At 49.6% G+C, this 42,398-nt stretch carries 34 protein-coding genes and 1 pseudogene; 24 read left to right on the top strand and 11 right to left on the bottom strand.

Annotation, left to right across the window (positions count from 1 at the left end):
• The 5 genes and pseudogenes from B2633_RS04535 to B2633_RS04515 all read left to right on the top strand — a co-directional run.
• Positions 1-375: pseudogene (locus B2633_RS04535) on the top strand (hypothetical protein); the annotation flags it as partial.
• A gap of 93 nt (positions 376-468) precedes the next feature.
• Positions 469-906, top strand: a complete 438-nt coding sequence (locus B2633_RS04530; protein ID WP_483169439.1) for a Fur family transcriptional regulator — start codon at positions 469-471, stop codon at positions 904-906.
• Entirely contained in the window at positions 903-1,808 is a 906-nt protein-coding gene (locus B2633_RS04525; RefSeq protein ID WP_483169438.1) for a metal ABC transporter substrate-binding protein, read from the top strand. The genes B2633_RS04530 and B2633_RS04525 overlap by 4 nt, the downstream gene beginning before the upstream one ends.
• Positions 1,808-2,572: a metal ABC transporter ATP-binding protein gene (locus B2633_RS04520; protein ID WP_483169437.1), complete on the top strand. Its 765-nt coding sequence runs from the start codon at positions 1,808-1,810 to the stop codon at positions 2,570-2,572. Before B2633_RS04525 ends, B2633_RS04520 begins: the two co-directional genes overlap by 1 nt.
• A gap of 31 nt (positions 2,573-2,603) precedes the next feature.
• A complete protein-coding gene (locus tag B2633_RS04515; protein WP_483169435.1) occupies positions 2,604-3,443 on the top strand; it encodes a metal ABC transporter permease in 840 nt (279 codons plus the stop codon).
• A 218-nt stretch (positions 3,444-3,661) separates the two neighbouring features.
• On the opposite strand, the gene B2633_RS04510 is transcribed toward B2633_RS04515, so the two are convergent.
• A complete protein-coding gene (locus B2633_RS04510) occupies positions 3,662-4,321 on the bottom strand; it encodes a PIG-L deacetylase family protein (protein WP_481039060.1) in 660 nt (219 codons plus the stop codon).
• A 530-nt stretch (positions 4,322-4,851) separates the two neighbouring features.
• Between B2633_RS04510 and larB the strand changes: the two genes are divergently transcribed.
• Entirely contained in the window at positions 4,852-5,634 is a 783-nt protein-coding gene (larB, locus tag B2633_RS04505) for a nickel pincer cofactor biosynthesis protein LarB (RefSeq protein ID WP_483169434.1), read from the top strand.
• Positions 5,635-5,636: 2 nt separating this feature from the next.
• Positions 5,637-6,980, top strand: coding sequence for a nickel pincer cofactor biosynthesis protein LarC (gene larC / locus B2633_RS04500; RefSeq protein WP_483169433.1), 1,344 nt, complete (start codon positions 5,637-5,639; stop codon positions 6,978-6,980).
• On the opposite strand, the gene B2633_RS04495 is transcribed toward larC, so the two are convergent.
• Positions 6,977-7,204 (bottom strand): hypothetical protein, encoded by a 228-nt coding sequence (locus tag B2633_RS04495; protein WP_483169431.1) that lies wholly within the window; start codon positions 7,202-7,204, stop codon positions 6,977-6,979. The two genes, larC and B2633_RS04495, sit on opposite strands and share 4 nt — an antisense overlap.
• Positions 7,205-7,505: 301 nt before the next feature.
• On the opposite strand from B2633_RS04495, the gene B2633_RS04490 reads away from it, so the two are divergent.
• The 10 genes from B2633_RS04490 to B2633_RS04445 all read left to right on the top strand — a co-directional run bounded on the left by B2633_RS04490 (position 7,506) and on the right by B2633_RS04445 (position 18,855).
• Positions 7,506-8,573, top strand: coding sequence for a HEAT repeat domain-containing protein (locus B2633_RS04490; protein ID WP_483169430.1), 1,068 nt, complete (start codon positions 7,506-7,508; stop codon positions 8,571-8,573).
• A gap of 16 nt (positions 8,574-8,589) precedes the next feature.
• On the top strand, positions 8,590-9,420 hold the full coding sequence (locus B2633_RS04485) for a CheR family methyltransferase (protein ID WP_483169429.1): 831 nt from the start codon (positions 8,590-8,592) through the stop codon (positions 9,418-9,420).
• Between the two features lie 62 nt (positions 9,421-9,482).
• Positions 9,483-9,857 carry a response regulator gene (locus tag B2633_RS04480; RefSeq protein ID WP_481039073.1) on the top strand — a complete coding sequence of 125 codons (375 nt, stop codon included), beginning with the start codon at positions 9,483-9,485 and terminating at the stop codon, positions 9,855-9,857.
• A 17-nt stretch (positions 9,858-9,874) separates the two neighbouring features.
• On the top strand, positions 9,875-12,622 hold the full coding sequence (locus tag B2633_RS04475; RefSeq protein ID WP_483169428.1) for a chemotaxis protein CheA: 2,748 nt from the start codon (positions 9,875-9,877) through the stop codon (positions 12,620-12,622).
• Positions 12,623-12,841: 219 nt separating this feature from the next.
• Complete coding sequence (locus tag B2633_RS04470; RefSeq protein ID WP_483169449.1) at positions 12,842-14,797, top strand: methyl-accepting chemotaxis protein; 1,956 nt, start codon at positions 12,842-12,844, stop codon at positions 14,795-14,797.
• Positions 14,798-14,836: 39 nt separating this feature from the next.
• A complete protein-coding gene (locus B2633_RS04465; protein WP_483169427.1) occupies positions 14,837-16,387 on the top strand; it encodes a chemotaxis protein CheW in 1,551 nt (516 codons plus the stop codon).
• On the top strand, positions 16,384-17,433 hold the full coding sequence (locus tag B2633_RS04460; RefSeq protein ID WP_483169426.1) for a protein-glutamate methylesterase/protein-glutamine glutaminase: 1,050 nt from the start codon (positions 16,384-16,386) through the stop codon (positions 17,431-17,433). The genes B2633_RS04465 and B2633_RS04460 overlap by 4 nt, the downstream gene beginning before the upstream one ends.
• Positions 17,434-17,513: 80 nt before the next feature.
• Complete coding sequence (locus tag B2633_RS04455; protein ID WP_483169425.1) at positions 17,514-17,903, top strand: response regulator; 390 nt, start codon at positions 17,514-17,516, stop codon at positions 17,901-17,903.
• A gap of 10 nt (positions 17,904-17,913) precedes the next feature.
• Positions 17,914-18,390 carry a chemotaxis protein CheX gene (locus B2633_RS04450; RefSeq protein ID WP_483169423.1) on the top strand — a complete coding sequence of 159 codons (477 nt, stop codon included), beginning with the start codon at positions 17,914-17,916 and terminating at the stop codon, positions 18,388-18,390.
• A 3-nt stretch (positions 18,391-18,393) separates the two neighbouring features.
• Complete coding sequence (locus tag B2633_RS04445; RefSeq protein ID WP_483169421.1) at positions 18,394-18,855, top strand: chemotaxis protein CheX; 462 nt, start codon at positions 18,394-18,396, stop codon at positions 18,853-18,855.
• Here the strand turns inward: B2633_RS04445 and B2633_RS04440 are convergent.
• Together B2633_RS04440 and B2633_RS04435 are read right to left on the bottom strand one after the other, a co-directional pair.
• Positions 18,852-20,288, bottom strand: coding sequence for a sigma-54-dependent transcriptional regulator (locus B2633_RS04440; RefSeq protein WP_483169419.1), 1,437 nt, complete (start codon positions 20,286-20,288; stop codon positions 18,852-18,854). The two genes, B2633_RS04445 and B2633_RS04440, sit on opposite strands and share 4 nt — an antisense overlap.
• Before the next feature lie 85 nt (positions 20,289-20,373).
• Positions 20,374-21,513, bottom strand: coding sequence for a two-component system sensor histidine kinase NtrB (locus B2633_RS04435; protein WP_483169418.1), 1,140 nt, complete (start codon positions 21,511-21,513; stop codon positions 20,374-20,376).
• 367 nt (positions 21,514-21,880) lie between these two features.
• On the opposite strand from B2633_RS04435, the gene fusA reads away from it, so the two are divergent.
• The gene (fusA, locus tag B2633_RS04430) at positions 21,881-23,902 is read left to right on the top strand and encodes an elongation factor G (protein WP_483169416.1); all 2,022 of its coding nucleotides are present in this window, start codon (positions 21,881-21,883) and stop codon (positions 23,900-23,902) included.
• Positions 23,903-24,144: 242 nt separating this feature from the next.
• On the opposite strand, the gene B2633_RS04425 is transcribed toward fusA, so the two are convergent.
• The 3 genes from B2633_RS04425 to B2633_RS04415 all read right to left on the bottom strand — a co-directional run bounded on the left by B2633_RS04425 (position 24,145) and on the right by B2633_RS04415 (position 27,478).
• A complete protein-coding gene (locus B2633_RS04425; protein WP_483169414.1) occupies positions 24,145-25,236 on the bottom strand; it encodes a VWA domain-containing protein in 1,092 nt (363 codons plus the stop codon).
• 44 nt (positions 25,237-25,280) lie between these two features.
• The gene (locus B2633_RS04420; RefSeq protein ID WP_483169412.1) at positions 25,281-26,183 is read right to left on the bottom strand and encodes an AAA family ATPase; all 903 of its coding nucleotides are present in this window, start codon (positions 26,181-26,183) and stop codon (positions 25,281-25,283) included.
• A gap of 119 nt (positions 26,184-26,302) precedes the next feature.
• Positions 26,303-27,478, bottom strand: coding sequence for a DUF8173 domain-containing protein (locus B2633_RS04415; RefSeq protein WP_483169410.1), 1,176 nt, complete (start codon positions 27,476-27,478; stop codon positions 26,303-26,305).
• Positions 27,479-27,825: 347 nt separating this feature from the next.
• Here B2633_RS04415 and B2633_RS04410 point away from each other — a divergent pair, with 347 nt between their 5' ends.
• Positions 27,826-28,599, top strand: coding sequence for a hypothetical protein (locus tag B2633_RS04410; RefSeq protein WP_483169409.1), 774 nt, complete (start codon positions 27,826-27,828; stop codon positions 28,597-28,599).
• Between the two features lie 88 nt (positions 28,600-28,687).
• Here the strand turns inward: B2633_RS04410 and B2633_RS04405 are convergent, their stop codons facing one another.
• Positions 28,688-30,481, bottom strand: coding sequence for a YgiQ family radical SAM protein (locus B2633_RS04405; protein ID WP_483169408.1), 1,794 nt, complete (start codon positions 30,479-30,481; stop codon positions 28,688-28,690).
• A 231-nt stretch (positions 30,482-30,712) separates the two neighbouring features.
• Positions 30,713-32,149, bottom strand: a complete 1,437-nt coding sequence (locus tag B2633_RS04400; RefSeq protein WP_483169407.1) for a glycosyltransferase family 2 protein — start codon at positions 32,147-32,149, stop codon at positions 30,713-30,715.
• 577 nt (positions 32,150-32,726) lie between these two features.
• Between B2633_RS04400 and B2633_RS04395 the strand changes: the two genes are divergently transcribed.
• Positions 32,727-34,076 carry an S-layer homology domain-containing protein gene (locus B2633_RS04395; RefSeq protein ID WP_483169405.1) on the top strand — a complete coding sequence of 450 codons (1,350 nt, stop codon included), beginning with the start codon at positions 32,727-32,729 and terminating at the stop codon, positions 34,074-34,076.
• Positions 34,077-34,202: 126 nt separating this feature from the next.
• Here B2633_RS04395 and B2633_RS04390 read toward each other — a convergent pair whose 3' ends face one another.
• Entirely contained in the window at positions 34,203-34,529 is a 327-nt protein-coding gene (locus B2633_RS04390; protein ID WP_483169404.1) for a hypothetical protein, read from the bottom strand.
• 249 nt (positions 34,530-34,778) lie between these two features.
• Here B2633_RS04390 and typA point away from each other — a divergent pair, with 249 nt between their 5' ends.
• The 4 genes from typA to B2633_RS04370 all read left to right on the top strand — a co-directional run bounded on the left by typA (position 34,779) and on the right by B2633_RS04370 (position 41,470).
• Positions 34,779-36,608 carry a translational GTPase TypA gene (gene typA, locus B2633_RS04385; RefSeq protein WP_483169447.1) on the top strand — a complete coding sequence of 610 codons (1,830 nt, stop codon included), beginning with the start codon at positions 34,779-34,781 and terminating at the stop codon, positions 36,606-36,608.
• A gap of 159 nt (positions 36,609-36,767) precedes the next feature.
• Positions 36,768-38,663 carry a PAS domain S-box protein gene (locus B2633_RS04380; protein WP_483169402.1) on the top strand — a complete coding sequence of 632 codons (1,896 nt, stop codon included), beginning with the start codon at positions 36,768-36,770 and terminating at the stop codon, positions 38,661-38,663.
• Between the two features lie 104 nt (positions 38,664-38,767).
• Positions 38,768-40,567 (top strand): DUF4153 domain-containing protein, encoded by a 1,800-nt coding sequence (locus tag B2633_RS04375; RefSeq protein WP_483169401.1) that lies wholly within the window; start codon positions 38,768-38,770, stop codon positions 40,565-40,567.
• Positions 40,568-40,768: 201 nt separating this feature from the next.
• Positions 40,769-41,470: a LiaI-LiaF-like domain-containing protein gene (locus B2633_RS04370; RefSeq protein WP_483169400.1), complete on the top strand. Its 702-nt coding sequence runs from the start codon at positions 40,769-40,771 to the stop codon at positions 41,468-41,470.
• A 160-nt stretch (positions 41,471-41,630) separates the two neighbouring features.
• On the opposite strand, the gene B2633_RS04365 is transcribed toward B2633_RS04370, so the two are convergent.
• A partial coding sequence (locus B2633_RS04365) for a group II intron maturase-specific domain-containing protein (RefSeq protein ID WP_483169399.1) occupies positions 41,631-42,398 on the bottom strand: 768 nt, incomplete at its 5' end.

Genomic DNA, 42,398 nt, shown 5'->3' with positions numbered 1-42,398 from the left:
AAGGCCGAACCTGCCCTGGCCGCCGCTCTGACCGTGTGGCTGCACAGCTATCTGGGGATGGTTCCCGCAGCGGTTGAAATAATACCGGCTCATTTAGGCGACGATGCCGTCTTCCTGGAAAAATACCTGCGGGAGAACGGACTTGACAGTACTTTAGGGGCCTCTGTTGTGAAAAGCGGCGCTGATGTGGTCCTGGCCGACGGCAACACCCTGGCTCAAGCCCAGCTGCTTAAAGGCAAGCCTTGTGCCGGCATAGAAATAGCTTTGCCCTCACTGGGCTATCTCGATGTGGTCGAAAAATCCTTCCTGGGCGCTTCCGGCGCCATGCTGCTCCTGGAACAAATCCTCAATGGCCTGCGCTTTATTTACGGCTAGCCCCGCCTTTAGAATTTTTTAAGGTATAGACCTGTCCCCAAATAGGATATAATAAATGCAAATCATTCCTATTACTAAATGGGGGCAAATCATTTGGACGCACGCAATTGGGATCAAGCCATTAGAAAACTGGGCAAAAAGGCGACTCCGCAAAGAAAGGCCATTCTGACCGCACTGTCGCAGCAAGACAAGCCGGCCACAGTCGACGAAATCTTCATTGAGGTCAGGGAGCATCAAAAGACCAGTCTTTCCACGGTCTACCGCAACCTGGAACTGCTCTTTTCACAGGGGCTGATCAACAAGCAGGGGTTTCCAGGTGAAAAAGCCCGCTACAGCTTGAAAAGGGACACCCACGAGCACACTCTGGTGTGTATAGACTGCCGGAAAATAGTGGCTATTACCGGATGCCCCCTGGAATCCTATGCGGTTGAAATCGGTTTGCGCGAAAATTTTGTGGTCCTGGATCATCGCATGGAGATGTATGGTTATTGCCAGAAATGCAGCCAGATCAGAGGGAGGGTTTCAGATTGAAAAAGCTGGTGATCGGCCTGTTGATATTGGGCCTGTTATTATCTCTGGCCGGCTGCGGGGTCATCCCCTTGGCCTCGGAGAAGACCTCCGGACAGCCTCCGCAAAAAGCAGGGGTTCATATCGTCACCTCTTTTTACCCGCTCTATATCATGCTGCTCAATATCACAGCAGACGTCGAAGGGGTTACGGTCAGCAATCTAACTCGCAAAGAGACCGGCTGCCTGCACGACTATCAATTAAGCCCCGGCGATATGCAGAAACTGCAGGGGGCTGATATTCTGGTTATCAATGGGGCCGGGATGGAATCCTTTATGGATAAAGTGATGCGGCAGTATCCGCAAATACCTATAGTGGAAGCCAGCCAGGGCCTGGAATTCATCATGCATGACGGACACCCCAACCCCCATCTGTGGGTGAGCCTCAATGGGGCCAAAAAAGAGGTGGATAATATCAGCCGGCAGCTGGCATCTCTGGATCCCTCCAATCAGGAAGCATATGCCAGAAACAGTTCAACCTATATTGAAAAAATCAACCAGCTGCAGTCCGAAATGCACCGGGTTATCGACCCGGCTCCCCAACGCCAGATCGCCACTTTCCACGAAGCCTTCGCTTATTTTGCCAGTGAGTTCGACCTGCAGGTGGCGGCGGTGGTGGAAAGAGAACCGGGATCCGAACCCAGCGCCGGGGAACTGGCTGACATCATCGAAGAGATCAAGAATAAAAAAGTTGCGGCTGTTTTTACCGAACCACAGTATCCCACCACTGTCGCCGAAGCCATCGCCCGTGAAAGCGGGGTTGCAGTCTATGCCCTCGATCCTGCGGTCAGCGGCCCTGATGATAAGAATGCCTATCTTGACATCATGCAGCAAAACCTGGAGGTCTTGAGGGAGGCTTTATACTGATGAAGACAGTCGAACCACTGCAGCCATGCGGCTCAGCATGCGGGCTATGCGTGACCCAGATCAGCCATTTCAGCGTCAATATTCGCGGTAAATGCATTCTTGACGACATTAATCTGCAGATCCACTGCGGGCAGCTGACCGCTCTGATAGGGCCCAATGGAGCCGGCAAGTCGACCCTTTTTAAAGCTATCCTGGGAGAAATCCCCCATGAGGGCAAACTACAATTTCTCGACAGCGAGGGAAACCGCAGCGCCAAGCCCAGGATCGGCTATGTCCCCCAGCGGCTCAATTTTGATGTCAATTCACCCATAACCGTAGGCGATCTTTTTACAGCAGCTTTGGGACAGGTGCCGGTTTTTTTAGGCGGAAGTCGCCGCACCCTTCATAATGCCCGGCTGGCTTTATCCAGGGTCGAAGCTGAGCACCTCATAAACCGGCGCCTGGGGGCATTATCAGGGGGCGAACTGCAGCGCATCCTTTTGGCCCTGGCCCTGGAACCGGTTCCCGATCTGCTGCTCCTGGATGAGCCCATTTCCGGGGTGGATTTCAAAGGTATGCAGCGTTTCTACCGCATCGTCTCAGAATTACGGCAGCAATATGATCTGTCGGTAATCCTGGTCTCCCATGATTTAAATGCGGTGGCTGACTATGCAGACCGGGTGGTCTTATTAAACCGGGTCATTCTCTGTGACGGCACTCCGCAGGAAGTGATGAAGCATCCTCTTTTCGAAGCAACTCTGGGCAGACTGGAACATTTTATGTAAGTTGCGGCGTATAGAACGAAAGGACAGTGGGATGTACGAAAATATCAGCGCCTTAATCAGTTTACTGCCTTTTTCCTGGGCCCAATATGCCTTTATGCAAAACGCCCTCCTGGCAGTCCTGGCAGTGGTGCCTTTGTTCTCCTTGCTGGGGGCCATGGTGGTCAATAACCAGATGGCTTTTTTTTCGGATACTCTGGGGCATTCAGCCCTCACCGGCATCGCCATCGGGGTTATAGCCGGGGTGCAGAACCCCACCTGGTCCATGTTGATTTTCGCGGTTTTCATAGCCATGGTGGTCACTTTCATCAAAGAACGAACCGGCTCTTCCGCTGACACCATAATCGGAGCGGTGTCGGCCACAGCAGTGGCTCTGGGAATCGTTATTCTTTCCAAAGGGGGCGGTTTTGCCCGCTACAGCCGCTACCTGGTGGGCGACCTGCTCAGCATCACTCCCCAGGAAGTGTCGGCTTTAGGCCTGGTGCTCTTGGCTGTCCTGGTGTTGTGGTACATAATTTTCAATCAATTGTTGTTGCTCAGCATCAACCCCTCTCTGGCAGGCAGCCGAGGTTTCAAGGTCAAGCTGGTGGAAGCCTGCTTCGCCATCTCCCTGGCCCTGGTGGTCACCTTTACCATTCAGTGGATAGGCATTTTGATTATCAACGCCCTTTTAGTGCTGCCGGCCGCGGCGGCACGCAATATTGCAGCCGGAATGAGATCTTATCATCTCTGGGCCTTTTTAATCACCGCCGTATGCGGGGTTAGCGGCCTTATCCTCTCTTATTACTGGGATACCGCCACCGGGGCCACTATAGTGCTTCTGGCTGCTTTATGCTATATTTTCACCCTGATGATCCGCCAGCCGGGGCGATGATGAATTGCCGGGTTGGGGCAGTCATTTATTAATAAGGGCACACTTTTTGAAATGGCGGCTAGAGAGCAGTGGAAATCCGGGAATAAGTCTTCCTGATCCCGGCTGCAGATTGGAGGCGCCACTGTCCAGTTGCAGGAAGAAACATGCCGTTCACAGAAGGCTCCGCACCAAAAGATTAAATATGGAATTGGGGAAGATCTATACGCCCGTGCCGGCAATTATCTGCCTTTTCTGAGGATTTCGAAACACTCGCAGTACATCCCTTTACGGGTCATAACCCCGCGATAGCGGTTTAGTCCCTGAATAGCTTCATGGTAGTCACGGTTCTCAATCTGAGACTGGTGCATTGCCAGGGCTACTAATTTTCGCTGCATCTGTACGGTTATATCTTCAACATAGGTGATGTTCTGCAATGGAGTCCACACCTCATAGCAGAATACATCTTTTACCAGCCAGGGTTTGCCGGTTAAATCATGGAAGAACGGACTCCGGGCCCTTTCGATGGCTTCTAAAACAATCTCGTTGGTGGCGATATGATCCTTATGACCGTCATTTTTATGCGGCACATAAATTATGTCCGGCTGCTTTTCCCGAATCAGGTTGACTACCGGAATCAAGGTATCTTTGTTATAGCCCAAATAGCCGTCTTCATTGTGCAGAAATATCACTTCATTGGTTCCCAAGAGGGCAGACGCCTGCCGGGCCTCGGTCTCCCTGACCCGGGCCAATTCGGTTTTGGAATAACGGATGTTACCGGCTTCTCCCGAAGTCAAGTAAGCCACCGCTACCATGTGGCCCACTTCGGAGTGTTTTAAAATGCTGCCGCCGCATCCTATAACGTCATCATCGGGATGCGGAGAGAAGACCAGTACATTCATAATATGCCTCCCCGATCGTTTGCAGGCGGCCCCGTCAATGAAACTTATTTGTGCTCAGAAACTCGACTTTGGGTAACAGGATTAGAGAAATATCGGGTATTCCGCCGAAAGAGGCCGCAGAGAAGTGTTTTATTCCAACAATATATTATATTGTATGGATGCATCCTGTCAGGCAGAACTGCTAAATTGTGGTTTTTCCCCAAAATGCGCCGCAGTATTATTCACGATTGCATCTGGCTTTTGCCTGACCTGTTATGTGATAATATGAAGGACAAACAGGTGAAAAAAGTAATATTTTCAACAATACAGGTACAGGTTAGCGGGTTATGGATTCGAAAGCAGCCCTGATCGAAAAGCTTGATCGCTTGCAAGACATTATCCGGCAGCATCGGCGCGTCTTGGCGGCGTTTTCAGGCGGGGTTGACAACACTCTGTCGCTGGCGGCGCGTCACTGCTGGACAATGATACCATAAACAACATCTGAGAACGACCGATCTAACCCTGCAAACAAGGCTGGAAGGGGAACTAGCATGGATCATAACCATATTGCACAGGTGCTGGAGGAATACAGACAGGGCCGGATCGGATTGGATCACGCCCTGGATAAGCTGCGCCACCTGCCTTTTGAAGACCTGGGTTATGCCAAGATAGATCATCACCGGGTTCTGCGCCAGGGTCATCCTGAAATAATCTTTGCCGAAGGCAAATCGGCCTTGCAGCTGGAAGGCATAATCGATGCGCTGCGGCAGAAGGGCAGCAACATTTTGGCCACCCGCCTCAGCGCCGATAAATATCAGGCCCTGGCCGAACGATGGCCGGGAATGGAATATAACCCTCTGGCAAAGGTTCTGATCATTCGCCAAAACGAGGTCAAGCCAAGCCGGGGGGTAATCCTGGTGGCTACCGCAGGTACATCCGATATCGGGGTGGCCGAAGAGGCGGCTCTTACAGCCGAAATACTCGGTAATTCAGTAGATCGCCTGTATGATGTGGGTGTGGCCGGCATCCATCGGCTTCTGGCCCATCAGGCAAAGTTGGAACAGGCCAATGTTATAATTGCCGTGGCAGGAATGGAAGGCGCTTTGCCCAGCATAATCGCCGGTTTGACCGATAAACCGGTGCTGGCGGTCCCTACCAGTGTTGGCTATGGGGCCAGCTTTCAGGGATTGAGTGCGCTCTTATCCATGCTCAACAGCTGTTCCAGCGGGGTGGCGGTATTCAATATAGACAACGGCTTCGGGGCCGGCTACTTTGCCAGCCGCTTAAACCGGCAGATAGAAGCTTCCTCAGAACAAAAATCGAGGCGGGAATGAGTATGAGCAAAGTATTGTATTTTGACTGTTTTGCGGGGATATCGGGGGATATGACTCTGGGGGCTTTGTTGGATGCAGGGGCTGACCAGCAATACCTCCGCAGTGAACTGGCCAAGCTCAATATAGGCGGGTTCACCATTACTGCAAGCAAAAAAACCAGGCGGGGCATTGCCGGCACCGATGTTCAGGTAAAGCTGCCCGCCCGCTCCATGCATCCTGCCGACAAATCCTGCTGCAGCCAGGCGGATCATCACCATTGCCATGACAATGGCCACTCGCATATGCACAGCCACCCTGAACCCGGCATGTTTGACGAGCCGCTTCAGGATCCGGATAAAACCCGGCACGACCATAAGCTGCACCGCAACTTAAATGACATTGAAACCTTGATCCGGGCAAGTTCACTAAACGACAAGGTTAAAGCCACCAGCCTCAAGATATTCAACCGGCTGGCCCGGGCTGAAGCACAGGTCCATCTGCGCAAGATAACTGAAGTGCATTTTCACGAGGTCGGAGCGGTCGATTCTATTGTCGATATAGTAGGAACTGCCATATGTCTTGACTATTTGGGGATAGAAAAAATATGGTCATCGCCGCTGCATCTGGGCAGCGGCTTCCTGCAGTGCGCCCACGGCACCCTGCCGGTTGAAGCGCCTGCTACGATGGCTCTGTTAGAAGGCGTCCCGGTTTATTCCACCGGGATCAAACATGAACTGGTGACTCCGACCGGAGCGGCCATTATTACCTCCCTGGCAGAGGCTTTCCAGCCGATCCCGGAGCTGGTGATCAAGCGGGTAGGGTACGGGGTAGGGGACGGAGAAATCGAGATTCCCAACCTGTTGCGGGTCATCCTGGCAGAGCAGGCACCTTCATCAGCCTTGCTGCTCTTGGAGAGCAATATAGATAATATGAACCCCGAGTTCTATTCACACCTTTTCCCGCTGCTCCTGGAGCAGGGTGCGGTGGACGTTTACCTGACTCCAATCATTATGAAAAAAAACCGCCCCGGTATCATACTCAGCGTATTATGCCCGGCGCTCTCAGCCGATAAGCTGGAGGAGACCATTTTTGCGGAGACCACCACTCTGGGGGTCCGCAGGATGGCGGTAAACCGCCACTGCCTGCAGCGGGAAGTACGCCGGGTCAAAACCCGCTATGGAGAGGCTCAGGTTAAAGTGGCGATACGTGATGGCAGGATATTGAGGGCGTCTCCCGAATATGAAGATTGCAGCCGCATCGCCAAGGCAAAGCAGCTGCCTCTGCAGGAAGTCTACCGGGAGGTTAGCCGGGCAGCTGAACAGTCAATAATGGCTTTTACTCAGTTTACCCCGGAGGATCATGTCTAGCGCATTATGAAATATAGCACAACTGCGGTAAGGTATACGGCAACCACCGCAATATAAGTCCATTTGCGGATCTTTTCCAGCCGGGCTGTTTTCTTGATAGCCTTATCAATCCGGGCTTCATCCCGGCGCCTCTTCAGTTCCCGCTCCTCATCGCTTAACTCCCGCTGCCCCCTTTCCAGTTTTTCTTTTTCCCAGGCTTCTCTTTGTTCTGATGAGAGTGGCATGCTTTGTCCCCCCCATATAATTGCTTGAACAGCATAGCTACAACGAGCATCTGCTCTGTTTCTTATTGTAACCAATCACTCCAGCCCGACTCAAGTCGGTTCCAGCATTGTCAGCACTGCCTTAAAGATCCGAAAATACTACGGTTTTGTACAAATATCGTCCGAGAATCGAACAGGTACTCCCGAATATTATTTATATATAGGACTAATATATCGGTGTTTGTAGCAATTCCGCATTTTGGTATGAATATTGCTATATTTTATAGGAAAAGCAGTGAAATATGTTCAGGAGGTGTGTCCTTTGGTCAGTATCGAGCATTTAATAGATGATTTGCATAATGGGAATGAGAAAACACGAGCTTTTACCGCTGAGGATATCTGCTTTGATGAAATTCCCGGGGGTATAGAAGTGCTGATAAACAGGTTGATGGTAGAGGAATCCCGCTATGTGCGGGGAGTAATCGTTAATTGCCTGAAAAGGACTAAGGACCGGGATGTCGTAACAAAGACCATTCCATTATTGGCTAATCAAAGTGCGGTCATTCGCAATGCCGGTATCGAAATTCTGTCTGCTCAGGGAGAACTGGCCACCGAATTTATGAGAATGCTGTTAGACGACCCGGACAAAGACATTCGCAAATTCGCCCTGGATATTCTATTTCAGCTCAAGAGCATCAATAGTGCAGGTTTAATTGCGGAGGCTCTAAATGATGCGGATATCAATAATATCATTACTGCGGTTGAATATCTGGGCCAAATGGAAAATACCGGCTGTACCCACCGGGTCAATGAGCTCTTCAAACGGACTGACAACATATTGCTGCGATGCACTTGTCTTGAAGCCCTGGCCCTAATCGGCGACGATGAATCCTTTCACTATATCAATAAAATGTATCCCCGTTATGAGAATATCGGCTTTTTGGAGCAGTATTCCTTCTTAAAATTTGTTGCTCGCAAAGGGACGGATATACATCTGCCCTTAATAACCTCCTTAATGAAGGACAAGGGGCAGGTAATGCACAAGGAAATCATCAATGCCATCGAAGGTATATTACTGCGTAATCCCCGTGAAACTCTGCCTTTTGACTTATTAAAGGCTCTTTCAGACTACTTAAGGACTGACATTCCCGCTATCAACAGGTACGAGCTATTGGTGCTCTTGGGGCAGTATCGGAACCCTGAAATATTTCAGCTATTAATTGAGTATCTGGGCTGCCAGCAATCCCTAATATGTATGGGAGCAGTTGAAGGCCTGGGTTTATACGGCAGGCCTGAGGCTTTGCCGGCCTTAATCGAGCTTAAAGAAAAGGTAGGTGACCCAGACCTTTCAGAAACCATAGAAAAGACCATCGTCAAACTTAACCAGTAAAAACGAGGTGATATATTTGGAATTGCCTCTGGAATACTTCATCAAATTAAGAAACTTAATTTATGAACGTACCGGCATTAGCTATGAAGAAAATAAAATCTATTACATTAAGAAGCGTCTGCAACAGCGCATGCAAGCTGGGGAATTTACCCGGATAGAAGATTATATCAAGCACTTGAGACTGTTCGACCCTAAAGGCATAGAATTTCAGGAATTGATGAACCTTTTGACGGTTAATGAAACTTATTTCTTTCGGGAGTTTTCCCAGCTGCAGGTTTTTGCCGAGGCCTGTCTGGAGGAAACCACCCATGCAAAATGGAAAGCCGACGCCAGAACGATTAAGATTTTCTGCGCCGGCTGCTCCACGGGGGAGGAGCCTTATACACTGGGTATCATTCTTAAGGAGATGCTCGACAATTTTCCGGCCTGGAATGTGCTGATCAAAGCGGTAGACATCGACAAAAACGTACTCAGAGTTGCCCAACGGGGAGTATACGACCAGCGATCGATAAAAGATGTACCCCCTTCATATCTCAAAAGCTATTTTTCCGTGACTGCGGCAGGACAATATGCGATCGATGACAGCATCAAGGATATGGTGATCTATGAACACTTGAACCTTATGGACCGGCGGGCACTGCGCTGTGAAGAGAATTATGATTTTGTCTTTTGCCGTAATGTGCTTATATATTTCGATGATGTCTCCCGCAAGCAGGTAGTAGACAAATTCTACGGCATATTGCGCCAGGGCGGCTTTATTTTCCTGGGGCACGCCGAGTCCTTAAGCCGCATCAGTACCGCCTTCAGAATACGCCGTCTCAATGAACACATCGTTTATCAGCGGTAGACACAATGAAGGGAACAATTGCTGGAAATCCATTATGAGTTTTTTGGTTAGGGGTGAAATGGATGGGTGAGAAAGTTCTCATAGTCGATGACTCGGAAATGATACGTAATTTTCACAGCTATATTCTAAAAAGTATTGGTTTGGAAATCGTAACCGCCCTGGATGGGGCTGACGCACTGGAGAAAATCTACAGCAGTGATGGAGAACTGCTGATTTGTCTCACCGATATAAATATGCCCAATATGGATGGTTATACCCTGATCGAACGCCTGCGGGAAGACCCCCGCTATGAAGATCTGCCCATTATCATTGTATCCACCGAAGATGAGATGCAGGATAAGCAGCGGGGCTTTGAAGCAGGCGCCAATCTTTATATCGTAAAGCCTACCGATCCGGATCAGCTGATAGAAAATATCCGGATGCTCCTGGGTAAATAGAGAAGGGTGGTTTACATTTGAAATACACCTTTGAAGCGGATGACCTGGAATTATTGCAAGGCATTATTGAGGAATCCACCGAGCACCTGCATGGGATCGAAGAAGGCATACTGCGCCTTGAAAATGACTTTGCCTCTGATTTATTGGATTCAATATTCAGAGCGATGCATTCGGTAAAAGGTGTCGCGGGATTTTTGGATCTCAGTCCAATAAAAGATACCGCCCATGTTTTGGAATCCTTCCTGACCGATATGAAAAAAGGCCTTTATAGCAGCAATTCAGAAATTACCGATGCCTTACTGCGCGGTGTGGATATATTAAACGGCCTTATCCGTCAGTTGGGCAATCAAGTTAAAGAAGTTGAAGATGCTTCGATTAATCACGGCTTTGTGATTGAACTGGCCGAACTTGACTATGCAGCATTTATTCATGAAGTGGAAGATTTGCGCAAAAAGGAATTGGCCGGCGCCGAATCAAGCCTTAGCCTGGCTCAGAACGGCAGCTGTGCCGATGCTCCCATTAAGGTTCAGCTCTCACCCCTATATGAACAAATGATGGCGGACTTTATTGAAGAAACCATAGAGCACCTGGAAACCATCGAACAAAAATGCGTAGAAGCCGAGAAACACCCGGAAGACCCTGATATTCTCAATACGATTCTGAGGGGAGTTCACAGTATTAAAGGCGGGGCCGGGGTCATTGCCAGTATGCAGGATAAGGTGATCCCCTCTGACCCGACAATAGCGATTAAGACTTTAACCCACGCCGCTGAATCCCTGCTTCAGCAGCACCGCAACCGTTCCGGGCGGCTGTCCCCGGCAGTAGTTGATATCATTCTGGCTGTTGTAGACAAAATCACCGTACTCATTGCGGTTCTTAAAGGAAAAAAGATAGCAGGCTTTTCTGCTGAGAACCTTTTGCAACGCATAGAATCCTTATCTCAGGAAAAGCAGGAGGATGAAGAAAAACCGCCCGGAGAGGAAACCATTAAAAAACTGCCGCAACAACTGGCCGCTTTCATGAACATCAGCGATCAGGCCCTGGAATCCATGCTGGGCCTGATCAACACCATAAAACCAGGTGAGGTGATGAATGACAAGCGGACCAAACAGTATATCCGGGCACTCAAAAGCATCGCTTCAACGGCCCGTTACCTGGATTATGAAGCATTGTCAGTCGAAGTGGATAAGGCCCTCAAATTTCTGGACCGCTATACACCGGAAAAGGATACGGTTACGCAGGATCTGGTTCAATTTCTACACTACAATTATGAAACCGTCAAAAGCTTTATGACCTCAAAAATTGAAAGCATTCGTTTTCTGCTTGATAACGTACCTGCTGACTACAGCGAAAAAAAGATCGGCGAAATACTCATAGCAGAAAAAAAGTTGAATTCAGAACAACTGGATTGGGCTTTAACCCAGCAAAAGCGTCTGGGAACCATCCTGGTAGATGCGGGGGCGGTAAAAGAAAATGATCTGGAAATCGCCCTGGCCAAACAGGCGATAGCCCGGGAAAAAGAAAAACAGTCGGTTGAACAGGCCAAAAGCAGTGAGCTGGGCAGTCAGTCCATCCGGGTCAGCCAGGAAAAAATGGATCGCCTTATGAATATGATCGGAGAATTGCTGATATCGAAAAACCGTATCTTCCACCTGGCTGCAACGATTGGGCTGGACTATGATCTGCCGGGTCTGGCCCGGGAGGTCAAAGAGGTGGCGGCAGAACTGGCCAGAATATCAGACGAATTGCAGAATGCCATCATGTCTGCCCGCATGGTTCCGCTGCGGGCCCTTTTTCAGCGTTACCCCCGCACCATTCGGGATACTGCCCGAAAGACCGGCAAAGAGATTGACTTCATTATCGAAGGTGAAGATACCGAATTAGACAAGACAGTCATTGAAGCCATCAATGACCCTTTGGTACACATACTCCGTAATGCCGTTGATCACGGCATCGAGAACCCGCCGGAGCGTGAATCCAAAGGCAAGAGCCCTGCCGGTCAGATCCGGTTGACTGCGGGATACCAGGGCAATCATGTCTTGATCGAGATTGCCGACAATGGCCGGGGGCTTAATCCTGATGAAATCAAATTAAAAGCATTGAAAAAAGGCCTTATCACCACGCAGCAGATAGAGTGCATCAGCAGCGAGGAAGCGTTCCAATTGATATTCGCCCCTGGTTTCAGCACCCGGGAAGAGGTTAATGAGCTTTCCGGACGGGGGGTAGGAATGGATGTGGTGAAGACCAACATCGAAAAGGTGGGCGGGTCAGTTAATTTGAGCAGCAGCCTTGATCAGGGCACCCTGATCTCCTTAAAAATACCATTATCCATGTCAATCATACGCGGGCTCATGGTTGAAAGTTATGAAGAGCGTTTTGTCATTCCCCTGGACTCCATCGTAGAAACGGTAAAACTGACCGGAAGTGCGGTTCGAACTTTCAAAAACAATATGGCCGCTGATATAAGGGAGGAAATCATCCCGCTGGTCAGTTTGTATGACATCCTTCAATTCGGAAACAGCCTCGATGTCATAAAAGACTGTACCACCCGGGAAACGGTTTCCGTAGTGGTCATAAGCTGTGATGGTTATAAATTTGGGCTCATCGTCGATTTGTTCAAAAGCGAGCAGGAATTTGTAGTTAAAGCCCTGACTGAGGAACTGGCCGGCTTAAAGATATACACAGGCGCAACGATACTGGGTGACGGCAATGTGGTGTTAATCTTGAACCCGTCCTACTTGCTTCAGGCCTGGGCAGCAGTGTGATGCGGGCGGGACTCTTCATCCGGAAGGCATCCATAAGGCCGGGGCCGGAGAGCCCGGTGCAGATGTGGCCATCAGTATTGATTGCAACGGTGTTCTGAATATATCGGCTTTAGATATTTACCCTGGCAGGCGCAACCAGGTGGATATAACCGAACCATGTACGCCGGCGGGATATCGTCCGCCGTGGAAAATGTTAAGTACTCAAAAAGAGAAGGAGTGATGATTGTGGCTAAGAAATTGGAGAAGCCGTCAAGTATGGAGATCAGCGAAAAAACCGGCATCCCGGTAAAAAGGGACAGTGATGATGACATCGTCCGCAAGAGGGAGCAGGCGCGGAAAATGGCTCAGGAAAAAGCCAGAGCCCGCACCCTGGCCAAACAACAGGCCATGGCGGAAAGGATTGCAGCCGCGTCAGAACAATTGCTGGCCGGAATTGAAGAATCCAATGCGGCTGCCCAGGAATTCTCCCGCCTGATGGACCAACTGTCTTCCAACGGCCAGCAAGTGGGAAGCAGCAGTGAGGAAATGCGGGCAGCGGCAGTACAGGTTAACCGCTCCGCTGCAGAACTGGAAAAAAGCCTGGGTTTATTGACCAATAATGCCCAAAACGGTACCAATGCCGCCCGGGAATCGATTGCCGCCATGGAAAGCATGGGGAATCTGTTAAAAGAAGCCGCGGGCAAAAACGCCCAATCGGGTCAGCGCATCGGAGAATTGGAAGTCCAATCCCGCAAAATCGGCGACATCGTTCAGGCGGTGGTGATGATTGCCGACCAGACCAATCTGCTGGCCTTAAACGCCGCCATCGAAGCCGCCCGGGCTGGTGAACATGGGCGGGGATTCGCCGTGGTAGCCGATGAAGTCAGAAATCTGGCCGAAATATCCGAGCGTTCGGCCCGGGATATCCGCGGGGTGGTCGATGAGATCCGCAGCGGGGTAGAAGTTGTGGTTAAGGATATAAATATCGTTGTAGACGATTTTAACAGTATGCAATCCGACCTTGCGGAAACCAATCAGGGTTTTGAACGGATGGGCAAACTTTTCGGCCAATACGCGGACATGGTCTATCAGGACACCAGGCTTTCCAACGATTTGCAGCAGATGTCAAACGATTTTCTGGGGATAGCAGAATCTATCGCAACCGGCTCCGAGCAAATTCTGGCCGCGGCCGAACAGTCAAACAAAGCGGTGGTCGAACAAGGAAAAGCCATCAGCGAAGTAAACTCCGCCACGCAGGAACTGGCGGAGATGGCGGAAGAATTGAAAAACTCAACCAATATCAACAAATCGGCGGAAGAGGTGGCGGCAACCGCGGAAGAACTGTCAGCCAATATTGAAGAACTGAGCACATCAGCAACCCAGGTAGCCAGCGCCCTCATGCAAATGTCCGATGGAACCAAATCGATTCTGGCCGAGAGCGGCAAAGCGGCTGCCTTTGCCGAGACCTGCCAGGACAAGGTAAATGAACTGATAAAGCTGGCCGGGGAAGCAGGAGAAGTCAATCAAGAAATCGCCAAAATACTGGAGGATTCGCGGGCAGCGGCCCGGGATGTGTGGCAGCGCTTGCAGGAATGCATCAAATCCTACGATGCCACCAATAATGCCATTGAAGCCCTGCAGGATAAAATTCGCCGTATCGAAAAAATCGTTGATACCATCGAGAATGTATCCATTCAAACCAATATGCTGGCCGTGAACGGCTTTGTTGAAGCAGCCACCGCCGGTGAGCACGGGCGCGGTTTCTCAGTAGTGGCCGGAGACATCAGGAATCTGGCCAGCGAATCAGCGGAAAACGCGGATAAGATTAAAGATCTGGTCAGGGATATCCAGATCCAGATGACCAAGGTGGCCATGGAAATATCGCAATCAGAAATTGCTTCCCGTAAAGCGGACGAGCAAGCCGGTGTGGCCGCTCAAAGAAATGGGTTGGTGACTGCGGAGATTGAAGACATCGTCAGAAACCGGTTGGTGTTGAGGAAATGCATTGATGAGAGCCAGACGGCGATAGCGGAAGATGTCAAGGAATCCAGACGGGTGGCAGAGATTATCGCTGAGACGGAAAAACAGGTGGAAGAGGCTTCCCGTATAGCCCAGGAGCAGGCCAAAGCCATCAATGAGTTGGCCAATTCCATAGAAGAAATCGCATCCATTGCAGATGAAATGCAAATCGGTTGATTTGAGGAGAATGAAATTTAATCGAGGAGGGATTTTTAAATGAGTGCGGACAATTTATTCTCCTCCGACGAAATGCAACTGGTTACCTTCACTCTGGGACAGGAGAACTTCGGTATCGATATTATGAACGTACAGGAAATTATCAGAATACCTTCAATAACCATGGTGCCTCAGGCTCCCCCCTATGTAGAGGGGGTAACCAACCTGCGGGGAGAGATCCTGCCGGTGCTGGATACCAGGGTAAAATTCGGTATGGAAAGGACGGCCCGTGATGTCTCCAGCCGGGTCATTGTGGTGGATGTGAGGGGGAAAAAAGCCGGTTTAAGTGTGGATGCGGTATCTGAAGTACTGCGGGTGGAGAGCGGATGCATAGAGGCCACCCCAACCGCGGTTTCAGGGGCAGACGCCGGGCAGGTATCCGGCGTGGTCAGGGTTAATGACGGGAAAAGACTGGTCATGATACTGGAAGCCGGAAATCTATGCAGTATGGATGCGGCTGTAAATAATGAAACCAATGCTGTAAAAACCGGAAACGCCGGCAGTAAAGGCAGCCTGGAGAAAAAACTGGAAGAAGTTCAGCTGGTGTCATTTCTGCTGGGATCGGAGGAATTCGCCCTGGAAATTGAGAGCGTAAGGGAGATCATCCGCTATCCGAACATCGTAAAAGTGCCGAATATGCCAGTCTATGTAAAAGGGGTCATATCCCTGCGGGATAACCTGATGCCGATCATAGATATGCGTGTCAAGCTCAATACCGGTCATGATGACATCACCGACAGTACCCGGGTGATCGTAGTCGATGTAGACAATGCCAGTATTGGGCTGGTGGTAGACCGGGTATATGAAGTGACCCGTATTCCGAAAGATACCATTTTTGCTCCCCCCCAGGCCCTTAGCAATGAGAATGGCGACCGCTTGCAGGGCATCGCCCGGGTCGAGGGGGGCAAACGCATCATTATGCTTTTAGAGCCCAGGGATATCATCATCAGGGAAGAACTAAAAGATATCGGTGCGCTGGAAAATACAGAAGTCACTATGGTGGAAGAAGAAGAGGGACTTGTAAATGGCTTGGAAGAGGAACAGATGGTGGTCTTTAAGCTGGCGGATGAACAGTATGGCGTGCGCATAACCCAGGTACAGGAGATTAACCGTTTATCCAAAATAACCAAGGTGCCTCGCGCCCCCCGCTTCGTCGAAGGGATTATCAATCTGCGCGGAGATGTTATACCAGTCATTGATTTGCGCAAGCGTTTCGAAATTGAGTATAAAAACTACACTGAATTTACCCGGGTGATCGTAAGCGATATTAATAATAAAAAGGTCGGCATCATTGTTGATGAAGTCTTGGAGGTTCTACGCATCTCCAGAAATCTTATGGAAGATGCTCCGGATATACTCAGCAACCAGCATTTGCAGAGTTTCATGGACGGTATCGCCAACCTGGAAAACCGGATGATTATGATGCTTAATCTGGATAACATTTTGGTGGAGAAAGAATGGCAGAAGCTTCAGGATCTGGACCGCACCGGAAAAGCCAGCCCGTCCAGGGCCGGTAAACCTAAAAAAACAGGGCAGGGGCGAGAAGCTTGATAAGAGTACTGATAGCTGATGATTCTGCGTTAATGCGCAAAACCCTAAAGAGAATACTGGAAAACGATGCCGAGATCGAGGTAGTGGCCGCTGCCCGGGATGGCAATGATGTAGTGGAAAAAGCCCGGGAATACAGGCCCGATGTGATTACCATGGACGTGAACATGCCGGGGCAGGATGGGATAACTGCCCTGCAATACATCGTTCATGAAAAAATCTGTCCGGTCATCATGGTATCATCTCTTACTCAGGAAGGCGCAGCAACAACCTTTGAGGCTCTGGAACTGGGGGCATTCGATTTTATCGGCAAACCGGGGGGGACTGTTTCCAGCAACATGGACAACGTGGCTGGTGAGCTTTTAAAAAAAATCAGGCTGGCTGCCAGTATCAAGCAAAATGGTAGAGCTGCCGATCAATTGTTCCGCAGCCGGAAAAAGCCGGAATTAAAGCTTAAAGCCCCCCCTACCAGTAAAATGCATAAAGCCGTAGCCATGGGGATTTCTACCGGAGGCCCCAAGGTGATCTATGAGGTTCTGCCCCTGCTTCCCCCCGACCTAAATGCTTCCTTATTCCTGGTGCAGCATATGCCGGTTAACTTTACCGCCACCTTTGTCAGGAGGCTTAACGAATCCTGTCAGCTGGAAGTGGTGGAAGCTCAGGCAGGCATGAAGGTGGAAAAAGGCGCACTTTATGTGGGCAGCGGGGGTCGGCATCTTAATCTGGTCAAAAATTCGGGTGGTGATGTCTTGATAAGACTCGCCAGCAAACCTGATCATTTGTTTATGCCCTCTGTGAGCATCATGATGGATTCAGTATTAGGTGTTTACGGTTCCAGAACTGTAGGGGTGATCATGACCGGAATGGGAAGCGATGGAGCAGACTCTATGGTAAATATCCGTAAAGCAGGTGGAATAACCATTGCCGAGTCGGAAGAAAGCGCTATTGTTTTCGGCATGCCGGGTGAGACCATTAAACGCGGAGGCGCGGAAATAGTAGCGCCTATATGGGATATTGCCGGGGAGATCGTTAAGGCAGTTAATCGCTGATACGGATAGGTTTGGAGCAATGTTGATTGCCATTCACTAATTAAACCGATTTATAACCATTCAGAGTAGGGGGATTGATCATGAAAGGTTTGCGTAAAGATGGGCGTGCCATCAGGGTGATGGCAGTAGATGATTCTCCGGTAACCCGCAAGATGATTAAGAAGGCATTAGTGCCGGAGGGATTTGAAATTGTCGGGGAAGCGGGAAACGGAAGGGATGCGGTGGAACTCTGCGAGAAGATTGATCCTGATATTATTACCATGGATGTTACCATGCCAATCATGGATGGCCTGGAAGCGGCATTAATTATCAAGCAAAAAAATCCCCGGCAAAAAATCATTATGCTTAGCGCCATGAGTGACCAGAATATTGTTGAGGAAGCTATGTCACGGGGTATAAACCATTTCTGCTCCAAACCATTTACAGCTGGAGATATGGTTGCCAAAATCATGCAGGTAATAAGCGAATAGAGGTGAAAGAGTGGATCTTGCTCAGACAATTGCACCATTTGTTAGAGCCAGTAATCATGTTTTTAAGCAATTGCTGGATCTAAATATTAATAAAGGCCAGGCCGAACCGGAAGGGGACAACTTCGTCTCGCAGGGTTTTACCGTTATGGTAGGTTTGACCGGAGGATGGCAGGGCTGGTTTTTCCTGGATATGAGCCAAGATACAGCCATAAAACTAGCCGGCCTCATGACCGGAGAAGCGTATGATAATGTGGATAATGAGGAAGTGTTGCTGGCAGGCGCCGAGATTGCCAACATCATCAGCGGCAATGCCCTCACCGATATCAACAACCTCAACTCCGGTGTCAGCATTCGTCTGACCCCTCCCAGCGTCTTTGCCGGCGAGGGTATGAGTATGTTTAACGTCAAGCTGAACGCCTATTCCGTTCTATTACAGACTGATGCCGGGAACATCAAAATAAATGTGGTAATGAAGGAGGCGAAATAGCTGATGGACGTCAAGTATGTAAACGCCTTTATTGCCGGTTTGATAGAAGTATCGGGAATGTTGGGTATAAACAGCCTGGCCCGGACTGGATTAAATAAGCGGGATCATCTCAAGACCGAAAATGACGTTAATATCATATTAGGCCTGGTGGGGGATTTGAAGGGAAATGTAGTACTATCCATGCAAGAGACTACCGCCATGAAAGTAGCCTCCAAAATGATGGGCGGCATGCCGGTTACAGAATTTGATGTAATGCCCAAAAGCGCACTTTGCGAACTATCCAATATGGCTAATGGCAGAAGCGCCAGCGAACTGGAGAAAATTGGTGTCATGACCAGCATTACCCCGCCAACGCTAATTCATGGCCGTAACATGATATCACTGATCAGCCAGGTAGAAACCGTGGTAGTCCAATTTTCTGCCCAAGAAGGCGGGTTGGAATTAAATATTGCCATCGAGGATTAATTCTTTCTATCGGCCAAAAACTGTAGACGATAGTAAAGCGTGCTGCGCGCTATACCTAGATAGCGGGCAGTAGCTGTTTTGTTGCCGTTATGTAGTTTAAGAGCCCGTAATATGATTTCATCGGAAAGCCTATGCAGGGGCATGGCATCTATAGGCAGAAAAAAGTTATCAGAAAGCATGGGCTTCTCCAGGCTATTTTCACAACTATCCTGGGGATGGTTTAAACCCAGGCGGATCAGGTGGCTAGGCCTTATCTGGATATCATCATACATCAAGACTGTCCATTCCATGACATTGTGCAGTTCCCTAATATTACCGGGCCAATGATAGTTTTTCAAGATATGGGCGGCCTCGGGGGCTATTTCCCTAAAGCGCCGCCCTGCCGATTCTGATATTTCGGCCATGAAGAGCCTGGCCAGAGGCAGTATAGCTTCCCGCCGTCTCCGCAAAGGCGGCACAAACACATGGCCGGTGTTCAATCGAAAAAAGAGGTCTTGCCGGAAAGAACCGTTGGCGACCAGATCTTTGAGATTTTGGTTGCTGGCACAAATAATTCTTACATCCGTCTTTACCAGTGACAGTCCACCCAACCGGTAAAACTCTTTTTCCTGAATAACCCTTAACAGCTTGGCCTGCTGCTCCAGGGGCAATTCGGATATTTCGTCCAAAAACAAAGTGCCCCCCTGGGCCATATCCAGTTTGCCCTGCTTCCCCCGCGGAAGCCCGCCTGAAAAGGTACCCGGTTCGTAGCCAAAAAGCTCGCTTTCAAAAATATGAACGGAAAGGGCGGCACAGTTCAGGGCTATAAACGGAAGATCCTGGGCCTTGTCACCGTAATGAATATAGCGGGCTATCAGTTCTTTACCCGTTCCGGTTTCACCCTCGATCAGAACCGGAATGGATCGGTTATGATGAAGCTTCAGTGCCAGGACAATGATATCTTTCATGCTTTTAGAGTAGATACCCACAGTATTCCCGGAAAAGGAGGGGGGATAAACTGGTGCATAACGATTTTGGCTGCCTTTGTTAACGGGTGATAAATCCTCGCCGCTATTAGCGTTTATCTCTCTTTGATGTCTTGCAACTCTCTCAGTGGTTCTGACCAGTTCCTCAACATCCAGGGGTTTCAACAGATAATCAAAGGCACCCGAGCGAATCGCGGCAATACTGCTATCCATATCAGCAAAAGCGGTAAAGAGAACCTTATCCATATGCTTGGCTTCAGGCATTGAGGAAAGCTGTTCCAATAAATCCAATCCCGACATTTCAGGCATGCGATTATCGGTAAGCAGCATATTGAATGGTTGGCTCTCGATCAGATGAAGCGCTTCTTCTCCGCTGCCGGCTTCGACCACGTTATGTCCCATTTTGCGCAGGAAATTTGCTGTATGTAAGCGGCTGAGCGCTTCATCATCAACGATGAGGATGTCCATACTTGCTACCCCCACGGTCTATTAATAGCATTTCTAGTCACTTATTTAGAATCAATGCGGATGGCTCAGCCTATTATTGCCGATTTTATAAAAAAGCAGGTAATTTTATGGTAAAGGTTGCACCCCTATCTTCGTTGTTGCTTGCAGCAACCTTGCCGCCCATACGGGTTATTACATTATGAACAACCGACAAGCCTAGCCCCATTCCCTGGTGGGGGGCTTTGGTGGTCACAAAAGGCTCGAAGATGCAGTCCAGAATGCGTTCATCTATGCCAATGCCATTATCGATGATTTGCATGACCACATATCTTTCTTCTAAAAAGGTGCGGCAGATTAGTTCCTTTTTGTTATGTTCTACTTGATCCAGGGCCTGCATGGCGTTGGTTAACAGATTTATCAGAACTGCATCCAAGCGGTTCAGGTTCGCGTTGATCGCAGGAAGATTTTCCGTCAGTTCTGATATACACTTAATTCCGCGGGCTGACAATTGCTGGCTTAAAATTTTCATAATTCGAGCAATGCTGCCGTTTATGTTGCACTCCTCAAATTCCGGCTCTCTGCTCAGGGTAGCAAAGGAACGCATATGGCGAATAATTTCTTCAATGCGGCCTATTTCTCTTGCGGCTTCGCCCAGTTTTTCATACAATTCTTCCGTGCCAGCACAGTTTGAATCATCACGCCAATACAGCAAGCCAAGAATGATCATTTTTATTGAATTTAATGGCTGGGTTATCTCGTGCACCATGCCTGCTGACATGGCGCTTAGCGAAGCTGATTTCTGTATAGCCGCACTGAGCTCCTGCAGGCGCAGCTGCTCCTGTTTAAACTTTTCTTCCCCTGTTATATCCGTAAATATAGCAACACTATGTTCTAAAAACCCTGCTTCATTATGGAGGGAATTGACAGCCAGCTGGCAGTAAAAAGCGCTGCCATCTTTACGCTGAACCTGAACATTACCCCGCCATTTGCCAGTTTTAATCAGGCTTTCTTCAACTTCTACAAGTTGTTCATCAGTAAGTTGAGCCAGCTTTAAATTGGAAAATTTTCTCCCCACAACTTCATCATAGTTGTAACCCGTCAAAGAGGTAAAAGCATGATTTACCCAGTTGATTTGTCCTGATGAAAACGATATAATCCCTTCAGATATGACATCCATCAGCCGCAGGACAGTATTTAGCCTTAATTTTGTCTTTAAATGATTTGAAAACACTTCGAGTTCTCCCATATAACCATCTTTATAAATGTTTAATCAGCCCGTTGGCTAACCACCACTAGTCCTAAGACTAACATCATATCAATATTCTACCAGCGTAAGACTTTTCCTCTAATTTTATTTAATTTTTATTATTATGTAATTTATTGTTAAACACTGTATATTACTGTAAAGTATTCCCTTATAATTTTGCTGAGATGAAAATCTTATCTGAACAATGGTCGGTAACTTAAAATATTTGACAACCGCTATTTATGCAAATATAATTAATATTCGGGTGCATAAACATGTTTTTTATCCGGTAAACTAAGTTGCACAATTTCGGCATCACTTTGTGTAATGCCGTTAATTTTTTTCTTTGAAGGAGAGTTTTGGCTCAATGTTAGAAAATCTTAGAAACATCGGCATCATCGCTCATATAGATGCCGGTAAGACAACGACTACTGAAAGAATTTTATACTATACTGGTTTGACTCATAAAATGGGTGAGACTCATAATGGCGAGAGTGTGATGGATTACCTGCCTTCAGAAAAAGAACGCGGTATCACGGTCACTTCCGCCGCAGTGCGCTGTTTATGGAAAGACTGTTCTGTAAACATAATCGACACACCCGGGCACGTGGATTTCACCGCCGAGGTGGAGAGAAGCCTGCGCATTCTGGATGGCGCTGTGGTGTTATTCTGTGCCAAAGGCGGGGTGGAGCCGCAGTCTGAAACCGTATGGAGACAGGCTGACAAGTATAAGGTGCCGCGCATTGCCTATATCAATAAAATGGATGCCATCGGGGCTGATTTCTGCCGGGTGGTGGATCAGATTAAACAGCGTCTGGGAGCCAACCCTCTGGTCATCAATCTGCCCGTCGTCCAGAACGACGCCTTTACAGGGGTCATCGACCTTATCGAGATGCGCTATTATACTTTTGGCGGCCTCAGCGGCGATCAGATCGAATGCCGGGAAATCCCCCGGGACAGCCTGGAATTTGCGCTTTACTGGCAGACTCAGATGTTAGAGAGCCTGGCCGAGACTGATGAAACCCTTCTCGATCTGTACGTGGCCAGTGAAGTTATGCCAGTGGATTTACTGCTTCAAGTTATCCGGCGGAATACCATTGCCGGTGAAATGGTGCCGGTGTTATGCGGAAGTTCATACCGCAATATCGGAGTGCAGAAACTACTGGATGCGGTAGTGGATTTTCTGCCCTCGCCGTTGGATGTTCCCCCGGTGCAGGCCATCTGCCAGGAGAACGAGTCTGAAATGCAAGTACTTCCCGATGCCCAAGGCGAACTGGCCGCCCTGGTGTTCAAGATCGTCACCGACCGCCATGTCGGCAAGTTAGCCTTCGCCCGGGTCTATTCGGGCAGCATAGAGGCAGGCAGCTATGTGCACAACAGCAGCCGTGGCTGCAAAGAGCGGGTGGGACGCCTGGTGCGCATGCATGCCAACCACCGCGAAGAGATCGACCGGGTCGAAGCCGGTGATATCGTGGCATTTATCGGCCTGAAAGACGTCAACACCGGCGACACTCTGTGCCGTGAAGGGCGGGAATTTCTGCTGGAATCCATCGAATTTCCGGAACCGGTTATACAGATCGCCATTGAACCCAAGAACCAGAGCGACCAGAACCGGATTATGGAGGCATTGATGAGAATCGCGGCCGAGGATCCGACCTTCAGGCTTTCCTATAACAAGGAAACCGGGCAGACCTTGATAGCCGGCATGGGGGAACTGCACCTGGAGATCGTCGCTGAGCGCTTATCCCGGGAGTTCAAAGTCAACTTCAATACCGGCAAGCCCGAGGTGGCTTATAAAGAGACTATTACCAAAGCGGCTGAACAGACCACCCGCTATGTCAAACAGACCGGCGGCAAAGGCCAGTATGCCCATATCGTACTGCGTCTGGAACCTGCCGAAGGTTTCGAATTCGTCAATAAAATCGTAGGGGGCGCCATACCCCGCGAGTATATACCGGCGGTGGAAGCCGGCATCAAGCAGGCCCTGGAAGAAGGAGTCCTCAAAGGCTATCCGGTGGTCAACGTCAAAGCCACCTTGCTGGATGGTTCTTTTCATGAAGTGGATTCCTCAGAAATGGCTTTTAGAACCGCGGCTATGATCGCCACCCGGGATTGTATGCGCAAAGCCGGCCCGCAGCTGCTGGAGCCGATCATGCGTTTAGAGATTACTGCTCCGGAGGAATTTACCGGCAATATTATCAGCAATATCAGCAATCGCCGGGGGCGCTTGCAGTCTATGGACACGGTGAACAATACCCAGATCATCCGGGGTTGCGTTCCTCTGGCGGAGATGTTCGGTTATTCCACCACCTTGCGCTCCCTGACCCAGGGGCGGGCCGGTTTTTCCATGGAGTTCTCCCATTACGAAGACTTCCATATAGCTTCCTGAGCATCAAATCAATAAAAAGCCAAAACAGAGGAGCGAGCGACGGAAGCGAAGAGCAAGGCGCGCAATAGGCCCGAGATTGAGGCGTACAAATAGTACGTTGATTGAGCGAACCTATTGCGCAACGCAGTTATTTGCTTTTGTCGACGGTCTGAGGAGCGGATCAATCCGCTCCTTTCTATATGTCAAGTTCTGGGATCTGAGGACGGTCTGCTCTAAATTAATCCCTGCCTGTTGTCCTGCTATCACAATTTCCCTATAGCCTCCTGCAGCGAGTTCAAAGTAGGACAGGAAAAAGCGGCCTGGCAGTACCTGGCGTAGACCAGCATGCGACTGTCGCCCTGTCCCCAGTTGCTTTCAGGTTCGGGATTAAACCAGTATATTTTTCTGGCCAGGGCCTTGATCTGCTGCAGGGCTTGAATCTCATCATTAAACCAGTTATTGCGTGCATCCCCAAATATCAGAACAGTGGTCTTGTGATTCAGGGCGCCGCTGTAGCGTTTGATGAAACTGGTAAAAGTGTTGCCGTAATTAGTGTATCCGCGGCTGGAAATCACCCGCGCCTTTCTCAAGACGGTGGTTCTAAGGGTAAGGGGATCCCCGCTGTTCAGCCAGGGGGTAATTTCGTCCACTTCCTCTATAAAGCCGAAGGAGCGCAGCTGACGCATGAAACGCTGCATGGAAGCCAGCATGGCCAGGGCAAAACAGCTGAAGGTCATCACCGAACCTGAAACATCGCATATGGCAACGATGACCGGTTTTTCCCGGCGCCGCCTGACCGTCATAATATTGAGCGGCAGTCCGCCGCTGCTCATGCTCTTACGCATAGTGCTGCGATAGTTGATCATTGAGTTGTCATCACGGCGGTTCTTTTTAATCATTTTAGCGGCTAACCGGCGTGAGATCAGGGGAAACAAGGCTTCCATCTTCTGCACCTGTTCCAGGCTGGCCAGGCTCAGGGTCTCATCGAGAGGGTTGCGCAGCGACTGGGACAGACCGCCGCGCAGTGAAGCCATACCCTGTATGGGCAGGGCGTCGGGAGCCATCGCAGCGGCTTCGCCCCGGGGCATGGCGGCAAAAGAAGCCGGTAAATCACGCTTGCCGGCTGCCATCGCCAAGCCGGAAGCAAAATAGCGGTAATAGACGCTGTTGAAGGCGGTCTCGTAGCTGTAGTCTTTGATCAGGGTGCTGTACAAGGTGGTATAGAAGTAATCCGGGTTTAACCAGTCTATGAGCAGCAGGGCCTGACAGCAGTCCCTGGTCTGGCTGGTGGTCACCGGGATGCCTTCACGCCTCAGATCTTCAAAAAAACCCTGCAAGTATTGCAGAAAGTTCATAATATACCTCCCGGCTTTTGATTGCCAATCGCGGCAAGGCGTCTTTACCAGGCACGGTTGTCGACGGGGCGGGGCTGAAAACTGAGGTCATTGCGAGCATAGATCATGCCCTCCAGTTTTTCCAGGTCCTCGCGGTGTTTGACCAAGACGTTCAAGGTCTGCAGGGTAACAGCCTCATTCAGGTCATCGAGGCCCAGCTGTATGATGGCCATGGCCCAGTCGATGGTTTCCGCGATACTGGGGGCCTTTTTCAGATCCACCTGGCGGATGCGGTGGGCTACAGTGGCGATCTTTCCGGCTAGATGATCGGTCAAACCCGGCACCTTGAGGCGCAGTATCTGTTCCTCCAGGGCCAGGGTGGGGAAGTTCAGATGCAGATAAAGACAGCGTCTTTTTAAGGCCTCTGACAGTTCGCGGGTGGCGTTGGAAGTGAGAAAAACATAAGGGATGTGGGCGGCTTTGACCGTCCCCAATTCAGGTATGGACATTTGGAATTCAGACAGTAATTCCAGGAGCATGGCCTCGAACTCAAAATCCACCTTGTCGATCTCGTCGATGAGCAAGACCGAAGGCAGGCTGGAGCTGATGGCCTGCAAAAGAGGCCTGCGCAAGAGATATTGTTCGGAAAAGATATCCTGCTCGACCTCCCGGGGATCGATATTTTGATTGCCGACCGCCTGAATGTGCAGCAATTGACGTTTATAGTTCCATTCATAGAGGGCTTTGGACTCGTCGATGCCCTCATAGCACTGCAGTCTGACCAGAGGCAGATTTTTCATCGCGCTGAATGCCTGGGCGACGCCGGTTTTGCCGACTCCGGCCGGGCCCTCCACCAGGATCGGTTTGTGCAGGGCTTCGGACAGGTAGAGTACCGTAGCGGTGCGGTCATCACAAATATAACCCGCCTTAAACATGCCTTCTTTAAGATTGTCGATCTTGTCCTGCAAATCAATTCCCCCTCCTTATTAGCCGCTTATTGATATCTAGCCCAGCGGACAACAAAAACTCCTTATCGGCAACAGCACGGCTTCTTTAATTATGCCGGGCCTTCATTTTGAAATTGTGATTAAGGCTGCGGATTGGGATTTATCGCCGCAGGCCTGCCGCGACGGCCGCTGTATATGCTCAATGCGATGCTGCCCAGGGCTATACAGGCCGCCGCCACATTTATAAAAATGCCGACAATGGGTATTTCGGAAAGCAGGATGACAAGCGCGAATCCCATCATGAACGCCAGCCATATCGAAACCTTTCCTTCCCAATTGAAACTGCGCAAGAGGTATCTGCCCACCATGTCCCCCAATATTATTTTAGATACGAATAAAATGAGGATATAGGCGAAGAGCAGGATGAATGCCACCGGGATGCCTATCACGGTGACCATTAAGACCAGGAATATCAAGGGCAAGGTCACCAAAAGCAACAGCCCCCAGCCTATAGATGCCCCCGGCGCCTCCTGCAGGGTGGATGCCAGCCGCTGCCACAGGGCAGGGAACAACAGGTAGCCAAAACCCCATAACACCAGGCCGGTGGCGAACCACATCAAGAGGCCGATCCAGGAAAACGGCTGCCGGGGGTGGGAGGGAGTGGCCTTATCAATAACGCTCTGCTCCCAGCGGTTCTCTCCGCTCACCCTGGCCCCGCTGGCGATCTGAGCCTCTCGCGGAGACTTGTATATCAGGTTGCCGCCGATTACCGCTGATGGTGACAGAGTAAGATTGTTTACTTCCCATAGTTTTAAATCGCTGCCGATGCTGCCAGTCAGGCGAAAACTTTGGGAAGCCCCCAAAACCTGACGGTTAACCTGGCCCAGCAGGTCCAGGTTATTTCCAAACAGCAAGGCATCTTTGCCGATGACCGCAGCAGGTTCCAGGCGGATATTATTTCCGGCGGCGGTCAGGCTTTGGGAGACTGCGGACTGTATGGTTATATCATTGGCGGCGCTGCGCACGTCTCCGTCTACCGCAGCAGTGATGCGCACCGACTGACCCGCCGCCATAACATCGCCGTTCACCTTTCCATTGATAACTACGCTTTGTCCGGCTGCGAATACATCACCTTCCACATCTGCATCAACCACAACACTATTACCGGATACGAATAGAGGGCCTTGAATCTGGCCCGGCGGAATATAAACCGAATCGCCGGTCTGCGTCTGCACCGCCAGTGCCGCAGGGGTCGACAGAGTTGCAAAAAGCAGAAAGGCGATCACCAACCATCCTGCCCAGGCTTTTGAATACATTCTCAAACCTCCTAATCTTTAATTTCAACGTTCAGCCGGGGAAATCCCTATCTTTACCAGTTGTCTTACGAGCATTATAACCCATGAAAGTAAATTCACACAGCGAAAAACACGGATTTACCAAGGTTATTATCTGCAGTCCCACCAGGGATATGCTTCTTCAAGCAATATCTGAAGGGCTCAGACCAGCGGGTATGGAGAACGGTGAATTCCTCTACTTATTGCCATCTTTATCTTATATAATAAAAAATACCGGGTTAGAGCCGCCCGGTTATCAAAAATCGGCGGGAACAGGCCTGGTGGGCAGGCCGGCTTAGTCCGCCCGGTTATAAAAGCTGCCAGGGTAAGTGACTGAAAAGGACGGTGTTAGTTTGCATTTCAACGGTATTGAAGTGAATCATGAACATTATGATCTCTTGCTGCAATTGGAAAAACGGCTGGGGCAGGTCGAGTATACCATTGGCAGTGAGCCGGAATCAGGCTTGGCAGGGGTCAGTAAGTCTCCCGATGACAGTGCTTTCATTATCGATATATCAAGCCAGTACAAAGGTGATACTCTGGCATGCAGGGTGGCGCATCAGCTGCTCTATGCCCTGCAGATGAAGGAAGGCTGTCCATTGACTAAGCCGGCCGATCCTGAACTTGTCTGGCAGAAGATATTGTCGGAATCCATTAACAATCTGATTCTCGAATTGAAAGCCACCGACGAAGCAACGGCCCTGGGCTTTGACCATAGTTATATCTTCAATCATCGTTATAAAGAGGTCAAGGATTTCGCAGACCGGCATACCGGTAAAGCCCTGGACAGTTTTCAAAGCCGGTGGTTTGCGGTTGACCTGGCCCTGGCACTGATCTTTATACCCCCGGAAAAGATCAACTTCCTGCTCTCCGTTCTTAAAAGTAAGGAGGATGAAGCGGTCGGATTGGCGCTTTCAATCATCAACCTTATTGAAAAGACCGGCTATACCACAACCGGCCGGGCTTTTCTGGCAATGGCGGAGATCAACACCCTGTTGGATACCTGGAGTTATTGCCCCATCCATTATGGGGAAAAGGTAATCGGGTCAGCTCAGCAGTACCAAACCGAATTTTTCAATCTGCGCGCTTTACTGCTGGGCTAGAGGAAAGAACCGGACCAAAGCAGTAGCCCAATAGAGCTCATGGGCCGATTGACGGAGGAGTTAAGGGCAGCCCTCTTTGTAAAGCTTTCTAGGGCGCCTGCTTTCCATTAAACCGGGGAGGTTTTCTTTTTGGAGGCGGTTTAGACGACTTAGTCTTTTTCGCCCGGTGGTTTTTGCTGTCAGCCGATTGCGGCGGCTTGCTACTGGAAGCGCCGCCTTGCAGCATATCCCGCTGTTCGCGCCTTTCCTTTGCGCTTTTGGGAACGTATATCTTTTCACCGTTGAAAGGGTTCATCCCGGTATGGTACATGCTGGCAGAAATCGTCATCGGCAGAGGGGTGAAATTCTGCACCTGCTCCGGATGATGCCGCATTTGCCGGCTGACGTATTGAGCCAGTTCCCGGCTCTCCTTCAAGCTGCTGCCAGGATGGGCACTTATCAGATAGGGGATGAGATACTGTGTTTTGCCCAGCTGACGGTTGACCCTGTTGAAGCTCTCCGTAAACTTGAGGTACTGGGTATGATCAGGTTTTCCCATCAGAGCTGTGACCTTATCGGCAACATGCTCGGGGGCCACTTTCAACTGCCCGCCGACATGATGTTTGCACAGGGAATGCAAATACGAACCGGAACTATCTTTAATAATCAAATCATAGCGCACCCCGGAAGCCACGCGTATATGCTTTATTCCCGGGATTTTACGCAGCTCTCGCCACAGTTTGACCGAAGGAGAATGATCAGTATCCATTTTAGGGCACAGGGCTGGAACCAGACAGCTGCCGCGCTTGCATTTCTCGCACTTAAGCCGCTCTTTCCCGGATAAACCATACATATTAGCGGACGGACCGCCTACGTCAGGAATACTGCCCTTAAAATCGGGATGCATCAGGAAGGAGCGGGCTTCATTGAGCAATGATTCCTGGCTGCGGCTTTGAATGAATTTGCCCTGGTGCAAACCGATGGAACAGAAATGGCAGCCTCCAAAGCAGCCCCGGTGGGTCAGGATGGAAAACTGAACCGGCTTGAGGGCCGGAACCCCGCCCCGGTCTTCATAAATCGGATGACTTCGGCGCTGAAAGGGAAGGGCATAGAGTTCATCCATCTCCGCAGTGCTCAGGGGCAAGGCCGGCGGGTTGGCCACCACCCAGCGTTCGCCATGCCGCTGGGCCAGGGGCGCAGCCAGGTAAGAGGTGATGTTTTGCGCTACCATTCTGGTCAGCTGAGAAAACTTGACGGGATCAGATGCGGCTGCTTCATAAGAGGGGAGAATCAAGGCATCTTCAGGCGGTTGCGCCGCCGCATAGCAGCTTCCCGCCACGTTACGCAAGGATTTGACATCCTGACCTCTTTCTAAATACCGCGCTGTTTCAAAAAGAGCCTTTTCCCCCATGCCGTAGATGAGCAGGTCAGCCTTGCTGTCCAGCAGTATGGAGCGCCGCACCTGGTCGCCCCAATAGTCATAGTGGGCCAGACGCCGCATACTGGCCTCAACCCCGCCGATAATGACCGGTATCCCTGGAAAGGCTTCGCGCAGCCGGTTGGTATAGACGATGGTGGCCCGGTCGGGCCGCATTCCAGCTTTCCCCCCGGGAGAATACACATCCTGGCGGCGTTTCTTTTTGTCGGCAGTGTAATGGTTAACCATAGAGTCGAGATTGCCTGCTGAAACCCCAAAAAATAAACGAGGGGCGCCCAACTGCATAAAATCCTCCCCGGTCCGCCAATCTGGTTGGGCAATAATACCCACCCGGTAGCCATGGTATTCCAGAAACCGCCCCAAGAGCGCCGCCGCCCAGGCGGGGTGGTCGACATAAGCATCCCCGCTAACCAGGATGATGTCAAGCTCTTCCCAGTTTTTTGCTTTCATTTCCGCTCTGCTCATAGGGAGAAAACCCATTGCTATGCTCCTTAAATCAACACCAGTTATAACCTTGTCGTTATCTTTCCCAGTATGACAGCATACAGCGCAAAAATCCAGCCCGTCGGCGTTTTAACCGTCCGATATGATTTACGGTTGTTATCAGGATAATTTTGGATGGATTACAAAAATTGAGAAGGCAGCAATACCCTGTGGTATTGCTGCCTTTTAATCCCGGTTTGGTATAGTAGACTGTTACTTCTTCACAACCGCTTTTTCCAGGTCGAGGCTATCTTTGACCGGAACATAATGTTTGCCCGGCTTATTGCGGCGTTTGGATGAGCTGCGCCGCGGCCGCGCCTCGCGTTGGGAAAGATCTACCACATCATCGCTTTCCTCGGTAACCGCTACTTCCATAGGCGCCTGGTTGACCGGCGATTCTATGCTGCTGATGGAGATGCCGCGCATATGTTTGGTATGAGCCCATTCCGTCTGGTTACTATGTTTTAACAAGCCCCAGATAGTAACCGGGAACCAGGTGAATCCATAGATGGGATATGTCAGGTAATAGAAATAAGCCTTGCGCGGCGCGCCTTCCAGGATCAATCCCAACATCGGATAGCAGTAGCCGAGAATTCCGAAACTCCACCAGAACCAATTAGGGGCCATGGCAGTGATCGGCGACGCGTAGATAGGCTGCGGAGATATCCAATGGGCGCCTCCCAGAATGATGTTAAACAACATAATGGTGATGGCAATCGGTTGAAAAAGGTAAATAGCGCCGTCTATGGGATACCATTTTTTCTCGCGGATGCCCTTTTTCAACAAAGGGATCATATAACGGAAGGCTACATCCCAGTGGCCTTGCAGCCAGCGGGTACGCTGCCGCCAGGTCTGGGAAAAATAGACCGGTTTTTCGTCATATACATGAGCGTCATGGGCCCACGAAGTCTTTATCCCGTGGAGCAGGAGCTTCATGGTGAATTCCAGGTCTTCGGTAAGACAGGTCGCTCCCCAGCCAAACTCTTTCAGAAGGTTGTACTCCAAACAGACGCCGGTTCCGCCCATAGCATTGGAAAGACCACGGTTGTAGCGGGCCAGCTGCCACATGCGGTTCATCGACCAGTAGGCAGTTGCGTAACAGGCGGTAACCCAGGAGTCGTTGGGGTTTTTAGTGTCAAGGTAGCCTTGAATGGACCGATAACCCTTCTTAAGCTTGGAGTTCATTTCCAATAAAAAGTTTGAAGAAACCACATTATCGGCATCGAACAAGCAAATCGCATCGTATGTACATTCGTTTTCCATTTCAAACAGCTGGTTAAACATCCACTCCAGAGCGTACCCCTTGCCGCGTTGATTGGAGAAGCGTTCATATACCCTGGCGCCTTCCTGGCGGGCGATGGCCGCGGTGTTATCGGTGCAGTTGTCGGCTATAACGTAGATATCAAAGAGATCCTTGGGATAATTAATCTGCTTGAGACTTTCCAGGTGATACTTAATAACCGCCTCTTCATTATGAGCTGCGGTGATCAGGGCGAACTTTTTAACGGGCACATAGTCTTTTTCCTCTGGATGCTTGCGCCACCCAGCGATAGAAACATAGTAATAATAAAATAATACCAACAAAACTACTGCTTCAGTTACGGCTACCAGCGCCGTTAGCAAATAAAACAGCCAGCTTTCAAAAAACAAAGCGTAAGACTCCTCCCTATATGTCATTCACAGTTTGTCTCTTAAGGTAGCATTTTATAGATGCCAATCCATAGAATGCTCAAAAACAACAGATAAAAGCCGACCTACTCCCTCCAACCTACCAGAAAAGTTTTCCGGTTACAACATATTTTAGTATAACAAAGACTAAAATATCTTCTCCAAGAAGGTAAAAAAACCCTCTTTATCCTGGTCAAACAACAAAAATATCTTTGGGGTTGATACCCCCGCCGCCGCTAAATGAATCCCTGGAAACCTCGTCCCTACCGTATTGTTATTATATAAACAGATTAATTATACCAGAGGCGGTCTTGATGTCAATCTACTTGTACCTGGTACGGCATTCTCCTATGTAGAAACTGTATCACTAGTATTCCTGCTTTTGTCAAGACGTACTCTTTGAAGGCGGATTTACTTTCAGTTAAGTCTCAAAATTGTAACACAATCTTTATAGGTATGCCCCTTTTCGAGTATAAACATTAGTTATTTTGCTGCCATGCAAGGTTTTGATGCCCGGGGCGTATAAGTAGGCAAATCGATAATAACGGAGGGGGATTACATGTCCAAGATTCTGACTGTAATGCTCGGTATATTATTTGTCCTGACCAGTTCCTCAGCGGCGTCAGCCCGGCTGCAACCCGGGGACTTCACAGACATCCAGGAACATTGGGGTAAAACCGCCATCAATGAGGCGCTTGCCCAGGGATGGATGCAGGGCATGGGGGCCAACAGCCAAGGATATCACATATTTGCTCCCCAGGGAACGGTTACCAGAGCCCAGGCTGCCGCTGTCCTGGTGAGGATGTTTGACCTTGACTATGGCGACAAACAATTCTTCAAACAACCGCTGGCCAGTGATTATTACCAGGATGTTGACAATCAGTCCTGGTATGCTGAGGCAGTTGCACTATGTGCCGTAAACAGCATTTTCGAAGACAGCCCGCACTTTTATCCCCAGCGGGATATAACCCGGCTGGAGATGGCCAAGGCCATTCAAAACTGCTTTACAGCCAAAAAAATCAGTGTTCCCATGATAATGATGCTGCCCGTCTATGACGATATGGACAGTATCCCTCCAGCTGACGTCAATGCCGTGGCCTTCGTAACCAACACTGATATTATGAAAGGGGATAATGGGTATTTTCGGCCTCAAGATACCATGACAAGGGCTGAACTGGCCCAGGTGCTTGTCAACTGTTCTAAGGCCATAAAACTCCAGCTCCCAGACGGAAACCTCTCCGGAAATGATCAGGAAGCCGGTAAAACGGTAAGCATAAATACCAGGACCATCCAAAATCAATCCGAGAACATGAAAACCAGTTTGATGGTTCCTGCCATCAGCGGTTTGGAGGATCAGGAAGTGGAGTCAGCCCTTAACGATCGCTGGCTGGGTGAGGCCCAGGAATTTGCCGAAGGGTTGGCAGCCGGCTTAGAGGCATACGTTGAAGACCGGGAAAACGCAGGTGCTCCGGTTTTCCCCTATGAAGTAATGACCAGCTATCAGGTTATGACTTTGGAGGATAGCTTCTTAAGCATGTATATAGACTATTACCAGTACACTGGCGGGGCGCATGGGATGACCGAACGCATCGCCTATAACATCGACCTTACAACCGGCGCGGACATTGCCCTGGCCGATCTGTTTACAACTGATTATAAGTACAAAGAAGCCATCAACCAGTTCATTCAAAAAGAGATCACGAATCGTCCAGGCGACTTTTTCCCCAGCGGTGACATGGGTTTCAACGGTATTTCCGATGAGCAGCCCTTCTACCTCACCGACTCCAAACTGGTGATTTATTTCAGTCTTTATGAAATCGCCCCTTATGCGGCCGGATTTCCTGAATTCGAAATTCCCCTGAGTTATCTGAATGGGGGGTTAAAGGCACCCTTCATAATAACTGCATAGCCAGCCGGGTCCCGCTCTCCAAATCCCCGGCTGGCATTTATTTTTTTATTATTTTGCTGACATCTTGTTCTTCACTTCGGCCACAGGCAAACCAACATTATCTCAAAAACTTGAGTTATAAGCGGCTCAGTCTTTAAGCCGATAATCATAGCCGCCGCTATTTACCAGATAGCCATCCTCGCACAGGCGGTCACAGATCTTGACAATAGTGAGGTAGTTCTGGAAATTAAGCTCTTCCTGTACCTCACAGAGACTGCAGTGGTTTTTTCGCATCGAATCCAGGACTGCGTGTTTATGATCTTCTATATATTTATTAATAAATTCTTCACCCTTGGGAGTCACACAGCAGAAACTGATCATATAGCCTTCATTTTTGAGTTCCTCGGTTTCCCGTCCATAGACCTCAAAAGCCAGAGACAAGGTAATAAAACGATCCTCATTTTCTTTTGTCACCCAACTCGACCCCCTCATCCTTTATAATTACATAAATTAACTATTCAGCGCAGATATTCCTGCTTAAACAGAATAAGGCGGGAGGACGGTTCAGGCGCGCCAGCGGGGACGGTTTATTTTCTGAAACCACAGCAATTTTGTGTTTGCTGGCTTAGCAGGATTCTCTGTGATATAATAGGACGTCGTGCAGTTTAGACGTAGTTTTCAGGTGCCAGGGAATTTAACCTGGAGTAATAGTATGAGAGGTCGATTAAAGTGCAGCCTAATTCCTTGCGAAATATCGCCATAATCGCTCATGTAGATCATGGCAAAACCACCCTGGTGGACAAATTATTGAGATACAGCGGCTATTTCCGCAGCAATCAGACGTTGGTAGAAAGGGTCATGGACAGCAACGATCTGGAGCGGGAACGCGGCATTACCATATTATCAAAGAATACCAGTATTATTTATGGCGACACCCGCATTAATATTGTGGATACACCCGGCCATGCCGATTTCGGCGGCGAGGTGGAACGAATCGTCAGAATGGTGGATGGGGTTTTGCTGCTGGTAGACGCTTTTGAAGGTTCGATGCCGCAGACTCGTTTCGTACTGCGGAAAGCTCTGGAGGCCGGGCTAAAACCCGTAGTGGTAGTCAACAAAATCGATCGCCCCGGGGCCAGGCCTCTCCAAGTAGTTGATTCAATACTGGATCTATTCATAGATCTGGGAGCCGATGAAGACCAGCTTGACTTTCCGGTGGTCTATACCTCGGCCAAAGAGGGTTATGCCAAGCTCGGCCTTGAAGACGACGCGGCAGACATGAAGCCCTTACTGGATGTGATCATTGCGCAAATCCCGGCGCCGCAAGGTGATTCGGAAGCTTCCCTGCAAATGATGATATCTTCCATAGATTACGATAATTATGTAGGCCGTATAGGGGTGGGCAAGATCAGCCGGGGGGTGTTGCATAAAGGCCAGGAGGCTATTCTCTGCAATCCTGACGGCAAGACAAAACGGGTCAAGATAAATACCTTATACACCTTTGAAGGCCTGAAAAAAATCGAAACCCTTGAGGCTGTGACGGGTGAAATCGTGGCTGTTTCCGGTATAGAGGACATAACCATTGGGGACACCCTCTGTGCGAGCGACAGTATTGACCCGGTTCCTTTTGTGGCTATTGATGAGCCTACCATCTCCATGAATTTTGTAATCAACAACAGCCCCATGGCCGGCCTGGAGGGAAACTATATTACCAGCCGCCATGTCAGGGATCGCCTCAATCGAGAATTACTGTCCAATGTCTCTTTAAGAGTAGAGGAGATCAGCCCGGATTGTTTTAAAGTATCAGGCCGCGGTGAACTGCATCTGTCTATATTAATAGAATCGATGCGCCGGGAAGGCTATGAATTTGCGGTTACCCGCCCCGAGGTGATCCTTAAAACCATTCACGGCGTGATTCACGAACCTGTAGAGCAGGTCTTTATTGAGGTTCCGGATGAATATGTCGGAACCGTGATAGAAGGCCTGGGCAGGCGCAAAGGGGAGTTGCTGACTATGAACAATGGAACCGGCAGCACTTCCAAATTGGAATTCTTGATTCCCTCCCGTGGTCTGATCGGCTACCGTTCAGAATTTTTGACTGATACCAAGGGTAATGGCATCATGAACCATTGTTTTGAAGCCTATCAGCCTTTTAAGGGGGATATCGCCACCCGCAACCGGGGTTCGCTGGTGGCCTCGGAGAGCGGCGTCACCGTAGCCTACGGCCTTTTCAACGCTCAGGAACGCGGCACGCTATTCGTAGATGCCGGGGTGAGCGTTTACGCCGGTATGATAGTAGGCGAGAATGCGCGCAGTCAGGATATTACCGTTAATGTGTGCAAGAAAAAGCAGCTTACCAATACCCGGGCTTCAGGTAGTGACGAAGCCTTGCGTTTGATCCCGCCCTTAAATATGACCCTGGAAAAATGCCTGGAATTCATAAATAATGATGAATTACTGGAAGTCACCCCACAATCGCTGCGTTTGCGAAAGATGATCCTAGATAAAACCGAACGGGAGCGCTCCGCCAAGAAAAAGGAGCAGGCCAGCTGATATCTCCGGGTATCATGAGATGCCTGACAGCGGGAATCATTTTATTGAATTTCCGCTGTTTTTTATTTCTGTAATATTCTGTGAGCCCTCATCAAGCTTTGCAAAAACATGGTAAAATAACGTATACCACTCGTATAAAGTGATCGGGGGAGGGTCATCGTGCTGAATAACGACCAACATGATGATGTAGTTAAATATATACAAAAAATTGAAGAATTAGAGAAACTTTTAGAAAAGGAACGCAGACTACACCTTCAAGCAGATCAGCAGTTGGAAGAATTATTTGATCTATCTTCCGACCTTTTTGTAATTACAGATAAAAAAGGGCATATTAAAAGGGCTAATGCCAATTTTATTTCGGTGACCAATTACACCGGCGGGGAAACCATAACAGAAATAATCAATAATAAACTTCACCCTGATGACATTGAGTCTACCTTGAAGGCTATGCGCCGGGTGGTAAGAGACCGCAAGCAAAACCTGGTTTTCCGCTACCGCAACGATGATGGCTCTTTTTCCTGGTGCTCATGTAATATCATAGTCTCCAAGGAAGAAGATGTGGTCATAGGGGTGGGGCGAAACATTACCGAATCAAAAGAATCTGAGCGGCGTCAGGCTGATATTATCAACTTCCTTCCTGACGCCACTTTGGTTATTGATCAAAATGGCCGGGTGATAGCATGGAATAAGGCCATTGAAGAAATGACCGGAGTCAGCTCGGAATACATGCTGGGCAAAGGCAATTATGAATACAGCCTGCCGTTTTATGGGGAGTGCCGTCCCATACTGATTGACCTGATCAATCTTAACGAAAGTGAAATTGAAGACTCCTACCTGAGTCTTCACCGGGATTACAAACGCATTTCCGCCGAGAGCTTCTGTCCCTTGATAGGCAGCAGCGGCGCTTTTCTGTATGGCACCGCGTCTCCGCTGTTGGACAGCAACGGGAAGCTGGTGGGTGCGATCGAATCGATCAGAGATGTCAGCTTTCGCAGGAAAACCGAAGCGGCTCTGCGGCAGTCGGAAGAGAAATTTTCCAAAGCATTTCACGGCAGTCCTATTATGATGTGTCTGGCTACCCTTGAAGAGGGTATATTTATCGATGTCAACGAGGCCTTCTGCCGGGTTGTAGGGTATACCCGCGAGGAGATGATAGGCCGCACCAGCACCGAATTGAATTTTTACGCCATCCCCGACACCAGTCGCTCTTACCGCAAACTGCTGATAGAAAAGGGCAGAATCGAACACTATTCTTTCGGCTTCTGCAAAAAATCAGGTCAGGTTCGCGATGGCTTGTTGTGGAGCCAGCTATTGGATATTGACGGCTCATCCTGCCACATAGCCTGCATTATTGACATAACCGAACAAAATCGTCTGGAAAAAGAAATGGCCAGGCTCGACCGCCTTAAACTGGTTGGGGAAATGGCGGCCAGCATCGGCCATGAAATCCGCAATCCCATGACGACCATCCGCGGCTTTTTACAGCTATTGACCGACAAAAAAGATTATCAAGATGATTTCGCCTATTTTGAATTGATGATTGAAGAACTGGACCGGGCCAACAGTATTATAAGCGAATATCTGGGCATGGCGCAGGACAAACTGGTCGACCTGCAGCCCCGCTACCTTGACCAGGCGGTTAAATCGATTTATCCCATGATTCAAGCCGACGCAAATATCAGGGAAATGGCAGTATGCCTTGATCTCTCCAAACCTCCCATACCGCTGATCGATGAAAAAGAGATCCGGCAGATGATTCTAAATCTGGCCCGCAACGGATTGGAGGCCATGTCGCCGGGAGGCACCCTGACTATCGGCACCCAAACCGGGCCCAAGGAAATTGTGCTCTATGTCAGGGATGAAGGTCATGGTTTGGATCCGAGCATTGTGGACAAGATAGGAACCCCTTTCCTTACCACCAAGGAAAAAGGCACCGGTCTTGGCCTGGCCGTCTGCTACAGCATTGCCGCCCGCCATCATGCCACAATTGATTTTGAGACCAGTCCCTGCGGCACTACTTTTTATGTGCGCTTTCCGTTCCCCCCGGATGACTAATCGGTTATTTCCTTCAATTCCGCGAATTTGGATGTAAGTCTGAAAATCATTTCTCAGTAATAAGGTATATTACAATATTGATGATTGACAGGGGAGGAGTTCACATGAACCGTTTGGGGGCTATGATAAAAGCTGCCTTGTTGAGGCTTATTGAAGCTATATCTCGTTTTCCGCTGACTGTAGTCTGTCTGATCGGCGCTACCATACTGTTGTGTTACATGATATCTTTGCACAAGCAGCCCGGACCGATTGTCGAAAAACTGGCCTATACTTTTTTGCTGGGTTCCTTCCTGGGCATCGCCGCACAGTTCGCCTGTGAACGCTTTGAGCAGCTCCACAAAAAGCGTGTTGTGGTTTATCTTGTATCAACCCTGTTGACCATCGGATATTACTTGATTCTTATGCCGGTCCAGAGCATCAGTCATGAGGTTACTATCCGCACTTTTGTAGCAGTGGCCGCCATGTTCTGCGCTTTCATCTGGGTGCCGTCTTTCAGAAGCCGGGCCGATTTTAATGAAATAGCCCTGGTGCATTTTAAATCCGCCTTTATATCAGTTTTGTACTCGGCCGTGCTCAACGCCGGTTGTGCCAGCATTATCGCCGCGGTGGATATCTTGCTCTTCCCGGTCGATAACGATGCTTATGCTTATACCATGGTCGTCATCTGGGTGCTGTTCGCCACGCTCTATTATTTATCACTTTTGCCCCGCTGGGGTTCGGAGCGGGCTGAGGACAGGGAATTTGCCAGGTATTCGGCTGAATACCCCCGCTTCCTGGAAATCCTGGTTTCCTACATTGCGATCCCTCTGGTGGCAGCCTTCACCCTGGTCCTGGCCGCATATTTCGTCAAGATACTATTTACGCTCAAATGGCCTTCGGGGCAACTCGGGGGGATGGTTTTGGCCTACTCCGCCTCCGGACTGATTATTTATATCCTGGCCAGCCTTGCTTCAAACCGTTTTGCTACTTTATACCGTCTGATTTTTCCCAAGGTATTGATTCCGGTTGTAATCATGCAGCTCATATCGGTGGGCATTCGCCTGGATGCCTACGGTATCACCGAATCCCGCTATTACATTACTCTTTTCGGCATTTTTTCACTGGTTTGCGCTATCATGCTCAGTTTTAAGCCAGTATCCAAAAACGGCTTGATCGCCTTGCTGGCAGCCGGTTTTGCTATTTTATCGGTGATACCGCCTGTAGATGCTTTTACCGTATCCCGCAACAGCCAGATCACCCGCCTGGAAAGCATGCTCCTGGCCGAGGGCCTGCTTGTTGACGGAAAAATCACCCCCAAGGCTGAAGTAAGCATGAACCTTCGTCTGGAGGCTACCAGCATACTCAGTTACCTGCAGGCTCGGGATTACACCCGCTATGTTGTCTGGCTGCCCGCTGATTTCACCACCTATAGGGATATGAAAAGTGTTTTTGGATTTGAATCGGCTTACCCGGGTATGGATGTGGAAAGCAATTACTTCTTTGCGGTCATGGATACTCAAAAACCTTTTCCCATCAGCGGTTTTGATATCCTGGTCAGTGCCAGTTCCCACCGCGGAGCAGTAAGCCAAAATCTGTCCGCCGTCGATTTTGAGGTACAGGGCCTGCCTTATAAATTGATCCTGGAACGCCTGTCTGCCCAGGAGGTGCGGCTCGCGGTACAGAACGCGGCCGGTGCCGAACTGATCAGCACCGGTTTGTATGATTTCGGCCAGACCGTCGCCGAAATTGGGAATGTGCCTAAACAGGCCTTGCCTCCCGAACAAATGACTTTTGACGTTGAAAACAACGGCTACAAGCTGCGAGTGATTTTTCAAAACATAAATATCACCAAAGGCGACAGTCTTGAAGCCGGGGTGGATTACGAACTCATGATCATGTTCGGGGTTCCAACAGCCATTCAATAAAATCGTTCCATAATGCCCCGCGCGATCTCCTGGAGCAGCTTCTAAGCGGAGGAGAAAATTAATGCAATAAAACGGTTCCAATGCTGAATGCGACAGGGCTTGAATAGAGAGTAGCAAATAACGCCAAGCTGATATAGACTTGAATTGCAGGAGCCTTTATCCGCGTTGTTCCTGCGGAAGCAAAAGGAGCGTGAGTATATTATGGAGAGATTGGGCGGGCGTTATCTGGCCGGGCTGGTCGTGATCGCTTTTGGAATCGTCGCACTGCTTAACAATTTCGGGTTTACCGCTGTCAGTCTGGGATATTTGTTTAATCTATTGTGGCCGCTGTTGATCGTGGTGGCCGGCATTAATTTCATCGCCCGGCGCGATCCGGCCGGATTGATCACCGGAGCCATTTTGACAGCCCTGGGAGTTGCATGGTTTGGCCGCAATGCCGGCTGGTTGGATATTGATATGTCCTTGTTCTGGAAAGCCTTCTGGCCGGTGTTGATCATTATCATCGGGTTGAATATTATGCTCAAAAATGAACACAATAGCCGTGGAAATATAGCTATTATGGGCTCGGTGGAAAAGAAGCACGAGCCCTGGGAGCTTCGCAGTGCTGAATATACCGCCTTCATGGGGGGCATCGACCTGGATATCCGCAAGGCCCGATTTACACAACCAGAGATAACCCTGACCTTGTCAGCCATTATGGGGGGGATAAGCGTCATCCTCCCTCCAGACGTAGCCGTAACCTGCAACGGTACTTCCATTTTAGGCGGAATAGATCTAATGGGCCGCGGATCTGGCGGTATTTTGGGCAGCACCTCCATGCAGAGCGGCGATTTAAAGAACAGCGATAAAATTCTGCATCTCAAATGCACTACCATAATGGGTGGTATTGAAATCAAACAATAGTATCCTCCCGGCAATGGAATTGAGACAAAAAACTCAGCTTTTTAAATTATGCAATGTTTACTGGTACTGAATATCAATCGGGTAGGAGGCTGACCCTTACTGGGTCAGCCGACCTCCCACAGAACCGTACGTACCGTTCGGTATACGGCTCCTCCCATGTTTACACACGAACAGACTCGTAGTAATCGAGAGAGTCGAAATATCCTGCCTTCTTAAGTCTCTCGGCTGAGATGGCCTTGGCAATGATCGGGTTACGGGCGCAACGCCAGTAGCCCTTTCTTATGTTTGCGCCTTCTCGTGCCACCCAGTCGATTATGCCTAGTTTCTTAAGCATAGCGTAACGCGTCCTGACTCTTTTCCACTGCTTCCAGATGACCATCCGAATACGTCTGCGTAGCCATTGGTCTGTCCTTTTCAGCAGGCTCTTCATGTCCGCGAGTTTGAAGTAGTTGACCCAGCCAGCAATGAACTGCTTGAGTTTTAACTTTCTCTGCTCGTATCCCATGCCGTTGCTTCTTGACGTGATGTGGCGTATCCTCGCCTTCATCTTTGCAGCACTTTTGGGATGTACTCGCAAACCCACGTCTCTGTTCTTGTTGATGTAGAACGCGTAACCTAAGAATTTGACCTTGCCTACATAGGCTACTGCCGTCTTTTCCCTGTTTACTTTAAGAAATAGTTTCTTTTCTATGAACGGGATTAGATTCGCCAGTGTCCTTTCCGCCGCCCTTTTGCTTTTGCAGAAGACGAGCAGGTCGTCCGCGTAGCGGACGAGTCTATGCCCTCTGCGTTCCAGTTCCCAGTCCAATTCGTTTAGGAGGACGTTTCCACAAAGTGGACTCAATGGACCTCCCTGCGGGACGCCTAGTTCCGTTTCCTCAAATCTGCCAATGCGTGTGACAACGCCTGCCCGGAGATATTTATGGAT

Source organism: Syntrophomonas sp. UBA1041 (assembly GCF_002316705.1).
Taxonomy (GTDB): domain Bacteria; phylum Bacillota; class Syntrophomonadia; order Syntrophomonadales; family Syntrophomonadaceae; genus DTU019.
This window is presented reverse-complemented; position numbering and strand designations above follow the sequence as displayed.

Excerpts from the sequence above, each read along its gene's own strand:
- B2633_RS04520 (WP_483169437.1), top strand. The coding sequence starts at position 1,808 with ATGAAGACAGTCGAACCACTGCAGCCATGCGGCTCAGCATGCGGGCTA.
- B2633_RS04515 (WP_483169435.1), top strand. The coding sequence starts at position 2,604 with ATGTACGAAAATATCAGCGCCTTAATCAGTTTACTGCCTTTTTCCTGG.
- B2633_RS04510 (WP_481039060.1), bottom strand. The coding sequence starts at position 4,321 with ATGAATGTACTGGTCTTCTCTCCGCATCCCGATGATGACGTTATAGGA.
- larB (WP_483169434.1), top strand. The coding sequence starts at position 4,852 with ATGGATCATAACCATATTGCACAGGTGCTGGAGGAATACAGACAGGGC.
- larC (WP_483169433.1), top strand. The coding sequence starts at position 5,637 with ATGAGCAAAGTATTGTATTTTGACTGTTTTGCGGGGATATCGGGGGAT.
- B2633_RS04495 (WP_483169431.1), bottom strand. The coding sequence starts at position 7,204 with ATGCCACTCTCATCAGAACAAAGAGAAGCCTGGGAAAAAGAAAAACTG.
- B2633_RS04480 (WP_481039073.1), top strand. The coding sequence starts at position 9,483 with ATGGGTGAGAAAGTTCTCATAGTCGATGACTCGGAAATGATACGTAAT.
- B2633_RS04470 (WP_483169449.1), top strand. The coding sequence starts at position 12,842 with ATGATTGTGGCTAAGAAATTGGAGAAGCCGTCAAGTATGGAGATCAGC.
- B2633_RS04465 (WP_483169427.1), top strand. The coding sequence starts at position 14,837 with ATGAGTGCGGACAATTTATTCTCCTCCGACGAAATGCAACTGGTTACC.
- B2633_RS04455 (WP_483169425.1), top strand. The coding sequence starts at position 17,514 with ATGAAAGGTTTGCGTAAAGATGGGCGTGCCATCAGGGTGATGGCAGTA.
- B2633_RS04445 (WP_483169421.1), top strand. The coding sequence starts at position 18,394 with ATGGACGTCAAGTATGTAAACGCCTTTATTGCCGGTTTGATAGAAGTA.
- B2633_RS04440 (WP_483169419.1), bottom strand. The coding sequence starts at position 20,288 with ATGGACATCCTCATCGTTGATGATGAAGCGCTCAGCCGCTTACATACA.
- B2633_RS04435 (WP_483169418.1), bottom strand. The coding sequence starts at position 21,513 with ATGGGAGAACTCGAAGTGTTTTCAAATCATTTAAAGACAAAATTAAGG.
- fusA (WP_483169416.1), top strand. The coding sequence starts at position 21,881 with ATGTTAGAAAATCTTAGAAACATCGGCATCATCGCTCATATAGATGCC.
- B2633_RS04425 (WP_483169414.1), bottom strand. The coding sequence starts at position 25,236 with ATGAACTTTCTGCAATACTTGCAGGGTTTTTTTGAAGATCTGAGGCGT.
- B2633_RS04415 (WP_483169410.1), bottom strand. The coding sequence starts at position 27,478 with ATGTATTCAAAAGCCTGGGCAGGATGGTTGGTGATCGCCTTTCTGCTT.
- B2633_RS04405 (WP_483169408.1), bottom strand. The coding sequence starts at position 30,481 with ATGAGCAGAGCGGAAATGAAAGCAAAAAACTGGGAAGAGCTTGACATC.
- B2633_RS04395 (WP_483169405.1), top strand. The coding sequence starts at position 32,727 with ATGTCCAAGATTCTGACTGTAATGCTCGGTATATTATTTGTCCTGACC.
- B2633_RS04375 (WP_483169401.1), top strand. The coding sequence starts at position 38,768 with ATGAACCGTTTGGGGGCTATGATAAAAGCTGCCTTGTTGAGGCTTATT.
- B2633_RS04370 (WP_483169400.1), top strand. The coding sequence starts at position 40,769 with ATGGAGAGATTGGGCGGGCGTTATCTGGCCGGGCTGGTCGTGATCGCT.